The sequence below is a fragment of the Allobosea sp. RAF48 genome, assembly GCF_052114025.1.
In the GTDB taxonomy this organism is placed as follows: Bacteria; Pseudomonadota; Alphaproteobacteria; order Rhizobiales; family Beijerinckiaceae; genus Allobosea.
Map to the genome: position 1 here is coordinate 1 of NZ_JBFRDZ010000008.1, position 56,343 is coordinate 56,343.

General features: G+C 66.5%; 50 protein-coding genes, 1 tRNA gene and 1 pseudogene (1 of these 52 only partly in view). 18 read left to right on the forward strand and 34 right to left on the reverse strand.

Annotated features, from left to right (window positions below):
• Both AB4Z10_RS15915 and AB4Z10_RS15920 read right to left on the reverse strand, forming a co-directional pair.
• Positions 1–163 (reverse strand): annotated as a pseudogene (locus AB4Z10_RS15915) (aldehyde dehydrogenase family protein); the annotation flags it as partial.
• Positions 164–284: 121 nt separating this feature from the next.
• Complete coding sequence (locus AB4Z10_RS15920; RefSeq protein WP_265052127.1) at positions 285–437, reverse strand: hypothetical protein; 153 nt, start codon at positions 435–437, stop codon at positions 285–287.
• A gap of 148 nt (positions 438–585) precedes the next feature.
• On the opposite strand from AB4Z10_RS15920, the gene AB4Z10_RS15925 reads away from it, so the two are divergent.
• The gene (locus AB4Z10_RS15925; RefSeq protein ID WP_441471355.1) at positions 586–1,074 is read left to right on the forward strand and encodes a pyridoxamine 5'-phosphate oxidase family protein; all 489 of its coding nucleotides are present in this window, start codon (positions 586–588) and stop codon (positions 1,072–1,074) included.
• A 39-nt stretch (positions 1,075–1,113) separates the two neighbouring features.
• On the opposite strand, the gene AB4Z10_RS15930 is transcribed toward AB4Z10_RS15925, so the two are convergent.
• The 4 genes from AB4Z10_RS15930 to AB4Z10_RS15945 form a co-directional block, all read right to left on the reverse strand.
• A complete protein-coding gene (locus AB4Z10_RS15930) occupies positions 1,114–1,806 on the reverse strand; it encodes a phosphatase PAP2 family protein (protein ID WP_441471356.1) in 693 nt (230 codons plus the stop codon).
• A gap of 8 nt (positions 1,807–1,814) precedes the next feature.
• A complete protein-coding gene (locus AB4Z10_RS15935) occupies positions 1,815–2,720 on the reverse strand; it encodes a diacylglycerol/lipid kinase family protein (RefSeq protein WP_441471357.1) in 906 nt (301 codons plus the stop codon).
• Between the two features lie 45 nt (positions 2,721–2,765).
• On the reverse strand, positions 2,766–3,653 hold the full coding sequence (locus AB4Z10_RS15940) for a transglutaminase-like domain-containing protein (RefSeq protein WP_441471358.1): 888 nt from the start codon (positions 3,651–3,653) through the stop codon (positions 2,766–2,768).
• A gap of 271 nt (positions 3,654–3,924) precedes the next feature.
• Complete coding sequence (locus tag AB4Z10_RS15945) at positions 3,925–4,308, reverse strand: PRC-barrel domain-containing protein (RefSeq protein WP_441471359.1); 384 nt, start codon at positions 4,306–4,308, stop codon at positions 3,925–3,927.
• A gap of 240 nt (positions 4,309–4,548) precedes the next feature.
• Between AB4Z10_RS15945 and AB4Z10_RS15950 the strand changes: the two genes are divergently transcribed.
• A complete protein-coding gene (locus AB4Z10_RS15950; RefSeq protein ID WP_441471360.1) occupies positions 4,549–4,812 on the forward strand; it encodes a glycine zipper domain-containing protein in 264 nt (87 codons plus the stop codon).
• A gap of 73 nt (positions 4,813–4,885) precedes the next feature.
• On the opposite strand, the gene AB4Z10_RS15955 is transcribed toward AB4Z10_RS15950, so the two are convergent.
• Positions 4,886–5,635, reverse strand: coding sequence for a UTRA domain-containing protein (locus tag AB4Z10_RS15955; protein WP_441471361.1), 750 nt, complete (start codon positions 5,633–5,635; stop codon positions 4,886–4,888).
• An 8-nt stretch (positions 5,636–5,643) separates the two neighbouring features.
• Positions 5,644–7,047 (reverse strand): formimidoylglutamate deiminase, encoded by a 1,404-nt coding sequence (locus AB4Z10_RS15960; protein ID WP_441471362.1) that lies wholly within the window; start codon positions 7,045–7,047, stop codon positions 5,644–5,646.
• A gap of 101 nt (positions 7,048–7,148) precedes the next feature.
• Here AB4Z10_RS15960 and hutI point away from each other — a divergent pair, with 101 nt between their 5' ends.
• The 5 genes from hutI (at position 7,149) to AB4Z10_RS15985 (ending at position 13,196) form a co-directional block, all read left to right on the forward strand.
• Entirely contained in the window at positions 7,149–8,357 is a 1,209-nt protein-coding gene (gene hutI / locus AB4Z10_RS15965) for an imidazolonepropionase (protein ID WP_441471582.1), read from the forward strand.
• Complete coding sequence (hutH, locus tag AB4Z10_RS15970; RefSeq protein WP_441471363.1) at positions 8,354–9,886, forward strand: histidine ammonia-lyase; 1,533 nt, start codon at positions 8,354–8,356, stop codon at positions 9,884–9,886. Before hutI ends, hutH begins: the two co-directional genes overlap by 4 nt.
• 151 nt (positions 9,887–10,037) lie before the next feature.
• A complete protein-coding gene (gene hutG, locus AB4Z10_RS15975; protein ID WP_441471364.1) occupies positions 10,038–10,841 on the forward strand; it encodes an N-formylglutamate deformylase in 804 nt (267 codons plus the stop codon).
• Positions 10,838–12,505, forward strand: coding sequence for a urocanate hydratase (hutU, locus tag AB4Z10_RS15980; RefSeq protein WP_441471365.1), 1,668 nt, complete (start codon positions 10,838–10,840; stop codon positions 12,503–12,505). Before hutG ends, hutU begins: the two co-directional genes overlap by 4 nt.
• A gap of 127 nt (positions 12,506–12,632) precedes the next feature.
• Entirely contained in the window at positions 12,633–13,196 is a 564-nt protein-coding gene (locus AB4Z10_RS15985; RefSeq protein ID WP_441471366.1) for a HutD/Ves family protein, read from the forward strand.
• A gap of 246 nt (positions 13,197–13,442) precedes the next feature.
• Here AB4Z10_RS15985 and AB4Z10_RS15990 read toward each other — a convergent pair whose 3' ends face one another.
• Positions 13,443–14,522, reverse strand: coding sequence for a citrate synthase/methylcitrate synthase (locus AB4Z10_RS15990; protein WP_441471367.1), 1,080 nt, complete (start codon positions 14,520–14,522; stop codon positions 13,443–13,445).
• Between the two features lie 87 nt (positions 14,523–14,609).
• Between AB4Z10_RS15990 and AB4Z10_RS15995 the strand changes: the two genes are divergently transcribed.
• Positions 14,610–15,749, forward strand: a complete 1,140-nt coding sequence (locus tag AB4Z10_RS15995) for a citrate/2-methylcitrate synthase (RefSeq protein ID WP_441471368.1) — start codon at positions 14,610–14,612, stop codon at positions 15,747–15,749.
• Here AB4Z10_RS15995 and AB4Z10_RS16000 read toward each other — a convergent pair.
• From AB4Z10_RS16000 to AB4Z10_RS16020, 5 genes are all read right to left on the reverse strand, one after another.
• Positions 15,746–16,987 (reverse strand): class I SAM-dependent methyltransferase, encoded by a 1,242-nt coding sequence (locus AB4Z10_RS16000; protein WP_441471369.1) that lies wholly within the window; start codon positions 16,985–16,987, stop codon positions 15,746–15,748. The two genes, AB4Z10_RS15995 and AB4Z10_RS16000, sit on opposite strands and share 4 nt — an antisense overlap.
• Before the next feature lie 267 nt (positions 16,988–17,254).
• The gene (locus AB4Z10_RS16005; protein ID WP_441471370.1) at positions 17,255–18,034 is read right to left on the reverse strand and encodes an ABC transporter ATP-binding protein; all 780 of its coding nucleotides are present in this window, start codon (positions 18,032–18,034) and stop codon (positions 17,255–17,257) included.
• Positions 18,031–18,804 (reverse strand): ABC transporter permease, encoded by a 774-nt coding sequence (locus AB4Z10_RS16010; protein ID WP_441471371.1) that lies wholly within the window; start codon positions 18,802–18,804, stop codon positions 18,031–18,033. The genes AB4Z10_RS16005 and AB4Z10_RS16010 overlap by 4 nt, the downstream gene beginning before the upstream one ends.
• Entirely contained in the window at positions 18,801–19,337 is a 537-nt protein-coding gene (locus AB4Z10_RS16015; protein WP_441471372.1) for a mismatch-specific DNA-glycosylase, read from the reverse strand. Before AB4Z10_RS16015 ends, AB4Z10_RS16010 begins: the two co-directional genes overlap by 4 nt.
• Before the next feature lie 156 nt (positions 19,338–19,493).
• The gene (locus AB4Z10_RS16020; protein ID WP_441471373.1) at positions 19,494–20,453 is read right to left on the reverse strand and encodes an ABC transporter substrate-binding protein; all 960 of its coding nucleotides are present in this window, start codon (positions 20,451–20,453) and stop codon (positions 19,494–19,496) included.
• Between the two features lie 238 nt (positions 20,454–20,691).
• On the opposite strand from AB4Z10_RS16020, the gene AB4Z10_RS16025 reads away from it, so the two are divergent.
• A complete protein-coding gene (locus AB4Z10_RS16025) occupies positions 20,692–22,248 on the forward strand; it encodes an acetolactate synthase large subunit (protein WP_441471374.1) in 1,557 nt (518 codons plus the stop codon).
• A gap of 166 nt (positions 22,249–22,414) precedes the next feature.
• Positions 22,415–23,158 carry an acetoacetate decarboxylase gene (locus AB4Z10_RS16030; RefSeq protein WP_441471375.1) on the forward strand — a complete coding sequence of 248 codons (744 nt, stop codon included), beginning with the start codon at positions 22,415–22,417 and terminating at the stop codon, positions 23,156–23,158.
• Between the two features lie 19 nt (positions 23,159–23,177).
• Here AB4Z10_RS16030 and AB4Z10_RS16035 read toward each other — a convergent pair whose 3' ends face one another.
• The 3 genes from AB4Z10_RS16035 to AB4Z10_RS16045 all read right to left on the reverse strand — a co-directional run bounded on the left by AB4Z10_RS16035 (position 23,178) and on the right by AB4Z10_RS16045 (position 26,238).
• Positions 23,178–24,221 carry a histone deacetylase family protein gene (locus AB4Z10_RS16035; RefSeq protein ID WP_441471376.1) on the reverse strand — a complete coding sequence of 348 codons (1,044 nt, stop codon included), beginning with the start codon at positions 24,219–24,221 and terminating at the stop codon, positions 23,178–23,180.
• Positions 24,222–24,350: 129 nt separating this feature from the next.
• Complete coding sequence (locus tag AB4Z10_RS16040) at positions 24,351–24,947, reverse strand: TetR/AcrR family transcriptional regulator (protein WP_441471377.1); 597 nt, start codon at positions 24,945–24,947, stop codon at positions 24,351–24,353.
• A 112-nt stretch (positions 24,948–25,059) separates the two neighbouring features.
• On the reverse strand, positions 25,060–26,238 hold the full coding sequence (locus tag AB4Z10_RS16045) for an acyl-CoA dehydrogenase family protein (protein WP_441471378.1): 1,179 nt from the start codon (positions 26,236–26,238) through the stop codon (positions 25,060–25,062).
• A gap of 222 nt (positions 26,239–26,460) precedes the next feature.
• Between AB4Z10_RS16045 and AB4Z10_RS16050 the strand changes: the two genes are divergently transcribed.
• On the forward strand, positions 26,461–28,038 hold the full coding sequence (locus AB4Z10_RS16050; protein ID WP_441471379.1) for an acyl-CoA carboxylase subunit beta: 1,578 nt from the start codon (positions 26,461–26,463) through the stop codon (positions 28,036–28,038).
• An 8-nt stretch (positions 28,039–28,046) separates the two neighbouring features.
• A complete protein-coding gene (locus AB4Z10_RS16055; protein ID WP_441471380.1) occupies positions 28,047–30,035 on the forward strand; it encodes an acetyl/propionyl/methylcrotonyl-CoA carboxylase subunit alpha in 1,989 nt (662 codons plus the stop codon).
• 21 nt (positions 30,036–30,056) lie between these two features.
• On the opposite strand, the gene AB4Z10_RS16060 is transcribed toward AB4Z10_RS16055, so the two are convergent.
• On the reverse strand, positions 30,057–31,151 hold the full coding sequence (locus tag AB4Z10_RS16060) for a diguanylate cyclase domain-containing protein (RefSeq protein WP_441471381.1): 1,095 nt from the start codon (positions 31,149–31,151) through the stop codon (positions 30,057–30,059).
• A 213-nt stretch (positions 31,152–31,364) separates the two neighbouring features.
• Between AB4Z10_RS16060 and AB4Z10_RS16065 the strand changes: the two genes are divergently transcribed.
• Positions 31,365–31,658: a hypothetical protein gene (locus tag AB4Z10_RS16065; protein WP_441471382.1), complete on the forward strand. Its 294-nt coding sequence runs from the start codon at positions 31,365–31,367 to the stop codon at positions 31,656–31,658.
• 18 nt (positions 31,659–31,676) lie between these two features.
• Here AB4Z10_RS16065 and AB4Z10_RS16070 read toward each other — a convergent pair whose 3' ends face one another.
• The 6 genes from AB4Z10_RS16070 to AB4Z10_RS16095 form a co-directional block, all read right to left on the reverse strand.
• Complete coding sequence (locus AB4Z10_RS16070; protein WP_441471383.1) at positions 31,677–32,633, reverse strand: succinylglutamate desuccinylase/aspartoacylase family protein; 957 nt, start codon at positions 32,631–32,633, stop codon at positions 31,677–31,679.
• Positions 32,634–32,643: 10 nt separating this feature from the next.
• Positions 32,644–33,465, reverse strand: coding sequence for an ABC transporter permease (locus tag AB4Z10_RS16075; protein ID WP_441471384.1), 822 nt, complete (start codon positions 33,463–33,465; stop codon positions 32,644–32,646).
• 8 nt (positions 33,466–33,473) lie between these two features.
• Positions 33,474–34,409: an ABC transporter permease gene (locus AB4Z10_RS16080; protein ID WP_441471385.1), complete on the reverse strand. Its 936-nt coding sequence runs from the start codon at positions 34,407–34,409 to the stop codon at positions 33,474–33,476.
• A gap of 212 nt (positions 34,410–34,621) precedes the next feature.
• Entirely contained in the window at positions 34,622–36,217 is a 1,596-nt protein-coding gene (locus tag AB4Z10_RS16085; protein ID WP_441471583.1) for an ABC transporter substrate-binding protein, read from the reverse strand.
• A 122-nt stretch (positions 36,218–36,339) separates the two neighbouring features.
• The gene (locus AB4Z10_RS16090; RefSeq protein WP_441471386.1) at positions 36,340–37,959 is read right to left on the reverse strand and encodes an amidohydrolase; all 1,620 of its coding nucleotides are present in this window, start codon (positions 37,957–37,959) and stop codon (positions 36,340–36,342) included.
• 48 nt (positions 37,960–38,007) lie between these two features.
• On the reverse strand, positions 38,008–39,492 hold the full coding sequence (locus AB4Z10_RS16095) for a M81 family metallopeptidase (protein WP_441471387.1): 1,485 nt from the start codon (positions 39,490–39,492) through the stop codon (positions 38,008–38,010).
• A 226-nt stretch (positions 39,493–39,718) separates the two neighbouring features.
• Between AB4Z10_RS16095 and AB4Z10_RS16100 the strand changes: the two genes are divergently transcribed.
• From AB4Z10_RS16100 to AB4Z10_RS16110, 3 genes are all read left to right on the forward strand, one after another.
• Positions 39,719–40,702 carry a DNA topoisomerase IB gene (locus tag AB4Z10_RS16100; protein ID WP_441471388.1) on the forward strand — a complete coding sequence of 328 codons (984 nt, stop codon included), beginning with the start codon at positions 39,719–39,721 and terminating at the stop codon, positions 40,700–40,702.
• A 285-nt stretch (positions 40,703–40,987) separates the two neighbouring features.
• Positions 40,988–41,137 carry a hypothetical protein gene (locus AB4Z10_RS16105; protein ID WP_441471389.1) on the forward strand — a complete coding sequence of 50 codons (150 nt, stop codon included), beginning with the start codon at positions 40,988–40,990 and terminating at the stop codon, positions 41,135–41,137.
• Positions 41,138–41,239: 102 nt separating this feature from the next.
• Positions 41,240–41,446, forward strand: coding sequence for a hypothetical protein (locus AB4Z10_RS16110; RefSeq protein ID WP_441471390.1), 207 nt, complete (start codon positions 41,240–41,242; stop codon positions 41,444–41,446).
• A 107-nt stretch (positions 41,447–41,553) separates the two neighbouring features.
• On the opposite strand, the gene hemC is transcribed toward AB4Z10_RS16110, so the two are convergent.
• Positions 41,554–42,492: a hydroxymethylbilane synthase gene (gene hemC, locus AB4Z10_RS16115; protein ID WP_441471391.1), complete on the reverse strand. Its 939-nt coding sequence runs from the start codon at positions 42,490–42,492 to the stop codon at positions 41,554–41,556.
• A gap of 105 nt (positions 42,493–42,597) precedes the next feature.
• Positions 42,598–44,025 carry an aminotransferase-like domain-containing protein gene (locus tag AB4Z10_RS16120; protein ID WP_441471392.1) on the reverse strand — a complete coding sequence of 476 codons (1,428 nt, stop codon included), beginning with the start codon at positions 44,023–44,025 and terminating at the stop codon, positions 42,598–42,600.
• Between the two features lie 82 nt (positions 44,026–44,107).
• Between AB4Z10_RS16120 and AB4Z10_RS16125 the strand changes: the two genes are divergently transcribed.
• On the forward strand, positions 44,108–44,995 hold the full coding sequence (locus AB4Z10_RS16125; protein WP_441471393.1) for a DMT family transporter: 888 nt from the start codon (positions 44,108–44,110) through the stop codon (positions 44,993–44,995).
• Positions 44,996–45,052: 57 nt separating this feature from the next.
• On the opposite strand, the gene aspT (AB4Z10_RS16130) is transcribed toward AB4Z10_RS16125, so the two are convergent.
• From aspT (AB4Z10_RS16130) to AB4Z10_RS16145, 4 genes are all read right to left on the reverse strand, one after another.
• Positions 45,053–46,738, reverse strand: a complete 1,686-nt coding sequence (gene aspT / locus AB4Z10_RS16130) for an aspartate-alanine antiporter (protein WP_441471394.1) — start codon at positions 46,736–46,738, stop codon at positions 45,053–45,055.
• 88 nt (positions 46,739–46,826) lie between these two features.
• Positions 46,827–48,446 (reverse strand): bifunctional aspartate transaminase/aspartate 4-decarboxylase, encoded by a 1,620-nt coding sequence (locus AB4Z10_RS16135; protein ID WP_441471395.1) that lies wholly within the window; start codon positions 48,444–48,446, stop codon positions 46,827–46,829.
• A gap of 49 nt (positions 48,447–48,495) precedes the next feature.
• Positions 48,496–50,187: an aspartate-alanine antiporter gene (gene aspT, locus AB4Z10_RS16140; protein WP_441471396.1), complete on the reverse strand. Its 1,692-nt coding sequence runs from the start codon at positions 50,185–50,187 to the stop codon at positions 48,496–48,498.
• A 40-nt stretch (positions 50,188–50,227) separates the two neighbouring features.
• Positions 50,228–52,990: a decarboxylase gene (locus AB4Z10_RS16145; RefSeq protein ID WP_441471397.1), complete on the reverse strand. Its 2,763-nt coding sequence runs from the start codon at positions 52,988–52,990 to the stop codon at positions 50,228–50,230.
• A 363-nt stretch (positions 52,991–53,353) separates the two neighbouring features.
• On the opposite strand from AB4Z10_RS16145, the gene AB4Z10_RS16150 reads away from it, so the two are divergent.
• The gene (locus AB4Z10_RS16150; protein ID WP_441471398.1) at positions 53,354–53,500 is read left to right on the forward strand and encodes a hypothetical protein; all 147 of its coding nucleotides are present in this window, start codon (positions 53,354–53,356) and stop codon (positions 53,498–53,500) included.
• Positions 53,501–53,597: 97 nt separating this feature from the next.
• Here the strand turns inward: AB4Z10_RS16150 and AB4Z10_RS16155 are convergent.
• The 4 genes from AB4Z10_RS16155 to AB4Z10_RS16170 all read right to left on the reverse strand — a co-directional run.
• Positions 53,598–53,673 (reverse strand) — tRNA-Thr (locus AB4Z10_RS16155).
• 237 nt (positions 53,674–53,910) lie between these two features.
• Positions 53,911–54,849 (reverse strand): prephenate/arogenate dehydrogenase family protein, encoded by a 939-nt coding sequence (locus AB4Z10_RS16160; protein ID WP_441471584.1) that lies wholly within the window; start codon positions 54,847–54,849, stop codon positions 53,911–53,913.
• 5 nt (positions 54,850–54,854) lie between these two features.
• Positions 54,855–55,952: a histidinol-phosphate transaminase gene (hisC, locus tag AB4Z10_RS16165; protein WP_441471399.1), complete on the reverse strand. Its 1,098-nt coding sequence runs from the start codon at positions 55,950–55,952 to the stop codon at positions 54,855–54,857.
• Between the two features lie 169 nt (positions 55,953–56,121).
• A protein-coding gene (locus tag AB4Z10_RS16170; protein WP_441471400.1) for a chorismate mutase crosses the window boundary here: on the reverse strand, positions 56,122–56,343 show its 3' portion. 615 nt of this gene lie beyond the right edge of the window; 222 of the gene's 837 nt are visible here — the last part of the coding sequence; the start codon falls outside the window, past its right edge; it ends in the stop codon at positions 56,122–56,124.

Consider the following 56,343-nt stretch of genomic DNA (forward strand, 5'->3'; position numbering starts at 1 on the left):
ACGACGCGGCCTTGGCGGCGGCCACGGCGCTGTTGAGGTCCTCGACCGAGCCCTGGACGTATTCGCCGACCACGTCGTTGGTGTTGGAGGGATTGATGTTGCGCGAGGCATTGGCCCCGCCGGCCCACTCGCCGGCGATCAGGTTCTTGAAGGGCGCGTTCATCTCGTTCTCCCACGAACAGGTCCGTGGGAGGGTGTTAGCGCCTTTGGGGCGGGAAGGCCAATGCCCGACGGTCGGGGAGCCATCCGCTGACCGCATCGCCGGAGAGGCGGCGGCAGCAACCTCACTTCTCCTTGATCGACAGCCCGTTCTTGCCGACCGAGATTTCGACGCCGTCCGGCTGCTTCTTCTCCTGGTAGAGCGAATAGCCGGTGACAGCGAGGGCAGCGACCAGCACCACGACCAGAACGACCAGAAGATTGCGCGAAGCGAGCATGAGACATCCTTGGAGAAGCGGCCGGAACCGCGGCGCGCTGCCAACGCCCGACGCCCGGTCAAAGTTCCGCGAGGACGGAACGTTCCGCCGCCGACTGCGTTCTCATCGGGCGCGAGCCATGAGATGATCGTGCGAGCTGGAGCAAGTGATGCGCGAGACCGAAGTGCAGGAGCGAATTTGGACCGCGCTGGCCGCGCACCCCGTCTATATGGTCTCGCTGTTAGCCGAAAACACCATCAAGACCCGGCCGATGTCGGGGCATCTCGACCGCGACCATCATCGGCTGCTCTTCATCAGCCATCGCCATACCGGCATTATCGGCGCGGCCCTGCGCTCCCCTTCCGTCTCCCTCGCGATCAGCCTTGAGGACCGGAACTTCTACGCCGCCATCTCCTGCTCGGCCTCGGAAGTGCCGGGCCGGGAGGAGCTGCGCGAGATCTGGACCCCGCTGGCGAGCGCCTGGTTCCCCAATGGACCGGACGATCCCGACGCGACGCTGCTGGAGCTGACACCGATCTCTGCCGAAATCTGGGACGGCCCATCGAGCAGCGTCGTCGTCGCCTTCAAGCTGGCGACGGCGAAGATCCTCGGGCGCACGCCCGATCTCGGCGTCAACGCCACTATCGACATGCGCTGAGCCGGCTCTGAGGCCGGACGCCGACCGAGCCAGCCGGCCTCAGGCCGTGTCGGAGGCCGCCATCCTCCGCCCGAGCCAAGCGATCGCGGTGCTCGACCAGGCAACGCCGAGACACCAGCCGCCGATGACGTCGGTCGGCCAGTGAACGCCGAGATAGACCCGGCTGAGACCGATCAGCACGATCATCACCCAGGCCAGCGAAACGCACAGCCGCTTGATGTCGTCACGCCGCGAGGCGAGGCCGACGAAGCCCGCGATGCTCAGCAGCGTCACCGCCGAGAGGAAGGCATGCCCGCTCGGAAAGCTGGCAGTGAAGGTCAGCGCCGCATGGGCGACGATGTCGGGCCGTGGGCGCCCGATCGCGATCTTCAGCCCATTGCTGACCAGCAGGGCCGCGAGCAGGCTGACGACGAGGCCCACAGCCAGGTGCCGATAACCACAGAACCAGAGCGCCAGCGTCGCGGTCGTCGCCATGAAGAACAGGCCGACAAAACTGCCGAGCGCAGTCATGTCCCGCACCGCCTCCTGAAACCAGGTCGGCCCGACCGGAGCGGCGGGATTGGCAGGGTCGCGGAACAGCTGGACCAGCGTGGTATCGAAGGCGAAGCTGTGACCCGAGGCGATGAAGGCAGCAAGCGTCACAAAGACCAGCGCGGCGGCAACCGGCACGAGAATGCGCGGCTGCCACCAGGGGGCAGACACCTGGCTCAGAGCGTGCCCAGGCTGAGACATGGCGACTTTCAACTCCGGAAGCGGGGCGGGCGAGCGGCGATAACCGTCAAGGCCCTGGGCAGCAAACCATATGCCAACGGCCCGACCTTGCGCTCGACCTCGCCATCGAAAGTGATGTGCCCGCGCCGCTTGTCGCGCCGGGAAAGCGTCACGGCATTGCCTGTGAAGGAACTGAGATTTCGCGACGAGCGCCAGAGGCCGGAAGCGACGGACAGGGCCGCCTTGCTGCGCGAATAGAGGCCGCCCGCATTCAGGACATGGACCTCGAAGACACCGCCATCGAGACAATCGCGCCGCCATTCCGCACCGTTGAAACGATTGACGGTGACCAGCACGGCATCCGCCTCGACGACGCGGCTTTGATTGCCGACGGCAATCTCGACGGTGATCGGGCGCGTGAACAGGATCGAGCGCGTCGCGGCGACACCGAAGGCAGCAACCCGGCTGAAGGGGAAGCGGCGGCGGGCATATTCGCGCTCGCGCGCCATCAGGCTGAAGAACCCCATGCCGGAGATGGAGTGGAACAGCCGATCGTTGACGCGGCCGACATCCATCGCGACGGGCTCGCCATGACAGAGCGCCTCGACCTGCTGTTCGAGCGGGCCGAACAGGCCGAGGTCACGCCCCAGCACGTTCACGGTTCCCATCGGCAGGATGCCGACCGGGCGGTCCGACTGAATCAGGACTGGCAAGGCGCCGTTGATGGTGCCGTCGCCGCCGGCCAGGACCGGTATCGTCCTATCTTTTTCGATCGCCAGCGACAAGGCGCTGCCGATCTCGCGCGGCGGGACCAGCTTGACTTCCGCGTGGCAGCTATGGGCCTTGAAAGCAGCCTCGATGCGCGTTGCAAAAGCATCGGCACCGGCTTCCAGCACAGCTCCCGCGCGAGCGTTGACGACAACGGTATGGCGCATGTGGAGCCCAAGATAGGTGCACCCCGCAGCGGTGCAAGACCGGCCTCACGCCGCCGCCGGGCGCGCGTCGAACTGCGCAGGCTGCGGCGGGGCCAGCGGCATGGGCGTCTCCGCGACTTCTTCGGTGATCACCTCGAAGCGCTGCAGCGTATGCATGCCGAAGGAACACATCATCGCGGTATCGGTCGCGTCACGTCCGCGGGCGATGACGATGCGGCCGATGCGCGGCTCGTTGTGGCGGGCATCGAAGGTGTACCAGCGGCCGCCCAGGAAAACCTCGAACCAGGCATTGAAGTCCATCGGCGCCGGGTCAGGCGGCACGCCGATGTCGCCGAGATAGCCATTGCAATAGCGTGCCGGGATGTTCATGCAGCGGCACAGGGCGATGGCGAGATGCGCGAAATCGCGGCAGACGCCGATCCGCTCCTCGAAGGCCTCTGCGGCCGTGCGCGTGCTGCGAGCGAAATGATAGCCGAAGGTCAGGTGATTGTGGACGAAGTCGACAATCGCCTGGACGCGCGGCCAGCCCGGCGCCACCTGCCCGAACAGCGACCAGGCCTGATCGAAGAGCTTGTCGGTTTCGCAATAGCGGCTGCCGAGCAGATAGACGAGCGCCTCGTCGGGCAGGCGCGAGGGAGCAACCTCGCGCGCCGTCGGATGGACACGGTCGGGCTCGCCCGAATCGTGCACGACCCCTTCCGATTCAAGGCGGATGCCGCCGGGAGGCGCCACCATGCGCCGGCAGATATTGCCGAAGGCGTCGAGATGCTGTGCGACAGCGATCGGGAGCGACGGATCGGCCAAAGCGCTAACCCGCATCTCGTCGGGCATCGTCAGGTCATGGCGGCGTGAGGGATGGACGTCGAGCAATGTGAAGAGGGGCATGTCACGCGCGCAAACCAACTCGATCCGATAGCCGTAACGGATACGCATCTCGCTTTCTCCTGATGTGAGGGACGGCTGCCTCGCGGCTATGCCGCGGTAGCTCATCGAGTGTCGAATTCCCTCTCGGAGCAGACGCGCGAAGGCGCCCTCCGGTTCCCAAGCGCTGGAGAAAAAGCCCCGCGCTCTTCAGGCCTTCGCCGCCTGCGAGAACACGCAAGCCAGGCTCAAAAAGAAGATGCGGGCCTTTCGGCCCGCATCCCGCCGCCACGGCGGTTCGGCTGGGGGGATAGCAACCGCCGCGACCTGCGTCTGGCAGCCGCTACATCATCCAGTAGGGCATCGTGCCGTAATAGTCGTGGACACGCTTGCCGTAAGCCTTGTCCTCCCAGTCGGGTTCGCCCTCGCTGTCGTACATCGGCGCAGCTTCGAGCTTCTCCTTCGTCAGAGGCACGACGTAGCCGCCGCGTTGCGGGTCGTAATCGAGAACGCTCCACGGAATCGGATGGTACTTCTCGCCGAGGCCGAGGAAGCCGCCGAAGGACATGATGGCGTAGGCGACCTTGCCGGTCTGCTTGTCGAGCATCACGTCGTAGATCTCGCCGAGATGCTCACCAGCTGCGTTGTAGACGTCCGTTCCGGCAACGCGGGCCCCTGCAATCAAGGGATTGGCAGTGCTGGTGGTGGGCGTGGTGGACATCGCCATGTCGGTTCCTCCATGTGTCAGCGGCGCATCGCTGCAGCGCCAGAAACTCGTCTCCTCAACGTCCTGCGGAAGCCAAAGGTTCCAGCTTTTTCAGAGCCTTTTTGTGCAATCTTCCGGCACCACATTTCCGGCCCATCGTCATGTAAATGGAGGTTGCGCTTCGCATCGGAACCTTTGCCGGCACGGCGGGTTTCGGAGTGCGAGCGACATCGCCGTTTTGTGAAGAGGAGAACAGTCGGCATGAAGAAGTTCATGGTCATCGTGGGTCTTGCAGCCGCCTTGGGCGCCTGCACCGCGCGTGAACAGAATGCAGGTACTGGCGCTCTTATCGGCGCGGGCGCGGGTGCGCTTATCGGCGGCGCCGCGACGGGCCGGGCCGGCGGTGCCTTGGCCGGTGCAGCCATCGGCGGTGCCAGCGGCGCCATCATCGGTTCCGCCGCCACGCCGGATCAAGTTTGCTACGGCCGCGACGAGTGGGGCCGGCGCGTGCGTTACGCCTGCTGACGGAAGCTCCAGCGAATTCTTGGGAGGCTCGCCGATCCGGCGGGCCTTTTTTTTTGCAGCCTGGCTTGCCGCGTCAGACCTGGCCGTAGGGGCCGAAACGCCCGACGAAGCGATGGCGAAAGCCGGGATAGAGCAGCCGCACGGCGGTGACCGGCTTCGACTGGTTCCAGGTCCGGCGCTCGACCAGGAGGCAGGGCTCGCCAACCGCGATGTCGAGCAGGCCAGCCTCTTCCTCTCCCGCCCCGACGGCGCTGATCGCGTGCTCGGCCTGCGACCAGAGACTGTGCCTGAGCAGCCAGTCGCCGGGCGGTGTCAGCGCGAAATCCTCCTCGGCGAGACCGGACACGGCGGCAGCGTGGATGACGCGCTCTTCCAGCACATGCGGCTTGCCGTCGGCGCGATGCAGCACGACGAGATGAGCCACCTTGTCCGAACGCTTCAGGCCGAAGCGCTCGGCGACTTCCGGAGCAGGCCGGCCGTCGCTGCGTGAAAGAACGTCATATGCATACGCTTGGCCGAGTTGCTCCACCTCCTCCGGGATCGAGAGAATGTCGAGCATGGCGTGACTGGCCGGAGGGCTCGCGACGATGGTGCCCGAGCGGCGGCGGCGGACGATGAGCCCCTCACGGGCGAGTTGCACGAGCGCGCGATGCACCGTCATCCGCGAGGCGCCGAGCTGTTCCATCAAGGCGTGTTCCGGCGGCACGCCGGTGCCCGGCGGCCATTCCCCGCTGACCACCAGATCGCGGATCGCGCGCCGGATCTGCTCATAGACCGGCCCGGCGCCGTCCAGCTTCACCGCGTCGAGCCGGGTCTCCGTCATCCTGTTCCCTACGCTGCAGCAAGCAGGCGCCGCATCACGCCGGCAAAGCGCGCGCGCACCGAATCGCGGGCGACATGCTGCCCTTCGGCCACCACCCTCCTGCCACCGACGACGACGTCGCGCAAAGGCAGAGCGTTGGCGGCGAAGATCGCGCTGTCGACCGCCTCGGCACCGGCCTTGCCGACGATGGCCGGGTGATCGGCGTCGAGCGTGATGAAATCGGCACGGTGGCCCGGCGCGATCGCGCCGATGGCGCGGCCGCAGGCCTGCGCACCGCCGGCACAAGCTGCCTGCCAGAGCGCCAGGCCAGTCGAGGCCTGCTCCTCGGCGAAGAGGGCGCGGCGGCGATCGCGCAGGCGCTGCGAATATTCGAGCTGGCGCAGTTCGGCACCGGCATCGATCTGGATGTTGGAATCGCTGCCGACACCGAAGGCGCCGCCGGCATCGCGGTAGCGGATGCCGTCGAAGATTCCGTCGCCGAGGTTGGACTCGGTGATCGGGCACAGGCCGGCGACCGCGCCGCTGCGCGCAATGCCGTCGCGCTCTGCATCGCTCAGATGCGTCGCATGGATCAGGCACCAGCGCCGGTCGAGCGGGATCGTGTCCATCAGCAGTTCGACCGGGCGCTTGCCGGTGATCTTCAGACTGGCCTCGACCTCCGGCACCTGCTCGGCGACATGGATATGGACCGGGTTGCCCGGACGCAGGGAGGCCACCCACCCGAGATCGTCGAGCGCGACGGCACGCAGCGAATGTGGGGCCACGCCAAGCCGCGCATCCGGCAGATCGCGGATCGCCACCGCACTGTTCTCCAGCAGACGCTGATAAGCGTCGCGGTCATTGACGAAGCGGCGCTGGCCATGGACCGACGGCGCCTGCCCGAAATTGCCGAAGCGATAGAGCACCGGCAGCAAGGTGAGGCCGAGCCCGGTTTCTCCTGCCGCCGCGGCTATCGCCTGCCCCATGGCCGCGATGTTCGCATAGGGGCGGCCGTCCTTATCGTGATGCAGGTAGTGAAATTCTGCGAGCGCGGTGAAGCCGCCTTCCAGCATCTCGACGAAAGCCTGGGCAGCGATGGCCTGCACATCCTCCGGGTCGAGCCGGTCGAGAAAGCGATACATCACCTCGCGCCAGGTCCAGAAGGAATCCTCCGGCGCGCCGCGCCGCTCGGACAGGCCGGCCATGCCGCGCTGGAAGGCATGGCTGTGCAGGTTCGGCATGCCTGGCAGCGCAATCCCGCCGAAACTCCGGGCTTCCCCCGCCGGCTTCCGCCCTGCTTCGACGGACATGATCACGCCGTCGGCGACGGTCAGTTTCACATCACCGGCAAAGCCCTCGGGCAGAAGAGCCTCGGCCAGATGCAGGGTCTCGGTCACCGTTTCGCTCCCTCGGTCGTTGGCGCCTAATTGCATATGCAAATAGCGCTTGCCATTTGCATATGCAATTAGATATCATGTTCGGAGATCAAAGAGTAGCGGGAGGATGCGCGGTGGCCATAGCGCCAGGTGAAACGCTGGCTTGCGACAAGCTCTGGACGAATGCGCGGCTGGCGACGATGTCACCCATCGTCAACGCAGCTTATGGCGCCATCGAGGACGGCGTCGTCGCATCCCGCGACGGACGCATCATCTTCGCCGGCCAGCGCGCGGAAGCTCCGGCCTTCGCGGCGGCCGAGACCATCGATTGCCAGGGACGCTGGATCACGCCCGGCCTGGTCGATTGCCACACCCATCTCGTCTACGGCGGCGACCGCGCGCATGAGTTCGAACTGCGCCTCCAGGGCGCGACCTATGAGGAGATCGCACGCGCCGGCGGCGGCATCCTCTCCACCGTCAAGGCGACGCGCGAGGCGAGCGAGGACGACCTCCTCGCCTCGGCCGATCGGCGCCTCGCCGCACTGATGGCCGAAGGCGTCACCACCGTCGAGATCAAGTCCGGCTACGGGCTGGAGCAGCAGGCCGAGCTGAAGCAGCTCCGCGTCGCGCGCCGGATCGGCCGTGAGCGACCCGTGACGGTGCGCACCACCTTCCTCGGCGCCCACGCCGTGCCGCCGGAATATAAGGGCCGCTCGGGCGACTACACCGCGCTCGTCGCGGGACCGATCCTCGACGCGGTTGCGGCCGAAGGACTTGCAGATGCCGTTGACGTCTTCTGCGAGGGCATCGCCTTTTCCCCCGAGGAGACGAAGGCTGTCTTCAGCGCCGCCAAGGCGAAGGGCCTCGCGATCAAGGTCCATGCCGAGCAGCTTTCCAACCTGCATGGCGCCAAGCTTGCAGCCGAGATGGGCGCGCTGTCCGCCGACCATCTCGAATATCTCGATGAGATCGGCGTCGAAGCCATGGCCAAGGCTGGCAGCGTCGCGGTCGTGCTGCCCGGCGCTTTCTATTTCCTGCGCGAGACGCAGAAGCCGCCGATCGAGCTGATGCGCAAGCACGGCGTCGCCATCGCACTGGCGACCGACGCCAATCCCGGCTCGTCGCCGCTGACCTCGCCGCTGCTCGTGCTCAACATGGCCTGCACGCTCTTCCGCATGACGCCGGAGGAGGCGCTCGCCGGCCTCACCCGCCACGCCGCCACCGCGCTCGGCCTCCAGGACGAGGTCGGCACGCTCGAAGCCGGAAAGCGCTGCGACCTCGCGATCTGGGACATCGAACGCCCGGCCGAGCTCGCCTATCGCATCGGCTTCAACCCGCTTCACACCCGCATCTGGAACGGACAATGACGACGGTTTCGCTTAACCCGGGCGCAGCCCGCCTCACCGACTGGCGCGCCATCCTCGACGGCGCCGTGGCCTCCCTCGCCGGCGACAGCGCCACCTCCATCGCCTCCGGGCAGAAGATCGTCGAGGAGATCGTCGCCGCCGGCACCGTGACCTATGGCGTCAACACCGGCTTCGGCAAGCTCGCCAGCGTGCGCATCGCCGATGCCGATCTCGCCACGCTCCAGCGCAACCTCATCCTCTCGCATGCCGTCGGCACCGGCCCTGCCCTGCCAGACGGCGTGGTGCGCCTGCTGCTCGCGATGAAGGCGGCGAGCCTGGCGCGCGGCGCCTCCGGCGTGCGGCCGGTGGTGATCGAAGCGCTGACCGGTGCGCTCAAGGCCGATGCCCTGCCGGTCATCCCCGCCAAGGGCTCGGTCGGCGCCTCCGGCGATCTCGCGCCGCTGGCCCATATGACCGCAGCCCTGATGGGCTTCGGCGAGATCCGCCTGAAGGGCGAGACTCTGCCCGCAGCCGAGGCGCTGAAGCGCGCCGGCCTCAGCCCGCTCGCGCTCGGTGCCAAGGAGGGCCTCGCGCTGATCAACGGCACGCAGGTCTCGACCACGCTGGCGCTCACCGGTCTTGCCGCTATCGCCCGCGTCTTCGACGCCGCGCTGGTCGCCGGTGCGCTCTCGGTCGATGCACTGAAGGGTTCCGACACGCCCTTCGACCCGCGTATCCAGACCCTGCGCGGCCAGCCCGGCCAGATCAAGGTCGCCAAGATCCTGCTCGACCTGATCGCCGGCAGCGCCATCCGCGAGAGCCATCGCCATGGCGATACCAAGGTGCAGGACCCCTACTCCCTGCGCTGCCAGCCGCAGGTGATGGGCGCGGTGCGTGACCTCATCGGCAACGTGGCCGCCACGCTTGGCATCGAGGCCAACGCGGTCACCGACAACCCGCTGGTGCTCGGGCCGGGCGAGATCGTCTCGGGCGGCAACTTCCATGCCGAGCCGGTCGCCTTCGCCGCCGACATGCTGGCGATGGGCGTCTGCGAGATCGGCAATCTCTCCGAGCGGCGCATGGCGCTGCTGGTCGACCCCGTCATGAGCGGGCTGCCGCCCTTCCTCGCCCGCGACGCCGGCCTGAACTCCGGCTTCATGATCGCGCAGGTCACGGCCGCGGCGCTGGCTTCCGAGAACAAGCAGAAGGCTTACCCTGCTTCGGTCGACACCATCCCCACTTCAGCCAACCAGGAAGACCACGTCTCCATGGCGACGCATGGCGCCTTCCGCCTGATCGACATGGCGAAGAACGCCGCCAGCATCATCGGCGTCGAGCTGATGGCGGCGGCGGAAGCGATCGAGCATCATCGCCCGCTCAAGACCAGCGCGCGGCTGGAACCGGTGCTGGCGCTGCTGCGCGAGAAGATCGCGCCGCTGACCGAGGATCGCTATCTCGCTCCTGATCTCGCAGCCGCGACCGAGTTCGTGCTGTCCGGAGCGGTCGGCAAGGCAGCGGGCCTCGACAGCTTCGCGGAGTGCGGGGCGTGAGATCGCCTCGCGTCCCGCGAGCCCTCATCCTGAGGAGCGCCGAAGGCGCGTCTCGAAGGATGCTCGCCGAGGCTCCGCCGCACACTGGAACATCCTTCGAGACGGCGCTGACGCGCCTCCTCAGGATGAGGGCAGGAGGAAACGCGCTCAAATGACCATCATCAGCGTCACGCGGGGCTCCTCCCCGTTCATCCTCTCGATGCCGCATCCCGGCACGGGCCTGCCGCCGGAGGTTGCGGCGGCGCTGAGCGAGCGCGGCCGGCTGGTCGAGGACACCGACTGGCATATGCGCCGGCTCTACAGCTTCGCCGCGCCGTTCGAGCCGACGATCGTCGAGGCGCAGCTCTCGCGCTTCGTGATCGACCTCAACCGCGATCCGGCCGGCGTCTCGCTCTATCCGGGCCAGGCGACGACCGAACTCGTGCCGACTACGACCTTCGACGGTGCGCCGATCTGGCAGAACGCGCCGGACGCAGCTGAGATCGAGCGGCGCAAAGTTGCCTATTTCCAGCCCTATCATCAGGCGCTCGCGGCCGAGATCGCACGGGTGAAGGCCGAGCACGGCTATTGCGTGCTCTGGGACTGCCACTCGATCAAGTCGGAGATCCCGCGTCTTTTCGATGGGACGCTGCCGACGCTGAACCTCGGCACCAATTCCGGCGAAAGCTGCGCTGATAGCGTCGAGGCGGCAGCTGTCGCCGCCATGGCAGGCCAGCCCTTCACCCAGATCCTCAACGGCCGCTTCAAGGGTGGCTGGATCACGCGCCATTACGGGCGCCCCTTCGAGCGCGTCCATGCGCTCCAGATGGAAATAGCGCTCTCCGCCTATCTGGCTGAAGAATCAGCGCCCTGGGCCTTCGACGAGACTAAGGCCGCCAGCCTGCAGACCGCCTTGTCAGCCACAATCGAAGCCGCGCTTGCCGCAGCCGCAGCCATCGAACGGAGCCGTTCATGACCCGCCTCGACAACACCCGCACGATCCGCGCCGCGACCGGCACCGAGCTCACCGCCAAGAGCTGGCTGACCGAAGCGCCGCTGCGCATGCTGATGAACAATCTCGACCCGGACGTCGCCGAGAACCCGCATGAGCTCGTCGTCTATGGCGGCATCGGCCGGGCCGCGCGCTCCTGGGAGGATTTCGACCGCATCGTCGCGGCCCTGCGCCAGCTCGAGGCCGACGAGACGCTGCTCGTCCAGTCCGGCAAGCCGGTCGGCGTCTTCCGCACCCACAAGGATGCGCCGCGCGTGTTGATCGCCAACTCCAACCTCGTGCCGCACTGGGCGAACTGGGACCATTTCAACGAGCTCGATAAGAAGGGGCTCGCCATGTACGGCCAGATGACGGCCGGCTCCTGGATCTATATCGGCACCCAGGGCATCGTGCAGGGCACCTACGAGACCTTTGTCGAGGCCGGGCGCCAGCACTACAACGGCAGCCTCAAGGGCAAATGGGTGCTGACCGGCGGCTTAGGCGGCATGGGCGGCGCGCAGCCACTTGCAGCGGTGATGGCCGGCGCCTCCTGCCTCGCCGTCGAGTGCAATCCCGACTCGATCGATTTCCGCCTGCGCACCCGCTATCTCGACGAGAAGGCGCAAACCCTCGACGAGGCGCTCGAGATGATCGCCCGCTGGACCAAGAACGGCGAGGCGAAATCGGTCGGCCTGCTCGGCAACTGCGCCGAGATCCTGCCTGAGATGGTCCGTCGCGGCATCCGGCCCGACATGGTCACCGACCAGACCTCGGCCCATGACCCGGTCAACGGCTACCTGCCCAAGGGCTGGACCATGGGCGAGTGGAAACAGCGCCGCGAGGGCGATCCGAAGGCCGTCGAGAAGGCGGCGCGCGCCTCGATGCGCGAGCATGTCGAGGCGATGATCGCCTTCCAGGACATGGGCATCCCAACCTTCGACTACGGCAACAATATCCGCCAGGTCGCCAAGGAAGAGGGGCTGGAGAACGCCTTCGCCTTCCCCGGCTTCGTGCCGGCCTATATCCGCCCGCTGTTCTGCCGCGGCATCGGCCCGTTCCGCTGGGCCGCGCTCTCGGGCGATCCGGAGGATATCTACAAGACCGACGCCAAGGTGAAGGAGCTCACGCCCGGCAACACGCATCTGCACAACTGGCTCGACATGGCGCGCGAGCGCATCTCGTTCCAGGGCCTGCCGGCGCGCATCTGCTGGGTCGGCCTCGGTGATCGCCATCGGCTCGGTCTCGCCTTCAACGAGATGGTCAGGACCGGCGAGCTCAAGGCGCCGGTCGTGATCGGCCGCGACCATCTCGACTCCGGCTCCGTCGCCTCGCCGAACCGCGAGACCGAAGCGATGAAGGACGGCTCGGACGCGGTATCCGACTGGCCGCTGCTCAATGCCCTGCTCAACACTGCGGGCGGCGCGACCTGGGTCTCGCTGCATCATGGCGGCGGCGTCGGCATGGGCTTCTCGCAGCATTCGGGCGTCGTCATCTGCGCTGACGGCACCGATGACGCGGCTGCCCGCCTCTCGCGCGTGCTCTGGAACGACCCGGCGACCGGCGTAATGCGCCATGCCGATGCCGGCTACGACATCGCGCTGGACTGCGCCCGCGAGAAGGGGCTCAACCTGCCGGGGATTCTGGGCTGAACTCCCTGTCATTGCGAGCGAAGCGAAGCAATCCAGTGTCGTAGAGCTCTACGCCCCCTAGATTGCTTCGTCGCTACGCTCCTCGCAATGACGACGCCACCCCGTCCCCCCGTCGAGGACCCATCCCATGCGCATCATCCGCGCCGCCGACTGCAAGGTCATGCCGTGGAAGAACGGCGGCGGCACCACGACCGAGATCGCGGTTTTTCCCGAGGGAGCCCCCCTGAGCGATTTCGAATGGCGCATCTCGATGGCGCATGTCGGGCAGGACGGGCCGTTCTCGTCCTTCCCCGGCATCGACCGGACCCTGTCGGTGCTGACCGGCAACGGCATCCGCCTTGCCTTCGGCGGCGGGGAGACGGTGGCGCTCGCTCGCTCGACCGCCCCCTTCTTCTTCGCCGCCGACCGGGCAGTGGACGGCGTGCTGGTCGACGGGCCGATCGACGATCTCAACGTGATGAGCCGGTGCGGGGCATGGAGCCACGGCGTCGAGCGCCTGGGCGGCGGATGGCATGAGGTCGCGTCGGAGCGTGGATTGCTGGTTCTCGTGGCGTGCCATGGCAATTGGCAGGTGAACGGGACCGCGCTGGCCGCCGGGGACAGCGCCGTGCTCGAAGCTCCCGTCACGGCCGAACTCGCCGCCGGGCGCGACGGCGAGCTGTTTGTCGTGAGGCTGACTCCAGCGTCGTAAAGCACGCTGTGTTGTGACGGAACCACGCCGTCATTCCGGGGCTCGCACAGCGAAGAGCCCGGAACCCATGAACGCGCGGATTGCCGTCATGGTCGGGCTTGTACCGGCCATCCACGCCTTCATCGGTGCAGTGCGGTGTTCAAGACGTGGATGCTCGCCACGAGGGCGAGCATGACGGAACAGGAGCAGCCTCGTGTCCATAAGTTCCGGGCTCGGTCCTACGGCCGGCTCCGGAATGACGGCGCGCTAGGCCGCCTGCCGCGGCTGCGGGCCGACATAGACCGATTGCGGGCGGATCAGCCGGCCGCCGGCGATCTGCTCCTTGGCATGGGCGAGCCAGCCCGTCGTCCGCCCCAGCGCGAAGACGCAGGTGAAGGAATCCGGCGTGAAGCCGAGTGCCTCCAGCAGCAGCGCCGTGTAGAACTCGACATTCGTTTCCAGCGTGCGGTTGGGCTTGCGCTCGCGCAGGATGGCGAGCGCCGCCTGCTCGACCGCCTCGGCCAGCGCGAGACGCCCGCTATCGGCGCCGAGCCGGCGGATCGCGCCCTTCAGCGCATCGGCGCGCGGGTCGCGCACGCGGTAGATGCGGTGGCCGAAACCCATCAGCCGGTCGCCGCGATCGAGCGCGGATTCGAGCCAGCTGCGGGCATTCGCCGGGGTACCGATCGCATCGAGCATCTCGATCACCGGACCGGGAGCGCCGCCATGGAGCGGCCCCTTCAGCGCGCTGATGCCCGCGAGCGTGGCCGAGACCAACCCGGCCCGGGTCGAGGCGACGACGCGGGCGGCGAAGGTCGAGGCGTTGAGGCCGTGATCGGCGACGGTGACGAGATAGGTATCGAGGGCAGTCGCCTGCTGCCTGGTCGGCGCCTTGCCGTGCAGCATGCGCAGCGTATCGGCGGCCTGCGACAGCGCAGGGTCGGGCGCGATCGGTGCAAGTCCCTGCCGCAAGCGCAGGGACGCGGCGGTGAAGACGGCGGGCGCCGCCAGAAGCCGCAGGATCGTGCCGGCGTCCTCGCCGTCCGGGATCAGCGCAGTCATTGCCCTGATCATCTCGACCGGCTCGAGCGTCACCGGCACCGCAGCCCTGGCGACGACCGTCTCGAACAAATCCTGCCGCGCGGCGCCCAGCGCCGCCGGAAGATCCTTCATGGCGGGCAGATCCGGCACGAAGCCGTCCAGCATCAGCGCAGCCATCTCCTCGAAGGAGGTGTGCCCCGCCAGTTCATCGAGGCTATGGCCGCGCATCACCAGCCGGCCAGCCGCTCCATCGACTTCCGAAAGGACAGTGTGCGCGGCAACGACATCTTCAAGGCCATCGGACATGGCGATCTCTCCTCAACATCTGAGGACTTGAGGATCGGTAGCTTCATCGCTAGAATCAATCTTGAACAATATAATCAATGTATTTCGATGACCGACTGGCTGACGGCGCAACAGGTGATGGTGCGGCTCGGGCTGAAGCCGCAGACGCTCTATGCCTATGTCAGCCGCGGGCTGATCGAGGCGCGTGGCGATGCGGGCGATTCGCGCCGGAGGCTCTATCGGGCGGAGGATGTGGCGCGGCTGGAGCGCCGCAAGGCGCGGGGGCGGAAACCGGCGGCCATCGCCGAGGACGCGATCGCCTTCGGCGAGCCGATCCTGGCCTCGGGCATCGCTACGATCCAGCGCGGCAAGCTCTGGTATCGCGGGCAGGATGCCGAGCAGCTCGCCGAGACGGCGAAGCTGGAAGATGTCGCGCGGCTGCTGTGGGATTGCGGTTCGCAACGCTTTCCGCCGCTGTTCACGATCGTGCCGGAGGCGCCGGCCCGGCAGCGCATGTTCGCGGTGATCGCGGCGCGTGCCGCCAGCGATCCCGCCATGGCCGGCCGCACGAAGAAGGCGCTCTATCTCGAGGCGGCGTCCGTCATCGATGCGCTGGTCGATGCGATTGCCGGGCGGCCGGGCCAAGGCCCGATCCACCACCGGCTGGCGCTGGCCTGGGGTTGCGATGCTGATGGCGCCGACCTGATCCGCCGCGCGCTGGTGCTGCTCGCTGACCATGAGCTCAACGCCTCGACCTTCGCGGTGCGGGTCGCCGCCTCGACGCGCGCCTCGCTCGCGGCCTGTGTGCTGGCCGGGCTGGCCACACTCTCCGGCCCGCTGCATGGCGGGATGACACCGCGCGTGCTCGGGCTGATGCGGGAGATCGCGAGCGAGGGCGTGGAGATGGCTGTCTCCGCCCGCCTCGCCACAGGCATGCCCCTGCCCGGCTTCGGCCATCCGCTCTATCCGGATGGCGATGCACGGGCCCTCGCGCTGCTAACCGCGTTCACGCTGCCGCCGGCCTATGAGGAGACGCGCCGGGCCGTCACGGCGCTGACCGGTGAGGAGCCGAATATCGATTTCGTGCTGACGGCGATCGCGAGCGAACTCGGGCTTGCGCCGGATGTGCCGTTCCAACTCTTCGCCGCCGCGCGCTGCGCGGGCTGGATCGCCCACGCGCTGGAGCAGAGCGAGACGGGGCGGCTCATCCGGCCCCGTGCCCGCTATGTCGGCCCGGAGCCGGCCTAAACCGGCTCGGCGACATACATCGTCGATGGCTTTTGCCCGAGCGTGTCTTTGCGCTCCTCGATATAGCCACGCGTGATCGGCAAGCCGTCGAGCTTCTTGGCGAGCTGGAACTGGAACACCACCAGATCATCGTGCCGGAAGCTCGCCTCGGACGCAGCGAGGTAGAACTCCCACATCCGGGCGAAGCGCTCGTCATACATCGCCACCGCCTCGTCGCGCCGGGCGAGGAAGTTCTCGCGCCAGGCCTTCAGCGTCTCGGCATAGTGGATACGCAGCACCTCGACATCCGTGATGACCAGCCCCTCCAGTTCGATCGCGGCCGCCACCTCCGACATGGCGGGGATGTAGCCGCCCGGGAAGATATACTTGGCGATGAAGGGATTGGTCGCGCCCGGCGGCGTCGAGCGGCCGATGGTGTGGATCAGCGCCACGCCATCGTCGTTGAGCAGCTCGCCGACCTTGCGGAAGTAGTCGCGGTAGTAGCCAACGCCGACATGCTCGAACATTCCGATCGAGACGATACGGTCGAAGGGCTCCGTCAGGTGGCGATAATCCTGCAGCCGGAACTCGACCGGCAGGCCTGAATCCGCGCCGCGCTGCTTCGCGATGGCAAGCTGTTCCTCGGAAAGCGTGATGCCAGTGACGGAAGCGCCGGTCTCGCCGGCGATCGACAGGGCCATGCCGCCCCAGCCGCAGCCGATATCGAGCACGCGCAGGCCCGACCGCAGATCGAGCTTGCCCATGATGTGCCGCTTCTTGGCGAGTTGCGCCTCGGCGAGAGTCATGTGCGGCTGCGCGAAATAAGCGCAGGAGTACTGCATGTCCGGGTCGAGGAAGAGCCGGAAGAAATCGCTCTTCAGGTCGTAATGATGCGCGACGTTGCGCTTCGCCAGTGCCGGCGTGTTGTTCTGGTGGAAACGGCGCACCGCGGTGCGCAGACCCTCCAGCGTCTTGCCCCAGCCCTTCGGGCGGGCCTTGTGGACGGCGGCAACCAGCGCGTCGAGCAGATCATAGAGCGAGCCCTGCTCGACCACGACGCGCCCGTCCATGACGGCTTCACCCAGGGCGAGTTCAGGATTGAGCGCGAGTTTCAGTTCGGTCGGCGAATCCACGATACGCATGCGCAACCGCGGCGCAGAGCCCTGTCCGATGGATTGAAGCGTGCCATCGGGAAAAACAACATCGATACGTGGCTCGATCGCGAGCCGAGACAACATCCTGGCAATCAGCGAGTGCATTGGCCCCACCTTCGGCAGCGCCCCTTTCCATCAACATGGCAAGTCGGATCGCTGTCGTAACCGCCCCTCGGCGCAAGGCAGGCACTCGCCTGCGACATGACAACGCAGGCGGCGCGGCTTGGTTCCCCTACGGAAGCATGACTGGTTTTGCCTTTACGCCGCAGCCCCTTTCGTCATTGCGAGCGCAGCGAAGCAATCCAGGGAGACGTAGAGCTCCGCCGGCCCTGGATTGCTTTGTCGCTTCGCTCCTCGCAATGACGAGGATGGTCAATGATCGGCGGCGATCACCTCGGCACGGATCTCCTCAACCAGTCGCTCCTTCAGGGCGACGAATTCCGGGGTCGTCTTGATGGTGTAAGGACGCGGGTGTGGCAGATCCACGGCGATATCGGCCTTGATCCGCCCCGGGCGCGCGCTCATCACGACGACGCGGGAGCCGACGAAGATGGCCTCCTCGATATCATGGGTCACGAAGAGCACGGTCTTCTTCTCGCGCTCCCATATGCCGAGCAGCATCTCCTGCATCAGCGCGCGGGTCTGGTTGTCGAGCGCGCCGAAAGGCTCGTCGAGCAGCAGGATCTTGGGGTCGTTGGCGAGTGCGCGAGCGATCGCCGTGCGCTGCTGCATGCCGCCCGAGAGCTGCTTCGGAAAATGGTCGACGAAGCTGCCGAGCCCGACGCGCACCGCCCAGTCGCGGGCGATCCTCAGCCGCTCGGCCTCGGGCACCCCCTTTTCGCGCAGGCCGAACGCGATGTTCTGCTGCACCGTCAGCCAGGGGAAGAGCGTGTAGCTCTGGAAGACGAAACCCCGATCGGCTCCCGGCCCCGACACAGGCGTGCCGTCGAGCAGGATGCGCCCCTCGCTCGCCGTCTCCAGCCCGCCGATGATGCGCAGCAGGGTCGACTTGCCGCAACCGGACGGGCCGAGGATCGTAATGAAGTCGTTGTCGGCGACGTTGAGCGAGGTCGGCATCAGCGCCCGCGTCGGCTCAGCACCGCGCTGGCCTGCGAAGATCTTGCCGACATTCTCGATGACAAGCTTGCTCATGCGCGCGCCCACGGAAACAGGCGCTGGTTGATCGCCTTGAAGAGGAAATCCGAGACCAGCCCGATGAGGCCGATCACGATGATACCGAAGATGATCTGCCCGGTGTTCAGCAGCGCCTGGCTGTCGGTGATCATGTGGCCGATGCCGGAAGAAGAGCCGATCAGCTCGGCGACGATGACATAGGTCCAGGCCCAGCCGAGGACGAGGCGGAAGATCTCGGCTATCTCGGGCGCGGCGTTCGGCAACATGACGCGGCGCACCACCGACCGGTCGGTGGCGCCCAGCGTATAGGCGGCATCGACCAGATCGCGCCGGATCGAACCGACCGAGACCGCGATCATCAGGATGAGCTGGAAGACCGAGCCGATGAAGATGACGAGCAGCTTCTGCGTCTCGCCGATACCGGCCCAGAGGATCAGCAGCGGAATGAAGGCCGAGGCCGGCAGATAGCGCGCGAAGGAGACGAAGGGCTCCAGGAACGCCTCGATAGGCTTGTAGGCGCCCATCATGATGCCGAGCGGCAGAGCGACGATGACGGCGATGATGAAGCCGCCGACGACGCGCCAGATCGTCATCATGATGTCGAAGCTGAAGCCGTAGCGCACCATCAGATTGTAGCCCTCGCCGACCATGGTCAGCGGGTCGGCCAGGAAGAGACGCTGGACATAGCCGCCGAAGGTCGCGACCGACCAGAGCGCGACGAAGAGCGCGAAGAAGGCCAGGCCATAGCCGATGCGGGCCGTGGCCGAGACGGGTTGCAAGGGTCTCATCGCGATATCGTTCCGGTCACGGCCATGGCCAGTTGCTTCCAGGGTTCGATCGACCAGAAGCCGGCTGCGGCGCCTGAGGTCGAGGGGAGGACATAGATCTCGGCACCGGCCAGCTTCTCAGCCTGCCGCCCGTAGGAAAGCCGTCCCTCGCTGATCCCGAGGACGGCCTGTGCCGCGCGCTTGCCGTTGAAGGCGAGGATATCAGGCGCGCTTGCCGCGATCCGCGCCTCGAAGCCAGCCACATCGAAATGGCTGCCGCGCAGGGCGGAGTCCGGGCCGGAGGTCCGCTTGGCCACGTCGGTCAGGCCGATGCCGTAGCGCGGCAGGCTTCGGAAGTCCTCTGGCACGAGCCTTAGCGGTACGAGCCCGGTCTGATGGAGAACCGGCCAGAACTTGTTGCCCGGGCCGGCATAATAGGCTCCGCGCCGGGCCGAGGCGGCTCCGGCCTGCGTGCCGCAGAAGACGACGCGCAGGCCGGGTTCCAGAACATCCGGGAGGATGTCGCCCCTTGGGCATTCAAGGCCGGCCGTCACCCTCCAGCCCTCATCCTGAGGAGCCGCGCAGCGGCGTCCCGAAGGATGCTCCAGATAGTTCCCGAGCCTTCTGAAACATCCTTCGAGACGCCATCCCTTTCGGGATGGCTCCTCAGAATGAGGGCTCGCGCAGATCTCAAGCAGCCTCCCCGGCGTTCACTTGCCGGCGACGAACTTCGTGTCGACCAGCGCGGCGAGATCGGGCTTGGCCTTGATCAGGCCGATATCAAGCAGGAGATCGGCTGCCTTGGCGGAGAAGGCCTGCCAATCGCCCGCAAAGAACTTCTTGTTGCCGTCGGCATCCGACCAGCGCAGGAAGGCGGCCGACTTGCCGAATTGCTCGCCGGTCTGCTTCACATCCGCGCCCATGATCTCATAGGCCTTGGCCTGGTCCTTCTTGATCATCTCCAGCGCCTCGAAATAGCTCTGGGCGAGCGCGGCAGCCGCCTTCTCGTTGACAAGGAAGGCAGGCGTGCAGCCGAAGGTGTCCATCACCATCGGGTAGTCGAGGGTAGTGGCGATGATCTTGCCCGCATCCGGCTTGTCGCGGACGGTGGAGAGATAGGGCTCATAGGTCATGGCCGCGTCGTTCTGGCCGGCGATGAAAGCCTGCGCGGCCGGGCCGGGCTCCATGTTGACGACGGTCACGTCCTTCATGGACATGCCATTTTCCTTGAGCATCCAGGCGAGCGCGAAATAGGGCGAGGTGCCGGGCGCCGAGGCCGCGACCGTCTTGCCCTTCAGGTCCTTGATCGAGCCGACGGCGTTGCGCACGGCCATGCCGTCGGCGCCGTAGCTCTTGTCGAGCTGGAAGATCTGCTTGGTCTTGATGCCGGCCGCGTCCCAGACGATCCAGGTCTCGACCGTGGTCGCGGCGCACTGGATGTCGCCCGAGGCGATGGCGAGGTGGCGATCCTTCTGCGGAATCTTCTTGATCGTCACGTCCAGGCCGTTCTTGGCGAAGATGCCGGCCTCCTTGGCGAGCACCAGCGGCGCGAAGCCGGTCCAGCCGGAAATACCGATATTGACCTTGGTCTGCGCTTGGGCGCCACCCGCCGCCAGAAGCGCCGCGAGGCCAATGCCCACAGTCGCGCCGATGCGCTTGAAAACTGCCATGGTTGAAACCTTTCCCCTGCTTTTGCGGCTGATGCTCCGCTCAGACGCCTAAACGTCATCCGCGGCGAGATTCAACCTTCCTTCCGAAGCAGGTTGAATACATATGCAAATCCGTCAAGCGGCCGATCACTGTCGCTTGGGAAAGCGATGACATTCTCTTGTTTGACAGGGCGGGAGGAATTTCCTCCCCTGCGCCCGCCGGCGCAAGGGCGCCTTCTTTCGAGTCGAGGTTTTCCCAATGAACGGCGCCGACCGCCTTTGCGACACGCTTCTGATCAACGGCGTCGATACCTGCTTCGCCAATCCCGGCACCTCCGAAATGCATTTCGTCGCAGCCCTCGACCGCAAGCCACAGATGCGCTGCGTGCTCGGCCTGTTCGAGGGCGTGGTGACCGGTGCCGCCGACGGCTATGCCCGCATGGCCGACAAGCCGGCAGCGACGCTGCTGCATTGCGGGCCGGGCATGGCGAACGCGCTTGCCAACATGCACAACGCCCGGCGCGCCCGCACGCCGATGATCAACGTCGTCGGCGACCACGCCACCTACCACCTCGTCCATGACGCGCCGCTGACCAGCGATATCGAGAGCCTGGCGCATCCGATGTCGCATTTCGTCCGGCGCATCGCGACGGCGGAGGATGTCGGCCCGGCGATCGGGGAAGCCTATGTCGCCTCGCTGACCCTGCCCGGCGTCACCACCGTGATCCTGCCGGCTGACTGCGCCTGGGGGAGTGTCGAGCCCGCCATGCTGAAGCCGACCGAGCTGCCGGCGCTGAAGAGCGTCGAAGCCGCCACGATCCGCGCGGTCGCAGCCGGCCTGCGCAAGCATGGCGCGCGTGCGGCGATCATGCTGACCGGCCTGGCGCTGCGCGAGAAGTCGATGGAGATGGCGGCCCGCATCTGCGCAACGACCGGCGCCAAGATCTTCAGCCAGATGTCGAACGGGCGCATCCAGCGCGGCGCCGGCCGCGTCGCCATGCCCAAGGTGTTCTACCCGATCGACAAGGCGCTCGATCAGCTCAAGGACGTCGATTACCTCGTGCTCGTCGGGGCTCAGACCCCGGTCGGCTTCTTCGCCTATCCGGGCAAGCCCGGCCGCCTGATCCATGACGGCTGCGAGGTCGCGACGCTCGCCAGCCCCGGCGACGATCTGCCTGCATCGATCACCGCGCTCGCGGAGGAGATGGGCGCCACCAAGACCGCCCCCGCCTACATCGCCCCGCCGCGCAAGGAGCAGCCTGCTCTGCCGACCGGCAAGCTCGATGCCGACAAGGCCTGCGCCATCGTCTCGGCGCTGCTGCCGGAGAACTGCATCGTTTGCGATGAGTCGGTCTCGTCGGGCCGGAGCTTCTACTACGACTGCCACAGCGCGCCGCAGCACGACTACATCCAGCTCACCGGCGGCGCGATCGGCGAAGGCATCCCGCTGGCCATCGGCGCGGCCGTGGCCTGCCCCGACCGCAAGGTCATCGGCATGCAGGCCGACGGCTCGGGCATGTACACGGTGCAGGGGCTCTGGACGCAGGCGCGCGAAAACCTCGACATCGTCACCGTCATCTTCGCCAACCGGACCTATCAGATCCTGCATGGCGAGATGCGCGCCGTCGGCGTCAACGACTTCGGCCGCAACGCGACGCTGATGCTCAACATCGACGAGCCGGCGCTCGACTGGGTGTCGATGGCCAAGGGCATGGGCGTGGAGGCTGCGCGCGCCACGACGGCCGAGGAGTTCACCAGCCTGTTCAAGGCGGCGCTGGCCAAGAAGGGGCCGTTCCTGATCGAAGCGGCGATCTGAGAGCCCGTTCGAGACAAATCGCCCTCCGCCTGGGGAACATTTCTCAGGGTGGAGGGCAATCTTTGCGCGAGCGGTGAGGAGAAGCTTTCCTATTCGTCCGGTCACCATCAATCTGTCGCAGGACGCCTGCCAGAGTTGCGGCTGATTTCGAGAAGGAGCGACCAGCATGAACCGGGACGAGATCCTCAAGGCGCCGTCGATGCCCGTCTTCAGCCCCAGCTATCCGCATCCGCCGAACCGCTTCATCAAGCGGGAATATCTGATCATCACCTACGAGACGGACCCCGAAATCATCCGCGCCGCGCTGCCCGAGCCGCTCGAGCCGGCACCCGGCAACCTCGTCTTTTACGAGTGGATGAAGATGCCGGATTCGTCCGGTTTCGGTTCCTATGAGGAGAGCGGGACCGGCATCTACGCCAGCTACAAGGGAGAGCCCTGCAACTTCTCGGTGCAGATGTATCTCGACGACGAGCCGCCCATCACCGGTGGACGCGAGATCTGGGGCTTCCCCAAGAAGTACGGCGTGCCGCGCCTCAGCGTGATGAAGGACACCCTGACCGGCACGCTGCACTATGACGGCGAGCGCGTGGCAATGGGCACGATGACCTACAAGCATCGCAGCCTGCAGGATCAGCTCGACAAGGTGCGCGACGGCATCGCCGGCCTGAACATCAACCTGAAGCTGCTGCCCGATGTCGATGGCTCACCGAAGGTGGCTCAGCTCGTCGGCTACAATCTCACGGACATCACGGTCCATGGCGCCTGGGAGGGAGAGGCGCGGCTGCATCTCATCCCTCATGTCAACTGCCGGGTCGCCGACTTCCCCGTGCGGAGAATCGTGCGGGCGCGTCACCAGCTCGTCGATTTCACGCTGCCTTTCGGCCGGGTGCTGCACGACTACCTCGCCTAGCACCCGCGCGACACCGCCTTCAGACAAACCCGCCCAGGAACGCATCGAGGCAATCGCCGATCGCCTCGATCGCATAGCCGCCCTCCTGCACCACGAGCGTCGGCAGGCCGAACGCCTTCACCTGCCGGCCGATGGTGCCGAAATCGGACGCATCCAGCTTCAGCACGCCGATCGGGTCGTCCTTGTGGGCGTCGTATCCGAGCGCGACGACCAGCACCTCGGCGCCGAAATCGCGTATCGCCTTGCCGGCGCGATCGACCGCCGCCTGCATCTCGGCTCCGCCCGCGCCATGCGCCAAAGGCAGGTTGAGGTTGAAGCCCTCGCCCGGCCCGTTGCCGCGCTCATCGGCGTAGCCCGTGAAGAAGGGATAGTAGTTCGCCGGGTCGGCATGGACCGAAATCGTCAGCACGTCGTCGCGGCGATAGAAGATCTGCTGGGTGCCGTCGCCATGATGGGCATCGACATCGAGGATCGCGACCTTGCCGAACTTGCTGCGCAGACGCTGAGCGGCAATCGCTGTGTTGTTGAGGTAGCAGAAGCCGGTGGCACGGTCGGCACGGGCGTGGTGGCCCGAGGGGCGGCACAGCGAGTAGACGGCGCGCTCCCCTGCAAGGATCGCATCGGCACCGGAAACCGCGGTTTCCGATGAGCGCAGCGTCGAATGCCAGCAGTGCTCGCCGACCGGCACCGACAGGTCCCCGAGATACCAGCCGAGCTGGCCGATGAAGCCGGTCGGGCGGCAGGGCGGGCGGACATCCTCGTCCGGGCGGCCGCTCCAATAGGGGAAGGTATTGGGCCAGGCTTCCGGCCCGCGCTCGGCCGGCAACTCCTGCCAACGCGCCCAGGCGGTTTCGAGAAACGTGACGAATCCGGCATCGTGAATCGCGAGAACCGGGGCGGTGCCGTGAGCCGCGGGCCGCTCCGGCGCGATGCCATGCTTCGCCAGGGCACCGAGCAGGCGCTCCGTCCGTTCCGGCAGGTCCTTGGGCGCCACGACCTTGCCGAAGCGCATGTATTGCTGCGGGTCGTGGAGGGCTTGGTCGGAATGATAGAAGGCGCGCATCAGGCTCATCGTCCTCGTGGGGCAGCGAGGCGATCGCGGCCCCGCAGGCGGATGCTAGCAACGGCTGCGGCAGCGGTCAGCTACGCCGACGCCGTCCGCCCTTGCGCGGAGGGCGGAGCGACCGGCGCATCATGGCGAGAGAAGCGCCGCGAACTCGCGCGCCAGCGCATCGATCTCGAAGCGTTCGGGTCTGTACCAATCGGTCGAGCCATTGAGCGCGCCGAGCAGGAAGAGGCGCAGCACGTCCGGCGAGCGCTCCGCCGGCAGCGCGCCAGCCTGCTGCAGCTCCGCGATCAGCCGGCGCCAGACCTCCTCATAGGCGCGTCGCACGGCACGCACGCTTTCCGGCACCGGAGCCGCGCCAAAGTTGAAGACCTTGATGCTAGCAGAGGTGTAGTCGCCATGGCCGTGCAGCGCCGCGAGATGGCCCCGGATCGCCGCCTCCAGCCGCTCACGCGGCAGCGCCCCTTCCGTTGCGGCGAGCGCGGCAACGACGCCCTCATGCACGAAGCGGACGCCGTCGTTCACGACCGCCTCGACGATCTCCTCCTTCGAGGCGAAGTGGTAGTAGAGGCTCGCCTTGCGGATGCCGACGGCCTCGGCGATCTCGCGCAGCGTGGTCTGATGGTAGCCGCCGCTACGCAGCAGCCGCGCGGCATGGTCGAGGATCAGGCGGCGCGAGCTGTTCTCGGTGTCGCGCGGGCTGCGGTCGGCGGCGACAGTCATGCGCAGGAGCCCGCGTCATTCTCGGGCGAAGCGAGGCGCAGACCCGAGAATCTCTGGCATGAGATGCTCGGGTCAATCCCGAGCATGACGGCTGAAGGGGCGCGCAACAGCATCACAGCCGCTTCGCCACCTCTTCGAGCATCACCTCGGTGGCGCCGCCGCCGATGGACTGGACGCGAGCGTCGCGGGTCATGCGCTCGATCGCGCTTTCGCGCATGTAGCCCATGCCACCATGGAACTGCAGGCAGTCATACATGACTTCGTTGACCAGCTCGCCGCAGTAGGCCTTGACCATCGAGACCTCGCGGGTGGCGTCGAAGCCCTGCGCATCGAGCCAGGCAGCGTGATAGACGAGTTGGCGGCCGGCCTCGACCTTGCCCGCAAGCTCGGCAAGCCGCTGGCGGATCGCCTGCTTCTCCCAGAGCGGCGCGCCGAAGGCTTTTCGCGTCTTCACATAGTCCAGCGTCAGGTCGATGGCGGCCTGCGACTCCCCGATCGCCATCGCGCCGATCACGGTGCGCTCGTTCTGGAAATTGCTCATGATCGCGTAGAAGCCACGGCCCTCCTGCCCAAGCAGGTTTTCGGCCGGCACGCGACAATCGACGAAGGAAAGCTCGGCAGTATCGGACGAGCGCCAGCCATGCTTGTCGAGCGCGCGGGAGACCGAGAAGCCGGGCGTGCCCTTCTCGACGAGGAAGATCGAGACCGATTGCGAGGGCTTGGCCGCCGGATCGGTCTTGGCGGCAACGCAGTAGAGATCGGCGTAGACGCCGTTGGTGATGAACATCTTGGCGCCGTTGAGGACGTAATGGTCGCCCTCGCGCCGCGCCGTGGTACGGATGCCCTTCACGTCCGAGCCGGCATCGGGCTCGGTCACGGCGACCGCGACGATCTTCTCGCCGGCGATGATGGCCGGCAGATACCGGTCCTTCTGCGCCTTGCTGCCGGCATTGGCGATATGGACCGAGGCCATGTCGGTGTGGACCAGCGCGGTGATGGCAACACCCGAGAAGGTCGAGCGGCCGAGTTCCTCCGCCAGCACGACGGTCGCGAGCGTATCCATCTCCGAGCCGCCATATTCGGCCGGATAACGAATACCGAAGAAGCCGAGCTCGCCCATCCGGCGCAGCACCGCGCGCGGGACGAATCCGTCCTCCTCCCATTTCAGGGCGTGCGGCTTGATCTCGGTCTCGACGAAGCGGCGAACCTGATCGCGCAGCGCCTCATGCTCCTCGGTGAAATAGGGCGAGCGACGCGCGCCCTCGCCTGCAAGCGTCTCGACGGCCGACATGGCTTTCTCCCTGCTTGACCGCGGCGCCGCGATCTGACTACCTACCGGACGGTAGGTGAATGTTACGGCGAGATCAAGTTCCGTCATTTGCCTAAGGAGAACAGGTCATCCCGGACAAGCCGCGTCAGCGGCGCCGATCCGGGATCCATGCCGGAACCGTTCAGGCATGGATCCCGGGTCTCCGCGTCGCTCCGCCCGGGATGACGGCCAGCGGGAGTCGGCATGTCGGAAGCAACCTCTTCAGCGGTCACCGCCCCTCCCCCGCTCTCCGCCATGCTGGAGACGCTGCGCCAGCGCCACGGCCTCATCGCGCAAGGCGGCGGCGAGAAGCTGCGCGCCCGGCATGAATCGCGCGGCAAGATCATGGTGCGCGAGCGCATCGATCTCCTCCTCGATCCGCAGACGCCCTTCCTCGAACTGTCACCGCTTGCAGCCTGGGAACTCTACGGCAACGAGGTGCCGGGCGCCGGCATCGTCACCGGCATCGGCATCGTGCAGGGCCGCGCCTGCATGCTGATCGCCAACGACGCCACGGTGAAGGGCGGCTCCTTCTTCGCCGAAACCGTTCGCAAGCATCTGCGGGCACAGGAGATCGCCGAGGAGCACCGGCTGCCCTGCCTCTACCTCGTCGATTGCGGCGGCGCCTTCCTGCCGGAACAGGACCGCGTCTTCCCGGACCGCGACCATTTCGGCGGCTCCTTCTACAACCAGTGCCGGATGTCGGCCGCGGGCATTCCGCAGATCTCGATCGTCTTCGGCGGCGCGACGGCGGGCGGCGCCTATATCCCGGCGCTTTCCGACCAGGTGATCATGGTGAAGGGGACGGGGCGCATCCATCTCGGCGGCCCGCCGATCGTGAAGGCGGCGATCCACGAGATCGTCGATGGCGAGACGCTGGGCGGGGCGGAAATGCATACGCTGGTCTCCGGCGTCAGCGACCACCTCTTCGAAACCGAGATGGAGGGGCTCGCCAAGCTGCGCGAGATCGTCGGCGCGCTCGGCGAAATCGGCCGGGTCGCGCCGCCGCCGCAAGCACCCGCAGCGCCAAAGCTCGACCCGGCCGAACTCGTCGATATCGTCCCGACCGATCTGCGCCGACCTTATGACGTGCGGGAGGTCATCGCACGCGTGGCCGACGACAGCGCCTTCAGCGCCTTCAAGCCGGATTACGGCGCGACGCTCGTCACCGGCTTCGCCCATATCCACGGCTATCCCGTGGGGATTCTCGCCAATAACGGGGTGCTGTTCTCGGAAAGCGCCATCAAGGGCGCGCATTTCATCGAGCTCTGCGACCAGCGCCAGATTCCGCTGCTCTTCCTGCAGAATATCACCGGCTTCATGGTCGGCACGGAGGCCGAGCGCGGCGGCATCGCCAAGCATTCGGCCAAGCTCGTCTATGCCGTCTCGAATGCGCGCGTGCCGAAATACACCGTGCTGATCGGCGGATCGTATGGCGCGGGCAATTACGGCATGTGCGGGCGCGGCTTCCGGCCACGCTTCCTGTTCTCCTGGCCGAATGCCCGGATCGCGACGATGAGCCCGGAGGTCGCGGCTACCGTGGTGACGGAGCTGCGCCGGCAATCGCTCAGGGGTTCGGGCGACGAAGCGGCCATCGCCGAGCTCGACAAGCGCACCCGCGCCCAGTTCGAGGAGCAGAGCGACCCCTATTACGCCACGGCCCGGCTCTGGGACGACGGCATCATCGAGCCCCAGCAGACGCGCGACGTGCTGGGCCTTTGCCTCGCCCTTTCAGCGGGCGAGACGCGCGATACCGGCCCGCGGCCGGTCTACCGGATGTGAGCGGCGCCATGTTCGACACCCTCCTCATCGCCAATCGCGGCGAGATCGCCTGCCGCATCATCCGCACCTGCCGCAAGCTCGGCATCCGCACCGTCGCGGTCCATTCCGAGGCCGACAGAGACGCCCTGCATGTCCGGCTCGCCGACACGGCCGTGCATATTGGCCCCGCCCCGGCGCGCGATTCCTATCTGCGCGCCGACCGCATCATCGACGCCGCGCTCAAGACCGGCGCACAGGCGATCCATCCGGGTTATGGCTTCCTGTCGGAACGGCTGGATCTGATCGCCGCCTGCGAGGCGAACGGCATCACCTTCGTCGGTCCCTCCGCCCAAGCCATCGAGGCAATGGGCGACAAGATCCGCTCCAAGCAGATCGCGCGGGAGGCCGGGGTTCCCGGCGTGCCCGGCTATGACGGCGCCGATCAGGCACCCGCGACGCTGAAGCGCGCGGCGCTGCGCATCGGTCTGCCCGTCATGGTCAAGGCCTCGGCCGGCGGCGGCGGCAAGGGCATCCGCAAGGTTGAGATCGAAGCCGATCTCGACGCCGCCATCGCGACCGCCAGCCGCGAGGCCGAAGCCGCCTTCGGGGATGGGCGCTTGCTGATCGAGAAATTCGTGACGCGGCCGCGCCATGTCGAGGTGCAGGTCGCCGGCGACAGGCACGGCGACATCGTTCACCTCTTCGAGCGCGACTGCTCGGTGCAGCGCTCAAACCAGAAGTTGCTGGAAGAAGCCCCTGCCCCCAATCTCAAGCCGGAGGTCCGCGCCGCGCTGCATGCGCATGCGCTGAAGCTCGCCCGCGCCATCGCCTACGACAATCTCGGCACCGTCGAATTCCTTGTCGACGCAACGACGCAGGAAGTGTTCTTCCTCGAGATGAACACGCGCCTGCAGGTCGAGCATCCCGTGACGGAAGCGATCACGGGGCTCGATCTGGTCGAATGGCAGATCCGCATCGCCGCCGGCGAGACGCTGCCGCGCCGCCAGGAGGAGATCGCCTGCATCGGCCACGCCATCGAGGCACGGCTGACGGCGGAGCGGGCCGAAGAAGGCTTCCAGCCCGACACCGGCACGATCACGCTCTGGCGCGAGCCGGAGGGGCTGCGCGTAGACAGCGGCGTCGAAACCGGCAGCACCGTCTCGCCCTTCTACGATTCCATGCTCGCCAAGGTCATCGCCCATGGCCCCGACCGGGAGGCTGCGCGGCGGCGCCTCGCCGATGGCTTGGAGCGCATGACGGTATTCGGCCCGGCGACGATCCGGCCCTTCCTCGTCGATGCGCTGAGACAGCCGGTGTTCGCGCGTGGCGAGGCCACAACGTTGTTCATCGGCGAGACCTGGCCTGCCGGCTGGCGGCTGCCCGCCGGCACTGCGCGGGAGCGCGATGCTCTCGCGGCAGCGATCTGGCTCGCCGGGACCAAGCCGATCGCGGCGGGGCCCTGGGGGGCGCTGACCGATTTCCGGCTGCTGGGGACGGCGGGCAAGCCCGCGGAGAGCCATCTCACCCTCAGACATGCGGGCCAGACCAGCCGGATCAGGGTCGAAAGCCGAGGTGGCGCTTTCCACGTCATGGCCGAAGGCGAAGAAACCGAGGTCTCGGTCACAGCAGGAGCCGACCCGACGCGGTGGCGGGCGATGCTCGACGGCCGGCGCCTGACGGTCGATGCGGTGCGCGACAAGACCGGAGTCCATCTGCGCTGGGGCACGTTCGAGGGGCGGATCGAGATCGCGCTTGCGGTCGCAGCGGAGGCGGCGGCGCGCGAAGCCGCGGGCGGCTCCGGCGACGCAGTGCGGGCGGCTATGCCGGGCACCGTCGCCGCCATTCATGTCCAAGAAGGCGATAGCGTCGCTGCCGGACAGGTCGTCGCAGTGCTGGAATCGATGAAGCTTTTCATGGACCTGAAGAGCCCGGCGACCGGCATCGTGACGCGGGTTGCGGCCAAGCAGGGCGCGACGGCAGCGGCGGGCGAGCTCCTGATCGCGATCGAGCCGAACTGATGCCGTCGCCCGCGTGGTGCGTCAGGCGACGTCGTCCAAGGCAGCGATCATGCTGCGGCCCTTGCCTGCGCGTTTGGCGCCGTAGAGGGCCTGATCTGCCGCGCGCTTCAGGGTCTCGGCCGTCCAGCGCTCCGAATCAAGCGCCGGCTTGACCGAGACGCCGACGCTGGCACCCACCGACACGAGCTGCCCCAGCACGATGAACGGGGCCTGCAGAACGGCCAGGGCCCGGTCCGCCACATCAGAGAGCACCGCGATATCGTCGGTTTCCCGGACCACGATGGCGAACTCGTCGCCGCCGAGACGGGCCACAACATCGCCGGGGCGTATGACGCCCTGCAATCGCCCTGCCACCTGCTTGAGCAGATCGTCGCCGCCATGATGGCCGTGCCGGTCGTTGACCTGCTTGAAGCCGTCCAGATCGAGCAGGAGAAGGCCGAGGGCCTCCTCCTTCGCGCAGGCGTCATCGAGGGCTCGATCGAGACCTCGGCGATTGGCGAGGCCGGTGAGCGAATCATGGCTCGCGGCGAAATCGAGTTCCCGCCGCACCATCATCAGTTCCTCGAATTGGCCGATGATGTGATCCGAGCTCTCGAAGATCGAGTACAGATAGACCCCGAGCAGGACGCTGAGCGCCTGATACAGCGCATCGCCCGAGAGCAGGAAGGCAGCGATCTGCGCGCCGATGGCGAGTGAGGAAAGCCCGGCACAAATCCAGTAGCGCAGCGTCCGCAGATAGGAGCCGGCCGTCAGCGCCATGTTGAGGCCAAGGCTGAGCACGAAGCCGCCGGTATGGCCGAGATAGGCCGCGCCGACCGTCAAGGTCGCGATCACGCCGGTGAAGGCGAAGGCCGTATAGGCATACCCCTTCTCCCAGGCCCGCGCCTCTTCCAGAGTCAGCCTGCGGGCCGGATCGCGGCGCTTGAATCCGACGATGTTGATGACGCGTGCGATCGTCGTGATCACGCCCGCGCCGGTGATCCACCAGAAGATCGGCTCGCCGGTCTGTACGGCCATGATCGCGGAGCCGATGATCAGGCCAGCCGCGATGCACAGAATCTGCGGCAAGGCTGCGAAGAGACTCGAGATGATCTCGATCTCGATCTCGGCGGGCAACCGCCTTGCTCGCCTGCGGGGCCTCATCAACAGATGCATGGCATCATGCCCTACGCGCGCGGGCCTAAAATTCCCTCAGCCCGATGCAGGGCATTTTACCAATCGCGGCTTCGGAACCGCTGGCTCAGCTTTTGTTCATCGCGCTCCAGCTAAAATTGCCCAAGCTCGTCTCGCCGCCTCTCGGTCACGGCGAGATTGCGGAAAGGGAAGACCATGACTCGCCACAGGCTCGCTCTATCGGCTTTCGCCGGAGCTATGCTGCTGTCGGCCATTCCAGCAGGCGCGCAGTATTACGACCCCTACCGTCCTCCGCCGCCGCCTTACGGGTACGACCGGCCGCCTCCGCCGCCCTATGGCTATGGCTATGACCGGCCGCGCTATCGGCAGCGCTACAACAACATCTGCGTCACCAGCCGCGGCGATTGCCCCACGCCGCCACTGCCTTCGGGCACCGGCTGCAGCTGCTACATCCCCGGCTTCGGCAACAAGCGTGGCGCCGTGCCCTGATCGCGAGGCCCCCCGGCTTCAGGGCCGGCGGTGGCTCTCGCTGCCGAGATAGCAGATGCCCTCGCCGGGCTTGGCCTTGGGGTTGGGGAAGATGATGAAGCCGTCGCGCGGCATCGTGACGACGGTGCCGTCGGCGCGGCGGGCAATCGGCGTTCCCTTGGCGACGCGGTCGCCGGTCTTCCACGAGCCTTCGACGCGGTCGCCCTCGGCTTCGCAGATCACCAGATCGTCCATATGGACGACGACGCGCTCGGCCGGAGCCGGCGGCGCTTCTTCGGTCAAACCGACATGGGCGAGCGCATTGCGGATCGCCTTGTAGCCGACATCGACGGAAGCCGGGTCGTCGTGGCGACCGCATTCGAGCGTCACGCCATAGCCGCCGGCGAAGCGCATGAACTCGGTCGTGCCGAAGCCCTCGGTGACGGCGAGGCGCGGCAGGTTCAGCCGTTCCCGTGCCGCGATCAGCCGGACATAGATGTCGAGCCAGCCATGGATCATCAGGTCGACGCCGAGGCTGGCGGCGAAGGCGGCTTCGGCCGGGCCATGGCGGAAGGGCTCGAGCTCGCCGCGGTTGTCGTCCGGCCCGAAGAAGACGAAGGGCACGCCCTCCCCGGTGAAGGAATGGACGTCGAGCAGCATGTCGTGCTGGCGCAGGATCGCGGAGAGGCGGTTGCCGATCCGGTCCTCGTTGTCGCTCGGTTGCGGCCGCTCGCGCAGGTCGCGGTTGAGGTTGCGGTCTCCCTCTCGGGTGTTCTGCCGATAGGCCTTGGGATTGGCGACGGGCAGGAAGGTGACCTCGCCGCGCTGGATCGCGACGCGACCAGCCCGGCAATCCTCGATCACGCGGGCGATGGCATTGGGCCCGCAGGTCTCGTTGCCATGGACGGCGCCGAGGACGAGGAGCTTCGGCCCCGCCTTCAGCCCGTGGAAGCGGATGGTTTCGAGCGGAGGATCGATCAGGTGCTGGGTCGTCATCGGTCTACTGTCAGGCTTTGCGAAGCTGCGAATGCGGATCGAGGATATCGCGCAGCCCGTCACCTAGCAGGTTGAGGCCGAGCACGGTCAGGAAAATCGCGAGACCCGGAAAGATCGAGATCCAGGGCGCAGTCGAGATCTGGTCGCGCGCATCCGAGAGCATGCTGCCCCAGCTTGGGAAGGGCGGGCGGATTCCCAGGCCGAGGAAGGAGAGCGAGGCCTCCGCCAGCACGGCACCGCCCATGCCGAGTGTGCCGATGACGATGATCGGGCCGGCGATGTTGGGCAGGATCTGCGTCAGCATGATGCGGAAGGTGCCGTAGCCGAGCGAGCGGGCGGCCTCGACATAACCCAGCTGCCTCACCGAAAGCGTCGCGGCCCGGGTCAACCGGCAGGTGAAGGACCAATTGGTGAGGCCCAGCGCGATCAGCAGGCTGGTGAGGCCGGGGTTGAGGATCGCCATGATCGCCAGCGCGAATATCAGCGAGGGAATGGCGAGCATCATGTTGGTGAGGCCGTTGACAAAATCGTCCCACCAGCCGCCCCAATAGGCGGCGGAGAGGCCGAGCGCGACGCCGATCACCGTGTTGATGAGCTGCGAGACGATGCCGACCGTCAGCGAGATGCGGGCGCCGTAGAGCACGCGGCTGTAGATGTCGCGCCCCTGCGCATCGGTGCCGAACCAGAACTCCGATCCCGGCGGGATCTCGGCGTTCATCAGGTTGGCGTCCATGACGGGATCGGTGTGGGCAAACCAGGGCGCGAAGACACCGCCAGCCACGACGAGCGCGAAGCAGGCCCCCCCGATCCAGAGATTGGCACGAAATTTCATGGGAAGGCCTAGCTGTACTTGATGCGCGGATCGACGACGGCGCAGAGCACGTCGACGGCGATGTTCACGACGAGGAAGAAGAGCACGATCGTCAGGATGCAACCCTGCACGACGGGGATGTCGCGCCAGGTCACGCTGTCGACCAACAGCGAACCCAGGCCAGGCCAGGCGAAGAGCTTTTCGACGACGACCGCCTGGCCAAGCACCGAGCCGAACTGCAGGCCGAGCGTGGTCAGCACGATGACGAGCGCGTTGCGCGCGACATGCCAGCGCATGACGCGGTAGGAACCCGCGCCCTTGGCGCGGGCGGTGCGGACGAAATCGGCGTGCATGACTTCGAGCACCGCTGCGCGCGTCGTGCGCGCCAACAACGCAAGCGGCGAGACGCCGAGCGCGATCGCCGGCAGCACGATGTAGCGCGGATCGCCGTCGCCATAGCCGAAGCTCGGGAACCAGCCGAGCGTCAGCGCGAAGCCGTACATCAGCAGCAGGCCGAGCCAGAACATCGGCAGCGACAGGCCGGAGACGGCGAAGACCATCGAGAGCATGTCGACCCAGCTCCCCGGCTTCAGCGCCGCGAGGAAACCGAGCGGTACGCCGATGACGATGGCGAAGAGCATGGCCCCGAGCGCGAGCTGAAGGCTCGGCCAGAGCCGCTCGCCGATCTGGTTGATCACCGGCTGGCGCGTGCGAAAGGAATTGCCGAGATCGAAGGTGGCGAGGCCGCCGACATATTTCGCGAAGCGCAGCGGCAGCGGGTCGTTGAGACCGAACTGCTCGTTCATGCGCGCGATGGTTTCGGCGTCGATATTGCTGCGCCCGTCAGCCATCTGGCTGGTGGCGAAATTGCCTGGGATGACGCTGAACAGCACGAAGATCAGCGCCGCGACCGCAAGCAGGATCGGGATCGCCTGAAGCAGGCGACGCGCGATATATGGCAACATGGCGAACCCCTGATTGCGGCGATCAACGTGCCGCTATCGGAAAGATCATTCTCCGCCGTCATCCCGGGCGTAGCGACGCGGAGACCCGGGATCCATGCCGGAACGGTTCAGGCATGGATCCCGGATCAGCGCCGCTGACGCGGCTTGTCCGGGATGACCRGGGCGGTCCCTCCATCTGGGCTCCAGGCCCAGATGGAGAAGGCAGACACCGCTTACTTCGCCGCCGGCGAGGAAGCGTCGACCCAGAGGTCCTCGTAGCGCTGCAGTGCGAGCTCAGTCGCGTTCGGCTGGAGGCCGTGCAGCCAGGGCTGATAGGCCATGACCGCCTTGTTGTAGTTGAAGAACCAGACCGGGGCCTCATCCTGCAGCATGGCATTGGCCTTCTTCAGCAGCTCCAGCTGCTTGGCCGGATCGTTCTCGGCCGAGGCGTCGTCGATCAGCTTGTCATAGGCCGCGTTCTTGAAGGTGGTGTAGTTGCAGGACCAGCGCGGCGTCGCGGAGTGGAAGCACTTCAGCGCCGTCAGCGAGTCCGGGCCGGAGGTGTTCGACCAGATGAAGGCCTGGAAGTCGCCGCCCACGACGACACCGCCCAGGGCCGAGGTTTCGACCGGCTTGACCTTCACCTTGATGCCGACCTTGGCGAGCATCGGGATCGTTGCCTCGACGATCGGAATGCCCCAGCTCTCGTTCGGCGTCGCGGTCCATTCGAACTCGAAGCCGTCGGGATAGCCGGCCTCGGTCAGCAACTTCTTGGCCTTTTCGGGATCGTAGGCGTAGGGCTTGGCGTCCTTGTCGAAGACCGGCGAGGACAGCGGCAGCCAGCCCGCGGCGCGATAGGCCTTGTCACGGACCAGGCGCTTGATGATCAGGTCGCTGTCGATGGCGTGGTTGATCGCCTGGCGCACCCGCTTGTCGGAGAAGGGCCTGAAGCTCGGATTCATGCCCATGTTGCGGGTGAAGACCTCGGCGACCTCGAGAATGCCCTTCGAGAGGTTCGCATCGGCCTTGTAGGCGACGTACTGGGTCGAGCCGAGGATCGAGACGTCGATCTCCTTGTTGCGGAAGGCGACGTCGCGCGCAGCCGCCTCGCCCATCGGCGAGATGACGAGCTTGTCGGCATAGGGCTTGCCGGTCTGGTAGTATTTGTCCCAGCGCTCGAAGGCCATGCGCGAACCGGGCACGTGCTCGACGAACTTGAACGGGCCGAGGCCGATCGGCTTGTTGAAGAAGTCGGGAGCCTGCGCTTCCTTGGCCGGAAGGATCGCGGTCATCGCGCTGAACAGGAAATAGCCGGGATCGGCCTTGTCCGTCAGCGTCATTTCGAGCGTGTAATCGTCGATCTTCTTGAGGCCGGAGATCTCCTTGGCCTGGCCCTTCTGGACATCGCTGGCGCCGACGATGCGGGCGATGTAGCGCGCGCCCGGATAGTTCTTCGCCCCGTCCATGAGGCGGGTATAGGACCAGATGATGTCATCGGCCGTCATCTTGCGGCCGTTGTGGAAGAGCGCATCGTCGCGCAGCTTGAAAGTGTAGACCTTCCCGTCCGGCGAGACCGTCACGCTCTTGGCGAGGTCGAGCGCCGGCTTGCCGGCCTTCGCATCCCATTTGTAGAGCATGCTGTGCAGCGCATAGCCGTAGATCTCGTCCTGGATCTGGTTCGAGACATGGCTGTCATTGCTGACGAAGGATGCGCCATAGGGCGCCGTAAAGCGGATCGTCCCGCCACGGCGCGGCTCCTGGGCCTGCGCTTGCGCCTGCACTGCAAAAGCCGCCAGCGTCAGCGCGGTGGCAAAGGCAAATTTCTTCAACAACACGATTATTCCTCCCGTTTTTTTCTCATCGGCTCCGGCTGATCCGGAGTTGTTTGCTTCCAAGTGGAACCATAATGGCTTTGCCGCGCTTGTCTTCCCCTGCGCGGTCGAAGCCGGCCTCACGCCCGCTCGTAGACGACCTCGCCGCCCAGAATGGTGAGATCGCAGCGCGTGTCCTTGAGGATATCCGCCGGATCGGCCGCAAGCAGATTGCGCGAGAACACCGCAACGTCGGCGAGGAAGCCGGGGGCGAGCCGCCCCTTCACGGCTTCCTGCTTCTGAGAGAAGGCGCCGTATTCGGTGTAGGCCTGCAGGGCCTCCTCGATCGAGACGCGCTGGCCTTCGTCCATCACCGTGCCCTTCCAGGTCTGGCGGGTCAGCATGGTGTGGAAGTTCGGGAAGGGGTTGGGGTCGCAGACCGGCGCGTCGCTGCCCGTCGCCGGCTTCAGACCGAGGTCGAACCAGGTGCGGAAGGGGTAGCTCGGCAGCGCGCGCTCCGGGCCGAGCACCTTGACGTAGGCATCGCCGAAATCATGGATGAAGACCTGCTGCGGGCAGGGATAGATCCCGGCCTTGACCATGCGCTCGTGCTGGGCCGGGGTCGAGAAGCCGCAATGCTCGATGCGATGACGGCGATCCGGATCGGGATGGGCCGCGAGCGCCTTTTCATAGGCCGTGATGAGCTGTTCGATCGCAGCGTCGCCAATGGCGTGGCAGGCGAGCTGATAGCCCTTCTTGTGAGCGTCGAGCACCATGCGTTCGAGCTCGGCATCCTCCCACATCCAGACGCCGGTGGTCTTGTCCTCGCCGAGATAGGGCTCGGTCATCCAGGCGGTGCGCCCGCCGGCCGAACCGTCGAGGAAGAGCTTCACGGCACCGATCATCAGCATGTCATCGCCGGTGCCCGAGATCAGCCCCGCGTCGTAGCACTGCGGCACGATCGAGCGGCCGTCGTCGCCGAGCAAGGTCAGCCAGGTGCGCACCGGCAGGCGCCCGTCGCGCTTGGCGCGGTGATACGCGGCAATCTCGCCGAAGCCGCCCTTCTGGCCGACCGCAGCGTCCATGCAGCTGGTGATGCCGAGCGAGAGCAGGTAGCGGCCGCCGCGCTCGATGCCGGCGATGATATCCTCCTCGGTGGCAGCAGGGATCGCGGCCTGCACCGGGGCGCGGGCGTTCTCGGCAAGCAGGCCGGTCAGGCGGCCGTTCTGCTGCTCGATCAGGCCGCCCTGCGGCGTCGGCGACTTCTCGTCGATGCCGCCGAGACGAAGGGCCTCCGAGTTGCAGATCGCGATATGGCCGCAGGTGCGGACCAGCATCACCGGATTGTTCGGCGCGGCGCGATCGAGCTCCTCGCGATAGGGATGGCGGCCGGTGTCAAGCTTGGTCTGGTCGTAGCCGCGGGAGAGAACCCACTCGCCGGGCTTCAGCGTCGCAGCCCGGGCCGAGATCGCGGCGAGCAGCGCCTCCAGCGTCGGCGCGGCCTCGGGCTTGGAATCGACCCAGCCCATGGTCATGCCGAGCGAGACGAGATGCAGGTGCGAATCGTTGAGACCCGGTGTCGCCAGACGGCCCTTCAGATCGATTATCCGCGTCTTCGGCCCGACGAGCGGTGCGATCTCGCCATCGCTGCCGGCCGCGAGCACCCGGCCCTGCCAGATCGCCAGCGCCTCGACGACGCCGTCCTCGCGCCCGCACCAGATCGGCCCGTTGCGCAGCACGATATCGGCATGAACCGCCATGGTTTTCTCCTGCATTTACTGTCTTCGCCGGCGCTTTGCGGCCGGGCTTCAGATGTCGTCGAGGGGGAAGATCGGCCGGCGCACCTTGCGGTAGGGCCGCTCCTTGAAATTGCGCGTCGAGATCGCGCCGGTATCGACTTCCAGCACCTCGCGCGCGATCGGCTCGAAGGCGGCGCGGAAGTGCTGCATCGACTTGACGATCACTGTCGATTTCCGTGTCGGATCGACACCGAGCGAGGTGAACTGGGCGAGATCGGTCGCTTGGCCGTTATGGGTGATGACGATGATCTCGACATCGTCGACGCGCAGCAGGGCCGAGAGCCCGTAATTGCGCCAGACGCCGCCGGCCATAGGGCCGTAGCACATGAAGTATCCGTCGGTCAGCGCGACGACATGGGCGTCGAGATCGAGCGGGCCGCCGCCCATGCTGGGATCGACCTTGCCGCCGAGCTTCAGCCTGACGCGGTTGCCGACGCCGGCCGCCTGTGCCGCGAGCGCCGCTTCGGGGTCGCAGATCGCGTGGAAGCCGACATTCTTCAGCTTCGCGTCAAGGACCGCGCGCAGCAGGTTGGTGGCATCGCCATAGGCGCCGGAGCCGGGATTGTCGGAATAATCCGAGATCACCACAGGCTTGTAGCCGGGCTTTCCGGCGTCGGCCTCGCCAGCCTTGGCGCGGGCCATGGCCTCGGCCAGCGGCGTGAAATGGATCGAGGAGAAGCGGCGCTGCTCCCAGGCATAGTCCATCAGCTCTTCGGCGACGGCCTGCGCCTTGTCGCGATCGTCGGCCGTGACCGCGATCGACGGGCCGATGTCGTGGACGTCGGCCGAGGAGAAGCCAGCCTGAACGCTGACGACCAGCGCATCGCCGGAGGCTTCCAGCGCATCGCCCCTGCGCAGCAATTCCAGGAACGGCGGCGAGGTGGTGCGCCCGCCGTCGAGAGCATAGAGGATCGGGCGGCGGGCGAGCGCGACCTTGGGCCTGATCTCGCCCTTCATTGCGCGTTCGAGCAGTTCCGCCGCCTGCCAGGTCCGCTCATACTGATCGATATGCGGATAGGTGCGGTAGGAGATCAACGCGTTGGCGTTGTCGGCCATGAGCTGCGTAACCGTTGCGTGCAGGTCGAGCACCGCGACGACCGGCACATCCGGGCCGACGCGCTTGCGCAGCCGCGCCAGCAACTCGCCTTCGCCATCATCCGAGCTCTCGGTCGCCATCGCGCCGTGGAGGTGCAGCAGCACGCCGTCGACGCCATCGGCAGCATTGACGATGTGGCCGGCAAAGACGTCGAAGGCGGCATCGGTGACGCGGCCCGAGGGATTGGCACCGGTCACCAGCGGATGGGTCAGGCTCCAGCCGAACTTGTCGGCAGCCTCGAAGGCAGCCCCCATCGAGGTGCGGGTGCCGCGGAAGGCCTCGGGGATTTCATTGCCCAGAAAGGCGCCGTGCGCCCGGAAAGTGGCTTCGTCCGTGAGCTGAACACTGAAGGTGTTCGTCTCATGCATGAACTCGGCAATCAGCACGCGCCGCGTCATTCTCTCCCTCGTCGTCTTGTTCAAATTTTTTAACAGTTTTGGCGAGACGCCTTCGCAATGCCACTGATTTCCACGCATACACCCCCTCGAATGAGGGTGCTTGTCGAAATGTGGTGAGTATGCTGAACTCGGCGGAACCAAGTCGGTGCCGGCGCATTTCCGCAGCAGTGATCTGCGAGCCCACGCCATGCCGGTCTCCCCGCAAGCTAAACGACGCCCCGCCAGGATGCGACTGCGGCGCGTTTCGTCTGACGAACTCACGATCCGCCGCGTCCGTCACGGGCGCTTCTTCGGCTATCGCGATGCGGAGGGCGAGAGAATCACGGATGAGGACACGCTGGCGCGCATCCGCTCCCTCGCGATCCCCCCGGCCTATGAAGATGTCCGGATCGCCACCGATCCGCGGGCGCATCTTCAGGCGATCGGCCATGACGAGGCCGGCCGTCTGCAGCATCGCTACCATCCCGAATGGGAGAAGGTGCGCGAACGCCACAAGCTGAAGCGGCTTGGACGGCTGATCGCCGCTCTGCCGAAGCTGCGTGCCCGCATTGTCGCCGACATGAAGGCCCGCACGCTTTCCCACGACAAGGCCCTCGCCTGCGCCGCCGCCATCATCGACCGCTGCCACCTGCGCGTCGGCAACGAGAGCTATGCGAAGAGCAACGGCAGCCACGGCACGTCGACGCTGCTGAAGCGGCACGTCGCGCTCACGGGCACGCGGGTCGCGCTTCATTTCCGCGGCAAGGGCGGCAAGGAGATCGCCTGCGCGGTGGACGACGCTCCGCTGGCACGCGCGCTCACGCGCATTGCCGCGTTGCCAGGGCGCAGGCTGCTGCAATATCGCCGCGAAGACGGGTCCGTCGCAGCGATCCATGCGGCCGAGATCAACGCTTATCTGAAGCAGGCCTGCGGCCTGCCGGTCAGCAGCAAGGATCTGCGGATGCTCGCCGCCAACGCTGCGGCAGCGGAGTTGCTGCTGGCGGCAGAGGAGGTCGCGAGCGAGGCCGGACGCAAGCGCCAGCTCGCCGACATCATGCGCGCGGTCTCGGAGCGCCTCGTCAACACGCCGGCCGTGGTGCGCAAGAGCTATGTCCACGCCATCGTCATCGATGCCTATGCCAGCGGGCGGCTGCAGCGCAGCTACGCCAGGGCTCGCGCCCGGGCCGGCTGCTCGCGGATCGAGCGCGCGCTCGGGCTGCTGGCGGGCTGAAGCCACCGGGAACAATGCCGCGGCTCGCAGCTTGGTCCAGTATCTGACATGCACCCATGGAGGCCGAGATGCTCAACCGTGTCGGTTCACCAAAGCCGATCGAGACGCCGCAGCCGCCCGCTCAGTCGGTGGCCACCGGAAAGCGCCCCGGGCCGTCGCCGCACTCCGCCCATCCGACAGGCCCCGCCCCGCCCTTCGAGTATGAGGAGGAGCCGCCGCAGACGGATTTCCAGGCAGGCGCGAAGAAGCTACCGTCTGGCGAAGGCTCTGGACGGAATTGATGGAATGAACGGGGATTGGGGCTTCGTTGTGTGGATCGTCGTGATCGCGATTCCACTGGGTATCGCGCTGGCGGCGCGTTGGGCAGGCGCGCGGGGGCCCGGCGCCACCATGCTCGACAAGCCGAGCGCCGAGGATCCGCGAGATCCCATTTAAGATACTGATATCGTTATTTCATTTATTTTCCTGAGATTTTCGGGAACCTGCCTGTTTGCTTCCGCGTTTCGTCGCCGCTGAATCCTGGCGGCGGAGACAGACATGGACGAAGAGAGAATCAAGCGCATTGCCCGCGCGATGTGCAGGGCTGCGCGGCTCGACCCCGACAAGCCGGCCGGCAACAAGGGCCCCTATACGATGTCGATGCACGAACCGGGATACGAAAGCCCGCAGCCTGCCTGGATGCTGTTCTGGAAGGAGGCGGCGCAGTTCGCCGCACGGCATGGCGAGGTCGCCGTCCGGCTCTGACCTCATCCCGAAGCGGCCACTCGCCTGCATGCGACGGTGGCCATGACAAGGCCCGGCACCCCGACAAGGAGCCGGGCCTTGCTGTCTGGTTAGGGTTCTCGCTGAAGCTACAGCGTCTTGAACGTCGGATAGTAGCCGCGGTAGCTCTTCTCGAGGATCGCCCCGCCGCCGCGCGACTTCAGCTCCTCGGCGACGGCGAGGCCGAGTTCCCGCGCCTGCTCGGGCGCGGCGCTGTCGCTGGCTTCGACACGCTCCGCTCCCTCGACGGACGTGACCTGGGCATGCAGGGTCAGGCGGCCATCGGCCCAGCTGGCGCAGGCACCGACCGGCAAGCTGCAGCCGGCACCCAGCGCATGCATCATCTCGCGCTCGGCTTCGACCTCTGCACGAGCCTTGGGGCATTGGATCGCCTGCAGGATCTCGATCACGGCGGCATCGTCGGCGCGGGCTTCCAGGCCCAGCGCCCCCTGCCCGACGGCATAGGGGAAAAGCTCGGATGCCAGCACCTCGGACGATGCAACGTCCAGCCCGAGCCGGCGCAGCCCGGCTTGGGCGAGGATGACGGCATCGAGCGGATCGTCGCCGCCGATCTTGGCGAGGCGCGGGCCGACATTGCCGCGAATCGGCACGACGGTAACGTCGGGTCGCAGGTTGAGGATTTGCGCGCGGCGCCGCAGCGAGCCGGTCCCGATGCGAGCCCCCTCCCGGAGCGAAGCCATCGTCGCACCGCAGAGCGCGTCGCGCGGATCCTCGCGCGGCGGCACGGAGGCAAGGACGAGACCCTCATGCAGAGCGGTCGGCAGGTCCTTCAGGGAATGAACGACGAAATCGACCTCGCGGCGCACGAGCTGCTGCTCGTGCTCGACGGCGAAGACACCGACCATGCCGAACTGATGGAATTCGGAGACGCGGTCACGATCAGCGATGGTGGCGATCTGGCAGAGGGTGAATTCCGTCTCCGGAAACTTCTCCCGGATCAACCCCATGACCTGATTGGTCTGCGCCATCGCCAGCGGGCTGCGGCGCGTGCCGATCCTCAGATGCATGACTTCTTACTTTCGATCCTATCCGGCCGGGCCGGTTGCGGGGGTCTATAACAGGGGGGCAGCTGGCTGACGAGTGGCGCGCAGGCACGCGGGCGCTGCGCCTGATCAACCGCCCTGCCGTAGCTCCTCCATCCCCTGCTGCAATACCTCAAACACACGCGGATCGCGCGACTGGGCGACATTGAAGCGCATGAAGCCGCCCGCGCCCTGCGAGACGCTGAAGACGTTGCCGGGCGCCAGCACGACGTTCCGCGCCACAGCCAGCCGCGCAAGCCCGGCGGAATCGACGCCCTCAGGCAGGCGGCACCAGAGGTAGAAGCCGCCGCGCGGCATCAGCCATGGCACGATGCCGAGCATCTCCAGCCGGGTGGCGGCCTCGCGGCGAGCCTGGGCGAGGCGGCGGCGCACCTCCTCCATATGCTTGCGATAACCTCCCTCGGCGAGCACGCCTGCAACCAGATCGGCCGCGACCGGGCCGGGGCCGCCGAAGTTCGTCGCGACCTGAAGGTCGACCAACCCATCGATCCAATCCGCGCGCGCGGCGATGTAGCCGCAACGCAGGGAGGCCGAGAGCGTCTTCGAGAAGCTGCCGATGCGGATCACCCGGTCGAGCCCGTCGAGCAAAGCGAGGCGCGGCGACCGTTCCGGCTCGAAATCGGCGAAGATCTCGTCCTCGACGATGGTGAGATCCTGAGCGGCGGCGATTTGCAGGACACGGAAGGCCGTCTGCGGCGAGAGGCTGGCCCCGGTCGGGTTGTGCAGCCCGGAATTGGTAAGGTAGAGGCGCGGCCGCTCGGCAGAGACCAGCGCCTCGAAAGCGGAGACGTCCGGCCCCGATGGCGTATAGGGCACGCCGAGCACGCGCAGCTGATGTGCCCGCAGCAACGCCTGGAAGTTGAAATAGCAGGGATCGTCGACAAGGACGGTGTCGCCCGGCCGCAGCAGGAAGCGGCAGACCAGATCGAGCGCCTGCGTTCCCGACCCGGTCAGCAGGAGCTGTTCAGGACCCGCGGCGAGCCCCTCCTCGGCGAAACGCCCGAGCAGATAGCGCCGCAGCGTCGGCGAGCCGCGCGTCCCGCCATATTCGGAGAGAACCGGGTCCTGCGCCCGCGCCAAAGCGCGAAAGCCGCGGCGCAGCGCCTCGCCCGGCATCCAGTCGGCCGGGAGCCAGCCACAACCCGGCTTCAGAGCGGCCTCATCCGCATCGAGCGACTGGCGCGAGACCCAGAAGGGATCCACCGCGCGCTCGTGCGGCGATGCGGCCTGCGTCAATGCCAGGGGCGGCAGGCCATTGCCCGTGACATAGAAGCCGGAGCCCTGGCGGGCGCGGATCAAGCCTTCCGCGGCCAGCCGGTCATAAGCCTCGACAACGGTGGACGGCGAAACCCGCATCGTCGCGGCGAAACGGCGGATCGACGGCAGCCGGTCGCCAGGGGCCAGAGACCGAGCCGCGAGCTTGTCCCGAATGGCGGCCATCACCACCGCCGTCCGCCCCTGCCCGGCGTCGACTGCGCTCGGATCGACAACTGTCATGATGTCCATACCCATACAGTTCTACTCGAATGTATCGGATTGTCACTGTTCCGGCCAGCGCAGACTGCCTAGACCTGCGAGGATGCAGAACAAGGCGGCGACGATGCAGCAGGACGGGGCCGGCAAGGGATGGGGCAGCGGCCTCATCGGCGTGCTGATCTTCAGCGGCTCCCTGCCGGCCACGCGCGTCGCCGTCGCCGGCTTCTCGCCGCTCTTCCTCACTTCCGCCCGCGCAGTGATCGCGGCGCTTCTGGGCGCGTTCTTCCTCGTCCTGCTGCGCCAGAAGCGGCCGGAACGCTCCGATCTCGGCCCGCTCGCCATCGTCGCGCTCGGCGTCGTTCTCGGCTTTCCGCTGCTGACGGCGCTGGCGCTCCAGCACATCACGGCGGCCCGCTCGATCGTGTTCGTCGGGCTGCTGCCGCTGGCGACGGCACTGTTCGGCGTGATGCGCGCCGGCGAGCGGCCGAAGCCGGCCTTCTGGCTTTTCTCCGTGCTCGGCGCTGCGACCGTCGCGGGCTTCGCGCTCGCCCATAGCGAGGGCGGTTCGCTCACCGGCGACCTGCTGATGATCGCCGCCATCCTGCTCTGCGGCCTTGGCTATGCCGAAGGTGCGGCGCTCTCGCGCCGGCTCGGCGGCTGGCAGGTCATCTCCTGGGCGCTGCTGCTGTCACTGCCGGCGATGGCCGTGCTGACGCTGCTGTTCCTGCCGGCATCCTGGCAGGGCATCGGGACGCCCGCCTGGCTCGGCCTGGCCTATGTCTCGGTCTTCAGCATGCTGGTCGGCTTCGTGTTCTGGTACCGCGGGCTGGCTCTCGGCGGCATCGCCGGTGTCGGGCAGCTCCAGCTCCTGCAGCCCTTCTTCGGCCTGCTGCTTGCCGGCCTGCTGCTGCATGAGCCCATCGCCTGGACGATGGTCGCAGTGGCGGGCGTCGTTGTCCTCTGCGTTGCGGGTGCAAAGCGCTTCGCGTGAGCCTCGCAGGCTTCGCCGCGGCACCGAAGCATCAGAAGCGGGCCGCGGCGGAGCGGGTTACCTGGCCATCAGCGCGACCAGGATCGGCCCCCAGGCGGTCAGGAGAATGTTCCCGATCGCATAGGGCACTGTGTAGCCCAGAGCGGGGACGCTACTCTGGGCTTCGTCCTGGATCGCCCTGAGAGCAGCCGTGATCGTGCCCGCTCCGGCACAGGCGCCGAGCACGATGAGGGGATCCATCTTCAGGACATATCGGCCGAAGAGGATGCCCAGCGTGTGCGGAAGCAGCGCGGAGACGAGGCCGACGACCACCAGGCTGAGCCCGGTCGTCTTCAGCCCGGAGATGAAGCTCGGGCCCGCGCCGAGGCCGACGATGCCGATGAACACGCACAGGCCGACCGTATCGAAGATCCAGATCGCCGGTTCGGGTATGCGGCCGAAGTAGGGATAGGCCGACCGCAGCCAGCCGAAGGCCAGCCCCATGATGAGCGCTCCGCCGCTGGCGGTCAGCGTCAGCGGGATCCCGCCGACGACGACGCTCAGGAGCCCGACCAGACCGCCCAGGAAGATGCCGAGACCGACGAACACCATGTCGGTCGCAGAGGTCCGCCTATCGGGGTAGCCGAGTTTCTCCGCAGCGCGTTCGACGGCATGCATCGGTCCGATGATCGAGAGGACATCGCCGCGATTGACCTTGCTTTCCGCCTCGATCGGCATGGCCAAACCGGAGCGMATCAGCCGGGCGAGGAAGACGCCGCGGGCGAAATCCTGATTAGCGAGCTCCGCCAAGCGCTGCCCGTCGAGGGAACGGTTGGTCAGGACCACGTCGAGCGACTCGATGGGGATATCGAGAAGACCGGGATCGCTGACCTCCGGGCCGATGAGGTCGCCGTGATTTGCGTGGACCTCCTGCCGGGCCATGACGGCGACGATGTCGCCCGCGCGGATCACGAGATTGGGCTCGGGCTCGCGCAGGGTATCGCCTGAACGGATGCGCAGCAGGTAGGCACGCGCCACGCGTGGAAGCGCCTCGATCTCGGCGACAGTCCGACCGACGAACTGCTCATTGGTGACGCGATAGGTCCGCGTATCGAAAAGGCGCGCGGCCGAGACCACGCCGTCTGCCTCGCTGACCTGTCCCGATGATTGCGAGGCCATTGCGGCCGCGGTCTCCTTCAAATCGATGCCCATCAGCTTCGGGCCGATCTTCGGCAGGAACCAGACCAGCGAGGCGGTGCCGACGAGATAGGTGACGGCGTAGGCGACAGGGATGTTGTTGACCAGCGCCGTCCGTTCGGATTGGGGCAGATCGAGGCGCTGGATCGCCTCGCCCGCGGTTCCGATCACGGTCGACTCCGAAAAGGCGCCGGCGAGCAGGCCGGCAGCAGTCCCGATGTCGTAGCCGAGGAGCTTTGCGAACCCGAATGCCGAGAGGAGGCAGGTCACGCAGAGCACGACCGTCAGCGCGACCTGCGGAATGGCATCGCGCTTGAGGGCGCGAAAGAACTGGGGGCCGACCTTGTAGCCGGTCGTGAACAGGAACAGATCGAAGAAGACCGCCTTCACCGCGGCAGGCACCTTGATATCGAGCTGGCCGATCACGACGCCCGCCAACAGGCAGCCGACGACGATGCCGAGGCTGAAGCTGCCGAATTTCAGCCGGCCGACCAGAAAACCGAGGGCGATGGTCAGGAAGATCGCGAGCTCGGGATTGCCACGCAAGGCGTCAACGACGAAACTCATGCCCCCCTCCCCGCAAATGCGCTCTCGCATAGAGCGGAACGACCCGATGGCGCTGATCGGCCATCAGGCCTGCGCGACAGCGCCGCCCTCAGGATTTCTCGTTGAGGGCGAGTTTGTAGGCCTCGAAGGCCTGCCGATAGCCACGAGCGACCGCACGCGTCGCCCGGCCGATCTGGCTGTAGACCTCGTCGTCGAGATTGGCGAAGGAGACGCGCACCGACCAGTCCGGCGCATGGAAGCCGCCACCGTTCAGCAACACGATGCCGTGGTCCTCGGCCAGCCTGAACACGATGTCGAGCGGGTGGATGTGCTGCTTCATATAGGCCACCACCTCGGGGCCGACATATTTGTTGGCCCAGAACTCGAAATCGACCAGCCCGTAATAGCGGTCGTGAAGCGGATTGTCGGGCACCTCTATGCCCAACCCCTCGATCATCCTGTCGGCGCGAGACCTGACGATATCCATGCAGGTCTTCTGATAAAGCTTGGCCTCGTCCATCATCTCGGACAGCGAGAACAGCGACATCATCACCTGCTGCGGAAGCGACAAGCCGGCGGTGTGGTTGAGAGCGATGTCGCGGCTGTCCGCGACGATGCGGTCGATCAGCCTCATCTCGCGCGGCTTCAGCGTCAGCGGTCCGTATCGCTTGTCGAGTACTGTCAGGATCTTCTCGGGATGGTTCGCGATCGCCTTGTCGAAGATGTTGTCGCGATGGATGGCGATGACGCCGAGCCGCCAGCCGGTGCAGCCGAAATACTTGGAGTAGGAGTAGACCCCGATCGTATTGCGCGGGAGCGCTCCGAGCAGGCCGCGGAAGCCCTTCACGAAGGTTCCGTAGACATCGTCAGTCAGGAGCAGCAGATCGGGGCGCTTCGTCGTGACCAGCTTGACGATCTTGGCGATCGTCTCCTCGCTCAGCGCGACAGCGGAGGGATTGCCGGGGTTGACCACGAAGAAGGCCTTGACCTTCGGGTCCTCGAGTTTCTTCAGCTCCTCGTCGGTGAACTGGAAGCGGTTCTCCTGCGGCGCCGCCACGGTGACGATGTTGAGGCCGTAGTCCTCGAGATGCGGCATTTCGAGATAGGGGGTGAAGATCGGCGTCGCCAGGGCGATCGTGTCGCCGGGGTTCAGCAGCCGGTTGGCCTTCAGCGACTTGAAGATGTAGCACATCGCCGCCGTGCCGCCCTCGACGGCATAGAGGTCGAACTGGCCGGGGGGGCGCGGCTCGCCGCACATCGCCCACATCAGATACTCGTGCACGATGCGCTCGTTGTGCACCAGCATGCGGTCCGGCACCGGGTAGTTGTCGCCGATGATCGAGTCGACCAGCTCGTGCACGAAGGCATCAGGCTTGAAGTCGAACTTCTTGACGGCGAAGGCGACCATCTCGCGGAGAAAGGCGGCGCCGGGGGAATCTTTGTGCGCGGTCAGCCAATCCTCCAGCCGCGCGGCGATGCCGTCGGCCTTGGGCATGCCGCCGATGCCGGCGGGCTTGTTCATCACGCGGCGGCTTTCGGTGATCGCGAATTGGCCGAGCAGGAAGAAGCCTTCGCGCGGTGTCATCGCCACCCAGTTGGGGTTGCCGCGGCCGGCGTTGAGCATCGCGATCGACGAGTCCTGAGCCGTCAGCTTGGCAAGGCGGATGAGCTCGTCCTTGATCTCGAAGGGGCTGAGTTTCTCGAAGCTCCGCAGAGTGACAGGATCCATGGCAAACTCCTGATATGAGCCTGAAATCGAATGGTTTCGCCTGGTTTTGTCAGGTCAGCAGAATGATGATCACCATGCCCCAGATGGTCAGAAGCGTGTTCCCGACCGCGTAGGTCACGGTGTAACCGAGCGCCGGAACCTGACTGCCCGCGGTCTCGCAGATCATTCCGAGGGCGGCCGTCGTGGTGCGCGCGCCGGCGCAGGCGCCAAGCAGGATCGCCGGATCGAACCGGAACACATACTTGCCGGCGAACATCGCCAGGATCAGCGGGATGGCCGTCGCCAGAGCGCCCCAGAGGAAGAGGCCGACGCCCTGCGTCTGCAGCCCCTTGACGAAGCCGGGGCCGGCCGAGATGCCGACGACGGCGATGAACATGTTGAGGCCGACCGAATTCATGAACCAGACGGTCGAGCTCGGGATGCGGCCGAAGACCGGGCGCACCGACCGCAGCCAGCCGAAGACGAGACCGGAGATCAGCGCACCGCCTGCGGTCGACAGCGTCAGCGGGACACCGCCGACCTTGAACACGAGCGCGCCGATGAGCGCGCCGAGCGTGATGGCACCGCCGATGAAGGCGACATCGGCGACATCGCTCGGGCGATCCGCGTGGCCGACGGTCTTCGCGACCGCGGCGATGTCCTGGGTGCGGCCAACGACGGTCAGGATGTCGCCGCGATGAATGATCGTGTCCGGCAGGATCGGGATGCTGACGGCGGTCGCGCCGCGGACGATCTTGCGCAGGAAGACGCCGCGCGCCGCCGGCATCTGGGAGAGCTCGGTCAGCGTCTTGCCATCGGCGTCCTTGCTGGTGACGTAGATGTCGACGCCCTCGGCCTTCAGGTCGAGCAGTTCGGGGTCCTCGATCTCCTCGGCATTCTGACCGATCAGGTTGACCAGCGTCTCGCGCGGACCGGCGAGAGCGATGACGTCCCCCTCCCGCAGGATCGTGTCGGCGGTCGCGTCCTCGATGACGCCGTTGCGGCGGATGCGCTCGACGAAGACGCGGGCGTCCGGCACCAGGGCCTCGGCCTCTGCGGCGCGCATGCCGGCGACCTTGGCGCCGGTGCGGAGCCGGAAGGCGCGGAGCTCGAAGCGCCGCCAGACGGAGCCCGGACCTCCGATCTCCTTGCCGCCGCCGAGCCGGGCCTCGTAGTCCTTGCAGGCCTTGGCGAGATCGATCCCGAGCAGCTTCGGGCCGAGCTGGGCGAGAACGACGGCCGAACCGACGGTGCCGAAGATGTAGGTGACCGCATAGGCGACCGGCATGGCATCGAGATATTCCTTGGTTTGTTCGGCCGACAGCCCAAGGCGATTGATGGCGTCGGTCGCCAGACCCATCGAGGCCGAGATCGTCTGTGATCCGGCATAGAGGCCCGCCGCGTAGCCCGGATGGTAGCCGGCGATCTTCGCGATCGCGACGGGAACCGCCAGGCAGAAGACGGTGACGACGACCGCAAAGATCGCCTGCGGCGCGCCGTCCTTGGCAATGCCGCGAACGAACTGCGGGCCGACGCCGTAGCCGACGGCAAACAGGAAGAGCAGGAAGAAGGTCGATTTCACATTGGGGGAGATCGTGATGCCGAGCTGGCCGATGATGACGGCGGCAATCAGCGTCGAGGTCACCGCGCCGAGGCTGAAGCCCTTATAGGCGAAGCCGCCGACATAGTATCCGATCGCTAGCGAGAGGAAGAGCGAGATCTCCGGGTAGCTTCTCAGGGTGGCAGCGAACCAGTCGAACATTCCATTCCCCCAATTGCTGGCAGTCGGGATCGACGAACAGCTAAGCTGCTCGAGGCTTTTTCTGACTCTTCTCGGCACTCACACCTTTCCTGTCGGACAGCGCGTCCGGCCTCAGCAATTTGAGGCCCTTTGCTTTCTCGTAGCCGTGGATTTCCTTCACATCGAGCTTGCGCATGAAGGTGATGGTTTCATGCGTCACGACCTGGCCCGGCACCAGGATCGGGAAGCCCGGCGGGTAGGGAATGACGAAATTGGCCGAGACGAGCGCCGGGCCCTTGTCGATGCGGCGGTCGCATTCGGGGCTCTCGATCGGCAGGTATTCGCATTTTTCCTCCGAATAGGCGGAGAAGAACGCCGTGCGGATATCGCCTTCCGGCGTGTTCTTGCCGGCATCGCCGCGAAAGGCTTCGTGGAAGCGGCTGAAATCCGGGAGTTCGGGCACATCCTTCATCAGGCTGCGCACACGGGCCTCGAAGGCCCGTCGTTCGCCTTCGCCGCCCTGACGCAGGCGCGCCTCGATCTCATTGCTGATCTTGAGCAGGACGCCGATCAGCAGCGCCACATCGCTGCGCGTGTTGTTGATGTTGGACTGGAGGAGCACCGAGTTGCGCGACGTCTTGTTGACCTGGATGCCGTACTCGGAGGCCAGAAGTCCCTTGAACGAGGTGCCGTCGAAGCCCGCTGTGCCGCAGACCAGCGTCATGCGCGTCGGGTCGAGGCAGAATTCGTCCTCGCGCATGCTGCGCAACTGGTCGTCCCAGCGCGTCTCGGGCGCAAGGAAATCGATAAAGCCGCTGGTCCGGTACTGCGCTGGCACCATTCCATCGGCTCCGACGATCTTGAAGTACTTGGAGATCAGCGGGTGGATGGCGATCTCCCGCCGGATGTCGAGCGCTACTTCGATGGCGTTCATTACCAGGCCGTAGCCTTCGAGCTCCATCTGCCGGCGTGCGACCTCGAGGCTGGCGATGAGCTGCTGGTTCGGGCTCGTCGAGGCGTGGGTGAAGATCGCTTCGTGGAACTGCGCCTCGACTTTGTGGAAGTCGACATCCTTGACCAGCACCATCGACCCCTGCCGGAATGCCGACATCGATTTATGGGTCGAGTTCGTCTGATAGACGCGCAACCGGACGGCGCGCGGATCGGGGATCAGCCGCGTGTCCAGCAGGGTCTTGGCCGATGGGCTCGCGCCGAGTTCCTTGCGCTGCCGCTCATAGCTGTCGACGGTTTCCGGACCCTCCATCCAGGCTTCGATGTCGGCCGCCGCACCCATCGCCGTGCGCGGCCTCAGGAAGGGTGACCAGCGGGCAAAGCCGAACCATGCTTCGTCCCAGAGGAAGATCAGGTCCGGCTTGATGGCGAGGCATTCCTCCATCACGCGCCGGGTGTTGTAGATGTGGCCGTCGAAGGTGCAGTTGGTCAGGTCGACCATCTTGACGCGATCCAGGCGGCCTTCCGCCTTCAGATCGAGCAGCGCCTTCTTGATGGTGCGCAGCGGTACCGCCCCGTACATCGAGTATTCCGTCATCGGGAACGCCTCGACATAGACGGGCTGCGCGCCGCTCAGCACCAAGCCGTAATGATGCGACTTGTGGCAGTTGCGGTCGAGGATGACGATGTCGCCGGGCGCGACCAACGCCTGCAGAACCATCTTGTTCGAGGTGCTGGTGCCGTTGGTCACGAAGAAGACGTGGTCGGCGCCGAAGGCGCGCGCCGCCATTTCCTGGGCGCGCTTGATGTTGCCGGTGGGCTCCAGCAGGCTGTCCAGGCCGCCCGTGGTGGCGCTGCTCTCGGCAAGGAAGAGGTTGATGCCGTAGAACTGGCCCATGTCGCGGATCCAGGGCGAGTGGAAAACCGATTTGCCGCGAGCGATCGGAAGGGCATGGAAGGTGGCGATCGGCCTCTGCGCATAGAGCTTGAGATTGTCGAAGAAGGGCGTGTCGTAACGCGCCTTGATGCCCTCCAGCACCGACAGATGCAGCTCCAGCGGCTCCTCGACCTGGTACATCACGCGGCGGATCATCGCGGCGCGCGGATCGCCCGCCAGCTTTTCGACACGCCGATCGGAGAGCAGATAGATATCGAGCTCGGGCCGGATCGCCTTCAGCCCGGCGGCGAGGCGCAAGGCCATGTCGGCTTCATCAGCCTTGTCGAGGAGCGGCTGCTGCGCGGCGAGGACGCTGCGCAGGATCGGGGCATCGTGCCGGGACCTCAGCACAAAGCCCTCATAGATGGCGACCGCTGCGATGTTGGGATTCAGCACTGCCGCGCAGATCGCATCTTCCAGGCTGCCGACCAGCACCGCTTCGTAGACGAACGCGTCCTCGGGGCGTCTCAGCCGGCGAAACTCGGCCGCGACATGCGGCCAGCGATCGGGGGGAGCGGGCGTCACCAGCAGCGTTTCGAAATAGGGACGGTGCGATGAACCCTCTCCCAGTGACGAGGGCAGAATGTCCACCGGCTCCGCCAGCGACAGGTCGGCCGACTGCCATTCCTTCGGATCATGCTTGTAGTTGCTCGTGATGATGGCCAGCGAGATGCGCTTGGCGAGCGACAGGAAGCCGGTTGCGTCGTCGTTCTGCAGGAGGCCCCGCAGGGCCGCCAGAAGCTCGGCGCCCGGGAATGCATGAAACTCCTCGATGACGCCGAGTTCATTGAGCGCAACCTCGACCGCGCGGCGGCTCTTGCCACCCGTCGACCAGGAGCGCGCGGCGGCATGAAGATCCCGCCAGCGGTCGGCTCGGCCCGAAGGAGCCGAGAAGAAGTGATCGATGCTGCGCGATTCCTGAACAGGAGGGGCCATCGTGAATCCTTCCCTCGGGCTGCAAGATCCGTGTGGCGCCAGCCGGCCGTCGAATTCAGCACAACGAGAGAAGACGGTGTATTGTCCTTGGGGACAGGTTCCGGCCTCTCCAGACGGGAGTATTCCTTAGGCCCGTTGGTGTTTTCAGCGTCCGTGACGAAAAGTCATGGCGCGCATTCAAGCCGTGCGCGGTCACACGCCGACCTGACTGGCCTTAGACGTTTCTCAATGCCTCGGCGCGGAGCCCGTCACATGGATAGAAAAATGCTCATTCTTGCTGGGATAGCGGCGGCCGGTGCGGCAATTTACCTGTCGGTCGGCTCCCAGCCGGCAACGGCCTGCAATCGCACGGCCGGATGCGCCATGGATGTCCTGCAAGAGGGCCGCGACATGATGCAGGACGGGCGCGCAGCCGAGAACATGCGTGCGGGCCAGGAGAACATCGCCGCCTTCAAGCGCCAGCAGGCGGCCGATGAGGCAGCGATCAGAGCGCGTTCGGCGCGGAAATAAGCACCGGCTCAGTGCGATGGCCGGACGAACCGCCAGACGCAAAAAACCGGCCGCTTCGGCCGGTTTTCAACGTCTGCGGAATTGGCGAATATGAGGATGGTGCCGCAAGAGGGATTCGAACCCCCGACCCCCTCATTACGAATGAGGTGCTCTACCAGCTGAGCTATTGCGGCGACGGGTGGCGCTGTAACAGTCACTGCGGAGCTTGGCAAGCCAAACCCGACATCTTGCACAGGGTTGCGTAGCGCCTGCCGCCCCGCAACCGGTGGAGCCGCTACCCGATCAGGCGGCCCCGTGAAGCCACCCCGCTGGATCGCCACGCCTCCCATCGGGTGCGAAACGGCAATCCAGGCCTTTGTTTGCGCATGGGATTTCTCCGAAAAGTGGAAGTCACTTTTCGGTCCGATGCTTCAGTCCTTGCGCAGCTTCTCCGTCTCCGGTTTCTCCTGCCCGAGCGCGACGATGCCGCGGCGGATCGCCCGGGTGCGGGTGAAGTGCTTGTGCAGCGTCTCGCCGTCGCCGTAGCGGATGGCGCGGGTCAGCAGCGCGAGGTCCTCGTTGAAGCGGCCGAGCATCTCCAGCACCGCTTCCTTGTTGTGCAGGAAGACGTCGCGCCACATCGTCGGGTCCGACGCCGCGATGCGGGTGAAGTCGCGGAAACCACCGGCCGAGAACTTGATGACCTCCGACTGCGTCACCGCTTCGAGGTCCTCGGCCGTGCCGACGATGTTGTAGGCGATGAGATGCGGCAGGTGGCTGGTGACAGCGAGCACGAGATCATGATGCTGCGCGCTCATCACCTCGACCAGCGCCCCCATCCCCTCCCAGAACTGGCGGGTTTTCGCGATGGCCGCCGCGTCCGTGCCTTCCGGCGGGGTCAGGATGCACCAGCGGTTGAGGAAGAGGCTCGGGAAGCCGGCATCGGGGCCGGAATTCTCGGTGCCCGCGACCGGATGGGCCGGCACGAAGGCGACGCCCTCCGGCAGATGCGGCGAGACGGCGTCGACGACCGAGCCCTTGACCGAGCCGACATCGGAGACGATCGCGCCGGGCTTCAGCGAGGACGCAATCTCGGCCGCGACCGGCCCGCAGGCCCCGACCGGAACGCAGAGGATGATGTGGTCGGCATCAACAGCCGCTTCCGCTGCCGTCTCTGCCACGGCATGGCCGAGGCCGAGTTCGCGCGCCCGCTGGCGGACGGCTTCGTCGCGGTCCGCCAGCACGATCGTGCCGGCGAGATTCAGCTCCTTCGCCGCGCGCGCGATCGAGGAGCCGATCAGCCCGATGCCGATGATGGCGAGGCGGGCAAAGACCGGCGTGGGCCGGCGCGGCGCGAAGCTTTCCGCCATCTCGCTCATGCCTTGAGGAAATCGGCGAGCGCTGCGACGACGAGGCGGTTCGCCTCCTCGGAGCCGATGGTCATGCGCAGCGCGTCCGGCAGGCCATAGGAGGTGACGGCGCGCAGGATGAGGCCGCGCTGGGTCAGGAAGGCGTCGGCCTCCTTGGCCGTCTTGCCCGGTGTCTTCGGGAAATGAATCAGGATGAAGTTGCCGACCGAGGGCGTCACGGTGAGACCGAGCTTCTCCAGCTCGGCCGTCGTCCAGGCCAGCCACTTCTCGTTGTGCTCCAGCGCGGCGGCGACATGGGCCTCGTCTGCGACGGCGGCGGCGCCCGCCTCGATCGCGGCGCCGTTGACGTTGAAGGGGCCGCGGATACGTTCGAGCGCATCGATGATATGGGCCGGCGCATACATCCAGCCGATGCGCAGATTGGCGAGGCCGTAGATCTTCGAGAAGGTGCGGGTCATCACCACATTCTCGCTCTCGGCGACGAGTTCGAGGCCGGAGGCGTAGTCGTTGCGGCGGACATACTCGGCATAGGCCGCGTCCAGCACCAGCAGGATATGCGGCGGAAGGCCGGCCTGCAGGCGCTTCACCTCGTCGAAGGGCAGATAGGTGCCGGTCGGGTTGTTGGGGTTGGCGAGGAAGACGATCTTCGTCTTCGGTGTCACCGCGGCGAGGATGCCGTCGACATCGGCCGTGTAGTTTTTCTCGGCCACGACGACCGGCTTACCGCCGGCGGCGAGGATCGCGATGCGATAAACCAGGAAGCCGTACTGGCTGTAGATGCCCTCGTCGCCCGCGCCGAGATAGGCCTTGGTGACGAGCTCCAGCAGTTCATCCGAGCCGTTGCCGCAGATGATCCGCGCGGGATCGAGACCGTAGCGGCCGGCGATCGCCTGCTTGAGCTTGGTCGACGTGCCGTCGGGATAGAGCTCCAGCTTGGCGGCAAGGCCCTCGAAGGCCGCGACGGCCTTCGGGCTCGGGCCGAGCGGCGTCTCGTTGGAGGAGAGCTTGTGCAGCTTCACGCCGGCGGGGGCGGCGGACTTGCCGGGGACATAGGCCTCGATGTCGAGGACGCCGGGACGGGGAACGGGGCGGGAGGCGGTCATCTCTTGCTCTTTCGGTATCATATCCGCGCGGTCATCCCGGATGGAGCGAAGCGAAGATCCGGGATCCATGCCGGAGCGTTCACCGGCAGCGCTCAGGCATGGATCCCGGGTCTCCCTATGGTCGCCCGGGATGGCGGCGTTGAGGGGGCATTAGATCAAGTTCATCTATTCACGAACGGGCGGATTTGACGGCGAAGCGGGCGGCATGGCTGCCGACCTCGGAGAAGTCGCTGAGACCGGCGGGCGCGAGGGCGGCACGGATCACCGACTGATCGACCTCGCCGGAGGCCGCGACCAGCAGCGACAGATGCGAGCCATCGGCCGCCGAGGCCGAGACCTCGGCCAGATGCTCGGCGAGACCGTGACGGAGTGCTTCCGACCAGCGCTCGAC

Coding starts and splice junctions, on each gene's coding strand:
- AB4Z10_RS15920 (WP_265052127.1), bottom strand. CDS start 437: ATGCTCGCTTCGCGCAATCTTCTGGTCGTTCTGGTCGTGGTGCTGGTC.
- AB4Z10_RS15925 (WP_441471355.1), top strand. CDS start 586: ATGCGCGAGACCGAAGTGCAGGAGCGAATTTGGACCGCGCTGGCCGCG.
- AB4Z10_RS15930 (WP_441471356.1), bottom strand. CDS start 1,806: ATGTCTCAGCCTGGGCACGCTCTGAGCCAGGTGTCTGCCCCCTGGTGG.
- AB4Z10_RS15935 (WP_441471357.1), bottom strand. CDS start 2,720: ATGCGCCATACCGTTGTCGTCAACGCTCGCGCGGGAGCTGTGCTGGAA.
- AB4Z10_RS15940 (WP_441471358.1), bottom strand. CDS start 3,653: ATGCGTATCCGTTACGGCTATCGGATCGAGTTGGTTTGCGCGCGTGAC.
- AB4Z10_RS15945 (WP_441471359.1), bottom strand. CDS start 4,308: ATGGCGATGTCCACCACGCCCACCACCAGCACTGCCAATCCCTTGATT.
- AB4Z10_RS15950 (WP_441471360.1), top strand. CDS start 4,549: ATGAAGAAGTTCATGGTCATCGTGGGTCTTGCAGCCGCCTTGGGCGCC.
- AB4Z10_RS15955 (WP_441471361.1), bottom strand. CDS start 5,635: ATGACGGAGACCCGGCTCGACGCGGTGAAGCTGGACGGCGCCGGGCCG.
- AB4Z10_RS15960 (WP_441471362.1), bottom strand. CDS start 7,047: ATGCAATTAGGCGCCAACGACCGAGGGAGCGAAACGGTGACCGAGACC.
- hutH (WP_441471363.1), top strand. CDS start 8,354: ATGACGACGGTTTCGCTTAACCCGGGCGCAGCCCGCCTCACCGACTGG.
- hutG (WP_441471364.1), top strand. CDS start 10,038: ATGACCATCATCAGCGTCACGCGGGGCTCCTCCCCGTTCATCCTCTCG.
- hutU (WP_441471365.1), top strand. CDS start 10,838: ATGACCCGCCTCGACAACACCCGCACGATCCGCGCCGCGACCGGCACC.
- AB4Z10_RS15985 (WP_441471366.1), top strand. CDS start 12,633: ATGCGCATCATCCGCGCCGCCGACTGCAAGGTCATGCCGTGGAAGAAC.
- AB4Z10_RS15990 (WP_441471367.1), bottom strand. CDS start 14,522: ATGTCCGATGGCCTTGAAGATGTCGTTGCCGCGCACACTGTCCTTTCG.
- AB4Z10_RS15995 (WP_441471368.1), top strand. CDS start 14,610: ATGACCGACTGGCTGACGGCGCAACAGGTGATGGTGCGGCTCGGGCTG.
- AB4Z10_RS16000 (WP_441471369.1), bottom strand. CDS start 16,987: ATGCACTCGCTGATTGCCAGGATGTTGTCTCGGCTCGCGATCGAGCCA.
- AB4Z10_RS16005 (WP_441471370.1), bottom strand. CDS start 18,034: ATGAGCAAGCTTGTCATCGAGAATGTCGGCAAGATCTTCGCAGGCCAG.
- AB4Z10_RS16010 (WP_441471371.1), bottom strand. CDS start 18,804: ATGAGACCCTTGCAACCCGTCTCGGCCACGGCCCGCATCGGCTATGGC.
- AB4Z10_RS16020 (WP_441471373.1), bottom strand. CDS start 20,453: ATGGCAGTTTTCAAGCGCATCGGCGCGACTGTGGGCATTGGCCTCGCG.
- AB4Z10_RS16025 (WP_441471374.1), top strand. CDS start 20,692: ATGAACGGCGCCGACCGCCTTTGCGACACGCTTCTGATCAACGGCGTC.
- AB4Z10_RS16030 (WP_441471375.1), top strand. CDS start 22,415: ATGAACCGGGACGAGATCCTCAAGGCGCCGTCGATGCCCGTCTTCAGC.
- AB4Z10_RS16035 (WP_441471376.1), bottom strand. CDS start 24,221: ATGCGCGCCTTCTATCATTCCGACCAAGCCCTCCACGACCCGCAGCAA.
- AB4Z10_RS16040 (WP_441471377.1), bottom strand. CDS start 24,947: ATGACTGTCGCCGCCGACCGCAGCCCGCGCGACACCGAGAACAGCTCG.
- AB4Z10_RS16045 (WP_441471378.1), bottom strand. CDS start 26,238: ATGTCGGCCGTCGAGACGCTTGCAGGCGAGGGCGCGCGTCGCTCGCCC.
- AB4Z10_RS16050 (WP_441471379.1), top strand. CDS start 26,461: ATGTCGGAAGCAACCTCTTCAGCGGTCACCGCCCCTCCCCCGCTCTCC.
- AB4Z10_RS16055 (WP_441471380.1), top strand. CDS start 28,047: ATGTTCGACACCCTCCTCATCGCCAATCGCGGCGAGATCGCCTGCCGC.
- AB4Z10_RS16065 (WP_441471382.1), top strand. CDS start 31,365: ATGACTCGCCACAGGCTCGCTCTATCGGCTTTCGCCGGAGCTATGCTG.
- AB4Z10_RS16070 (WP_441471383.1), bottom strand. CDS start 32,633: ATGACGACCCAGCACCTGATCGATCCTCCGCTCGAAACCATCCGCTTC.
- AB4Z10_RS16075 (WP_441471384.1), bottom strand. CDS start 33,465: ATGAAATTTCGTGCCAATCTCTGGATCGGGGGGGCCTGCTTCGCGCTC.
- AB4Z10_RS16080 (WP_441471385.1), bottom strand. CDS start 34,409: ATGTTGCCATATATCGCGCGTCGCCTGCTTCAGGCGATCCCGATCCTG.
- AB4Z10_RS16090 (WP_441471386.1), bottom strand. CDS start 37,959: ATGGCGGTTCATGCCGATATCGTGCTGCGCAACGGGCCGATCTGGTGC.
- AB4Z10_RS16095 (WP_441471387.1), bottom strand. CDS start 39,492: ATGACGCGGCGCGTGCTGATTGCCGAGTTCATGCATGAGACGAACACC.
- AB4Z10_RS16100 (WP_441471388.1), top strand. CDS start 39,719: ATGCGACTGCGGCGCGTTTCGTCTGACGAACTCACGATCCGCCGCGTC.
- AB4Z10_RS16105 (WP_441471389.1), top strand. CDS start 40,988: ATGAACGGGGATTGGGGCTTCGTTGTGTGGATCGTCGTGATCGCGATT.
- AB4Z10_RS16110 (WP_441471390.1), top strand. CDS start 41,240: ATGGACGAAGAGAGAATCAAGCGCATTGCCCGCGCGATGTGCAGGGCT.
- hemC (WP_441471391.1), bottom strand. CDS start 42,492: ATGCATCTGAGGATCGGCACGCGCCGCAGCCCGCTGGCGATGGCGCAG.
- AB4Z10_RS16120 (WP_441471392.1), bottom strand. CDS start 44,025: ATGACAGTTGTCGATCCGAGCGCAGTCGACGCCGGGCAGGGGCGGACG.
- AB4Z10_RS16125 (WP_441471393.1), top strand. CDS start 44,108: ATGCAGAACAAGGCGGCGACGATGCAGCAGGACGGGGCCGGCAAGGGA.
- AB4Z10_RS16135 (WP_441471395.1), bottom strand. CDS start 48,446: ATGGATCCTGTCACTCTGCGGAGCTTCGAGAAACTCAGCCCCTTCGAG.
- aspT (WP_441471396.1), bottom strand. CDS start 50,187: ATGTTCGACTGGTTCGCTGCCACCCTGAGAAGCTACCCGGAGATCTCG.
- AB4Z10_RS16145 (WP_441471397.1), bottom strand. CDS start 52,990: ATGGCCCCTCCTGTTCAGGAATCGCGCAGCATCGATCACTTCTTCTCG.
- AB4Z10_RS16150 (WP_441471398.1), top strand. CDS start 53,354: ATGGATGTCCTGCAAGAGGGCCGCGACATGATGCAGGACGGGCGCGCA.
- AB4Z10_RS16160 (WP_441471584.1), bottom strand. CDS start 54,849: ATGGCGGAAAGCTTCGCGCCGCGCCGGCCCACGCCGGTCTTTGCCCGC.
- hisC (WP_441471399.1), bottom strand. CDS start 55,952: ATGACCGCCTCCCGCCCCGTTCCCCGTCCCGGCGTCCTCGACATCGAG.